General features: G+C 49.1%; 53 protein-coding genes (2 of these 53 cut by a window edge). 48 read left to right on the top strand and 5 right to left on the bottom strand.

The annotated features are described in order from the left end of the window. The 6 genes from H8S75_RS17860 to H8S75_RS17835 form a co-directional block, all read left to right on the top strand. Window positions 1-823, top strand: the 3' portion of a protein-coding gene (locus tag H8S75_RS17860) for a prenyltransferase/squalene oxidase repeat-containing protein (protein WP_187022798.1). It extends 818 nt beyond the left edge of the window; only the last 823 of its 1,641 coding nucleotides appear in the window; the start codon falls outside the window, past its left edge; the stop codon is at window positions 821-823. Between the two features lie 167 nt (window positions 824-990). Continuing rightward, complete coding sequence (gene bglB / locus H8S75_RS17855; protein WP_187022797.1) at window positions 991-2,136, top strand: beta-galactosidase BglB; 1,146 nt, start codon at window positions 991-993, stop codon at window positions 2,134-2,136. Next, window positions 2,136-3,047, top strand: a complete 912-nt coding sequence (locus H8S75_RS17850) for a carbohydrate ABC transporter permease (RefSeq protein WP_055656236.1) — start codon at window positions 2,136-2,138, stop codon at window positions 3,045-3,047. The genes bglB and H8S75_RS17850 overlap by 1 nt, the downstream gene beginning before the upstream one ends. Before the next feature lie 14 nt (window positions 3,048-3,061). Beyond that, complete coding sequence (locus H8S75_RS32745) at window positions 3,062-3,880, top strand: carbohydrate ABC transporter permease (RefSeq protein WP_002600878.1); 819 nt, start codon at window positions 3,062-3,064, stop codon at window positions 3,878-3,880. Between the two features lie 78 nt (window positions 3,881-3,958). Further along, complete coding sequence (locus H8S75_RS17840) at window positions 3,959-5,221, top strand: ABC transporter substrate-binding protein (protein ID WP_187022796.1); 1,263 nt, start codon at window positions 3,959-3,961, stop codon at window positions 5,219-5,221. Between the two features lie 90 nt (window positions 5,222-5,311). Then, window positions 5,312-7,765 carry a hypothetical protein gene (locus H8S75_RS17835; protein WP_187022795.1) on the top strand — a complete coding sequence of 818 codons (2,454 nt, stop codon included), beginning with the start codon at window positions 5,312-5,314 and terminating at the stop codon, window positions 7,763-7,765. A gap of 47 nt (window positions 7,766-7,812) precedes the next feature. Here the strand turns inward: H8S75_RS17835 and H8S75_RS17830 are convergent, their stop codons facing one another. Beyond that, window positions 7,813-8,772: a radical SAM protein gene (locus H8S75_RS17830; RefSeq protein WP_187022794.1), complete on the bottom strand. Its 960-nt coding sequence runs from the start codon at window positions 8,770-8,772 to the stop codon at window positions 7,813-7,815. A gap of 90 nt (window positions 8,773-8,862) precedes the next feature. Between H8S75_RS17830 and H8S75_RS17825 the strand changes: the two genes are divergently transcribed. The 3 genes from H8S75_RS17825 to H8S75_RS17815 are packed head-to-tail and all read left to right on the top strand — an operon-like array spanning window position 8,863 to window position 10,321. After that, window positions 8,863-9,567, top strand: coding sequence for an AzlC family ABC transporter permease (locus tag H8S75_RS17825; RefSeq protein ID WP_187022793.1), 705 nt, complete (start codon window positions 8,863-8,865; stop codon window positions 9,565-9,567). Next, window positions 9,564-9,899, top strand: a complete 336-nt coding sequence (locus tag H8S75_RS17820; protein ID WP_187022792.1) for a branched-chain amino acid transporter permease — start codon at window positions 9,564-9,566, stop codon at window positions 9,897-9,899. The genes H8S75_RS17825 and H8S75_RS17820 overlap by 4 nt, the downstream gene beginning before the upstream one ends. Next, window positions 9,896-10,321 carry a hypothetical protein gene (locus H8S75_RS17815; RefSeq protein ID WP_187022791.1) on the top strand — a complete coding sequence of 142 codons (426 nt, stop codon included), beginning with the start codon at window positions 9,896-9,898 and terminating at the stop codon, window positions 10,319-10,321. The genes H8S75_RS17820 and H8S75_RS17815 overlap by 4 nt, the downstream gene beginning before the upstream one ends. Window positions 10,322-10,365: 44 nt before the next feature. On the opposite strand, the gene H8S75_RS17810 is transcribed toward H8S75_RS17815, so the two are convergent. Next, the gene (locus H8S75_RS17810; RefSeq protein WP_187022790.1) at window positions 10,366-11,244 is read right to left on the bottom strand and encodes a helix-turn-helix domain-containing protein; all 879 of its coding nucleotides are present in this window, start codon (window positions 11,242-11,244) and stop codon (window positions 10,366-10,368) included. A gap of 189 nt (window positions 11,245-11,433) precedes the next feature. Between H8S75_RS17810 and uxuA the strand changes: the two genes are divergently transcribed. Both uxuA and H8S75_RS17800 read left to right on the top strand, forming a co-directional pair. Beyond that, window positions 11,434-12,489: a mannonate dehydratase gene (gene uxuA, locus H8S75_RS17805; RefSeq protein WP_002600870.1), complete on the top strand. Its 1,056-nt coding sequence runs from the start codon at window positions 11,434-11,436 to the stop codon at window positions 12,487-12,489. Between the two features lie 65 nt (window positions 12,490-12,554). Continuing rightward, window positions 12,555-13,403, top strand: coding sequence for an SDR family oxidoreductase (locus H8S75_RS17800; RefSeq protein WP_002600869.1), 849 nt, complete (start codon window positions 12,555-12,557; stop codon window positions 13,401-13,403). Between the two features lie 97 nt (window positions 13,404-13,500). Here H8S75_RS17800 and H8S75_RS17795 read toward each other — a convergent pair whose 3' ends face one another. Then, window positions 13,501-13,683 (bottom strand): hypothetical protein, encoded by a 183-nt coding sequence (locus tag H8S75_RS17795; RefSeq protein WP_002600868.1) that lies wholly within the window; start codon window positions 13,681-13,683, stop codon window positions 13,501-13,503. A 170-nt stretch (window positions 13,684-13,853) separates the two neighbouring features. On the opposite strand from H8S75_RS17795, the gene H8S75_RS17790 reads away from it, so the two are divergent. Next, complete coding sequence (locus H8S75_RS17790) at window positions 13,854-14,474, top strand: LytR/AlgR family response regulator transcription factor (RefSeq protein ID WP_187022789.1); 621 nt, start codon at window positions 13,854-13,856, stop codon at window positions 14,472-14,474. A 168-nt stretch (window positions 14,475-14,642) separates the two neighbouring features. On the opposite strand, the gene H8S75_RS17785 is transcribed toward H8S75_RS17790, so the two are convergent. Then, entirely contained in the window at window positions 14,643-15,524 is an 882-nt protein-coding gene (locus H8S75_RS17785) for an aldose 1-epimerase family protein (protein WP_187022788.1), read from the bottom strand. 28 nt (window positions 15,525-15,552) lie between these two features. Further along, window positions 15,553-16,599: a LacI family DNA-binding transcriptional regulator gene (locus tag H8S75_RS17780; protein ID WP_187022787.1), complete on the bottom strand. Its 1,047-nt coding sequence runs from the start codon at window positions 16,597-16,599 to the stop codon at window positions 15,553-15,555. Between the two features lie 241 nt (window positions 16,600-16,840). Here H8S75_RS17780 and H8S75_RS17775 point away from each other — a divergent pair, with 241 nt between their 5' ends. The 36 genes from H8S75_RS17775 to H8S75_RS17600 form a co-directional block, all read left to right on the top strand. After that, complete coding sequence (locus tag H8S75_RS17775) at window positions 16,841-17,644, top strand: ABC transporter permease (RefSeq protein ID WP_002600864.1); 804 nt, start codon at window positions 16,841-16,843, stop codon at window positions 17,642-17,644. Further along, entirely contained in the window at window positions 17,620-18,411 is a 792-nt protein-coding gene (locus tag H8S75_RS17770; RefSeq protein WP_002600863.1) for an ABC transporter ATP-binding protein, read from the top strand. Before H8S75_RS17775 ends, H8S75_RS17770 begins: the two co-directional genes overlap by 25 nt. Before the next feature lie 85 nt (window positions 18,412-18,496). Next, entirely contained in the window at window positions 18,497-19,585 is a 1,089-nt protein-coding gene (locus tag H8S75_RS17765) for an ABC transporter substrate-binding protein (RefSeq protein ID WP_002600862.1), read from the top strand. Between the two features lie 143 nt (window positions 19,586-19,728). Then, entirely contained in the window at window positions 19,729-20,550 is an 822-nt protein-coding gene (locus H8S75_RS17760) for a sugar phosphate isomerase family (protein WP_002600861.1), read from the top strand. 76 nt (window positions 20,551-20,626) lie between these two features. Beyond that, window positions 20,627-21,778, top strand: coding sequence for a class II fructose-bisphosphate aldolase (locus H8S75_RS17755; protein WP_002600860.1), 1,152 nt, complete (start codon window positions 20,627-20,629; stop codon window positions 21,776-21,778). Between the two features lie 163 nt (window positions 21,779-21,941). Continuing rightward, window positions 21,942-23,861: a BglG family transcription antiterminator gene (locus tag H8S75_RS17750; protein WP_187022786.1), complete on the top strand. Its 1,920-nt coding sequence runs from the start codon at window positions 21,942-21,944 to the stop codon at window positions 23,859-23,861. A gap of 106 nt (window positions 23,862-23,967) precedes the next feature. Then, entirely contained in the window at window positions 23,968-24,432 is a 465-nt protein-coding gene (locus tag H8S75_RS17745) for a PTS sugar transporter subunit IIA (protein ID WP_187022785.1), read from the top strand. A 15-nt stretch (window positions 24,433-24,447) separates the two neighbouring features. Beyond that, window positions 24,448-24,918 carry a PTS sugar transporter subunit IIB gene (locus H8S75_RS17740; protein ID WP_156834891.1) on the top strand — a complete coding sequence of 157 codons (471 nt, stop codon included), beginning with the start codon at window positions 24,448-24,450 and terminating at the stop codon, window positions 24,916-24,918. A 14-nt stretch (window positions 24,919-24,932) separates the two neighbouring features. Then, on the top strand, window positions 24,933-25,706 hold the full coding sequence (locus H8S75_RS17735; RefSeq protein ID WP_025530361.1) for a PTS mannose/fructose/sorbose/N-acetylgalactosamine transporter subunit IIC: 774 nt from the start codon (window positions 24,933-24,935) through the stop codon (window positions 25,704-25,706). Further along, entirely contained in the window at window positions 25,703-26,530 is an 828-nt protein-coding gene (locus H8S75_RS17730; RefSeq protein WP_025530362.1) for a PTS system mannose/fructose/sorbose family transporter subunit IID, read from the top strand. The genes H8S75_RS17735 and H8S75_RS17730 overlap by 4 nt, the downstream gene beginning before the upstream one ends. 14 nt (window positions 26,531-26,544) lie before the next feature. Beyond that, window positions 26,545-27,435, top strand: coding sequence for an N-acetylmuramic acid 6-phosphate etherase (locus tag H8S75_RS17725; RefSeq protein ID WP_187022784.1), 891 nt, complete (start codon window positions 26,545-26,547; stop codon window positions 27,433-27,435). Between the two features lie 211 nt (window positions 27,436-27,646). After that, complete coding sequence (locus tag H8S75_RS17720; RefSeq protein ID WP_187022783.1) at window positions 27,647-29,368, top strand: glycoside hydrolase family 3 protein; 1,722 nt, start codon at window positions 27,647-27,649, stop codon at window positions 29,366-29,368. A 30-nt stretch (window positions 29,369-29,398) separates the two neighbouring features. Then, window positions 29,399-31,297: a DUF4838 domain-containing protein gene (locus H8S75_RS17715; RefSeq protein WP_187022782.1), complete on the top strand. Its 1,899-nt coding sequence runs from the start codon at window positions 29,399-29,401 to the stop codon at window positions 31,295-31,297. 192 nt (window positions 31,298-31,489) lie between these two features. Continuing rightward, window positions 31,490-32,443 carry a carbohydrate ABC transporter permease gene (locus H8S75_RS17710; RefSeq protein WP_025530068.1) on the top strand — a complete coding sequence of 318 codons (954 nt, stop codon included), beginning with the start codon at window positions 31,490-31,492 and terminating at the stop codon, window positions 32,441-32,443. Between the two features lie 24 nt (window positions 32,444-32,467). Further along, entirely contained in the window at window positions 32,468-33,310 is an 843-nt protein-coding gene (locus tag H8S75_RS17705) for a carbohydrate ABC transporter permease (RefSeq protein WP_187022781.1), read from the top strand. 27 nt (window positions 33,311-33,337) lie between these two features. After that, a complete protein-coding gene (locus tag H8S75_RS17700; RefSeq protein ID WP_187022780.1) occupies window positions 33,338-34,216 on the top strand; it encodes a sugar phosphate isomerase/epimerase family protein in 879 nt (292 codons plus the stop codon). A gap of 13 nt (window positions 34,217-34,229) precedes the next feature. Next, complete coding sequence (locus H8S75_RS17695) at window positions 34,230-35,330, top strand: Gfo/Idh/MocA family protein (protein WP_002600854.1); 1,101 nt, start codon at window positions 34,230-34,232, stop codon at window positions 35,328-35,330. Window positions 35,331-35,348: 18 nt separating this feature from the next. After that, window positions 35,349-36,185, top strand: coding sequence for a sugar phosphate isomerase/epimerase family protein (locus H8S75_RS17690; protein ID WP_187022779.1), 837 nt, complete (start codon window positions 35,349-35,351; stop codon window positions 36,183-36,185). A gap of 9 nt (window positions 36,186-36,194) precedes the next feature. After that, window positions 36,195-37,457 carry a glucose-6-phosphate isomerase gene (locus H8S75_RS17685; RefSeq protein ID WP_187022778.1) on the top strand — a complete coding sequence of 421 codons (1,263 nt, stop codon included), beginning with the start codon at window positions 36,195-36,197 and terminating at the stop codon, window positions 37,455-37,457. A gap of 16 nt (window positions 37,458-37,473) precedes the next feature. Further along, window positions 37,474-38,994 carry an ABC transporter substrate-binding protein gene (locus tag H8S75_RS17680; protein ID WP_187022777.1) on the top strand — a complete coding sequence of 507 codons (1,521 nt, stop codon included), beginning with the start codon at window positions 37,474-37,476 and terminating at the stop codon, window positions 38,992-38,994. 105 nt (window positions 38,995-39,099) lie between these two features. Then, the gene (locus H8S75_RS17675) at window positions 39,100-40,317 is read left to right on the top strand and encodes an ROK family transcriptional regulator (RefSeq protein ID WP_187022776.1); all 1,218 of its coding nucleotides are present in this window, start codon (window positions 39,100-39,102) and stop codon (window positions 40,315-40,317) included. Between the two features lie 7 nt (window positions 40,318-40,324). Continuing rightward, window positions 40,325-41,347: a Gfo/Idh/MocA family protein gene (locus tag H8S75_RS17670; protein WP_187022775.1), complete on the top strand. Its 1,023-nt coding sequence runs from the start codon at window positions 40,325-40,327 to the stop codon at window positions 41,345-41,347. Window positions 41,348-41,935: 588 nt separating this feature from the next. Continuing rightward, a complete protein-coding gene (locus tag H8S75_RS17665) occupies window positions 41,936-43,222 on the top strand; it encodes a phosphoglucose isomerase-related protein (RefSeq protein ID WP_187022774.1) in 1,287 nt (428 codons plus the stop codon). After that, window positions 43,209-44,276 carry a Gfo/Idh/MocA family protein gene (locus H8S75_RS17660; RefSeq protein ID WP_187022773.1) on the top strand — a complete coding sequence of 356 codons (1,068 nt, stop codon included), beginning with the start codon at window positions 43,209-43,211 and terminating at the stop codon, window positions 44,274-44,276. Before H8S75_RS17665 ends, H8S75_RS17660 begins: the two co-directional genes overlap by 14 nt. Before the next feature lie 14 nt (window positions 44,277-44,290). Beyond that, entirely contained in the window at window positions 44,291-45,142 is an 852-nt protein-coding gene (locus H8S75_RS17655) for a sugar phosphate isomerase/epimerase family protein (RefSeq protein WP_110321264.1), read from the top strand. Window positions 45,143-45,173: 31 nt separating this feature from the next. Further along, entirely contained in the window at window positions 45,174-46,586 is a 1,413-nt protein-coding gene (locus H8S75_RS17650; RefSeq protein ID WP_187022772.1) for an ABC transporter substrate-binding protein, read from the top strand. Window positions 46,587-46,602: 16 nt separating this feature from the next. Next, entirely contained in the window at window positions 46,603-47,535 is a 933-nt protein-coding gene (locus H8S75_RS17645) for a carbohydrate ABC transporter permease (RefSeq protein ID WP_187022771.1), read from the top strand. A gap of 10 nt (window positions 47,536-47,545) precedes the next feature. Beyond that, entirely contained in the window at window positions 47,546-48,370 is an 825-nt protein-coding gene (locus tag H8S75_RS17640) for a carbohydrate ABC transporter permease (RefSeq protein WP_187022770.1), read from the top strand. Window positions 48,371-48,391: 21 nt separating this feature from the next. Then, a complete protein-coding gene (locus H8S75_RS17635; RefSeq protein WP_187022769.1) occupies window positions 48,392-49,609 on the top strand; it encodes an ROK family transcriptional regulator in 1,218 nt (405 codons plus the stop codon). Window positions 49,610-49,643: 34 nt separating this feature from the next. Then, window positions 49,644-50,678 carry a Gfo/Idh/MocA family protein gene (locus H8S75_RS33375; RefSeq protein ID WP_187022768.1) on the top strand — a complete coding sequence of 345 codons (1,035 nt, stop codon included), beginning with the start codon at window positions 49,644-49,646 and terminating at the stop codon, window positions 50,676-50,678. 541 nt (window positions 50,679-51,219) lie between these two features. Continuing rightward, window positions 51,220-52,416 (top strand): diphosphate--fructose-6-phosphate 1-phosphotransferase, encoded by a 1,197-nt coding sequence (locus tag H8S75_RS17625; RefSeq protein WP_187022767.1) that lies wholly within the window; start codon window positions 51,220-51,222, stop codon window positions 52,414-52,416. 18 nt (window positions 52,417-52,434) lie between these two features. Further along, window positions 52,435-53,271 (top strand): triose-phosphate isomerase, encoded by an 837-nt coding sequence (locus tag H8S75_RS17620; RefSeq protein WP_187022766.1) that lies wholly within the window; start codon window positions 52,435-52,437, stop codon window positions 53,269-53,271. A gap of 41 nt (window positions 53,272-53,312) precedes the next feature. After that, entirely contained in the window at window positions 53,313-54,806 is a 1,494-nt protein-coding gene (locus H8S75_RS17615) for a lactate racemase domain-containing protein (protein ID WP_187022765.1), read from the top strand. 205 nt (window positions 54,807-55,011) lie between these two features. Further along, complete coding sequence (gene nagA, locus H8S75_RS17610) at window positions 55,012-56,157, top strand: N-acetylglucosamine-6-phosphate deacetylase (protein WP_349768941.1); 1,146 nt, start codon at window positions 55,012-55,014, stop codon at window positions 56,155-56,157. Window positions 56,158-56,193: 36 nt separating this feature from the next. Continuing rightward, window positions 56,194-56,991 (top strand): sulfite exporter TauE/SafE family protein, encoded by a 798-nt coding sequence (locus H8S75_RS17605; RefSeq protein WP_187022763.1) that lies wholly within the window; start codon window positions 56,194-56,196, stop codon window positions 56,989-56,991. Between the two features lie 213 nt (window positions 56,992-57,204). Next, window positions 57,205-57,671: the 5' portion of a sulfite exporter TauE/SafE family protein gene (locus tag H8S75_RS17600; RefSeq protein WP_187022762.1), read on the top strand. Its footprint extends 265 nt past the window's final position; the window shows 467 of its 732 coding nt (coding positions 1-467); it begins with the start codon at window positions 57,205-57,207; the stop codon falls past the right edge of the window.

The following is a 57,671-nucleotide window of genomic DNA, read 5'->3' as shown; positions in this document are numbered from 1 at the left end:
ATACGCGGCGTGTCTGGGGGATGACGGAGTCTTCGGTGGTGCGGCGCATAAGATCATAAAGGATAATATGGAACGCGGCGATATTGCACCGGACTGCTTCCCGGTGATTATGACACACGATGAGATGATGAAGCATGAATTTACGGAATACGGATTTGCGGAATCCTACCGGAAATACTTCAAACACTCGGGCGTTCTCCGGGTGAAAAAAGAGGAGTATACCTACACGGTTCTGAATGGAAAGAGTTCCTTTCTGTTTTTTAAGACGGGAAGTACGGCTGTTTGTGTGAAGATTGGCGAGAGCTGCTGCGAGAAGCGGAATTTCGTCCCGAAGACGATGGAAGTCAACGAGCAGGGCTGCGTGCTGAGCGAGGCGTTTGACTCCTGGTACTATCTTCCCTTTGACGAGCCTCAGAGCACCTCCGACTGGTGGGAGATGGACCAGACGAAGAGGAAGAAGCTGCTTCCGGAAAGGCTGAACACGAGGCTGGAGATCCGGGAGCTTCCCGAGGGGCTGGAACTTCATTTAAAGGCAGATGGATTAAAGGGGCTTCCTCTCCGGTTGGAGATCTGCATACCCGCAGGGACAACGGTTGAAAATGAACATTTTTATATGAAGGCAGAGGCCGGAAGCGGCATGATTCTGCGGGATGGCTGTTTACAGGTGAAGGACAGCGACAGAGAGCTTGTTATGGGGCCGGGATTTGGAAGTCATGAGTTCAAAGGGCATTATTCCGGGGAAGAGGTCAACGACTCCGGATTTACGGTGTACTGCAATGAGTATACACCACTGGAAAAAGTATTTAAAATTTGTGTAAAATAGTTTCAGTTTGCCGCCCGCTGGCATCCTCCGCTGTGCGGCGAACGGAAATATTCATAATAGCCGTTTTGAGCAAGATATGCAATACTTTTACTCTATTTCTAACAATAATTGCATAGCTTGCCAGAATGATTGGCTATATAATATAGATAGTTTAAGGAGACAGCGAGATGATGATGAAAAATAATCTGGAAGAAAAGAAAGACATGCTTTTGGAGGAAATTACAGAAAAACTGGAATGTCTCATCAATGGATTTGAAAAAGTTCTTTACGATGATGATGATATTTTCCTTCAGAACATGAAAACCGATAACCTGGCAGGAGATGATGTACAGAAATACCGTTTCTGGGAATGGACTCAGGGAGTCGGGCTGTTCGGGCTCTGGAAGCAGTTCGAGGAAAACCGGGACGAAAAGGCGCTTGCCATGCTGAAACGGTATTACGATGAGCGGATTGCCGACGGCCTTCCATCCTGCAACATCAACACCACGGCACCCATGCTGACACTTACATATCTGTATGAATACACAAAGAATGAGACTTACTGGGAGACTTGCAGGGAATGGCTTAAAAAGGTTTTGACTGAGCTTCCGAGAACGAAGGAAGGCGGATTCCAGCATCTCACCTCCGATACGCTGAATGAACAGGAGCTTTGGGACGACACTCTGTTTATGACCATTCTCTTTATTGCCAGAATGGGGAAACTGATGAATGACAGGGCGTGCATCGAGGAGGCACAGTATCAGTTTGAACTCCACAAAAAGTATCTGGAGGACCGGAAGACAGGGCTGTGGTTTCATGGATGGACCTTCAACGGCAGGCATAATTTCGCCGGAGGGCTATGGGGAAGAGGCAACAGCTGGGTTACGATCGCGATTCCGGAGCTGATCGCGATCCTGGGAGACGACTGCGAACCGGTGATCAGGAGGCTCCTGACCGAGACTCTCTTAAACCAGGTGGAAGCCTTAAAGACCTACCAGGCGGACAATGGAATGTGGCATACGCTGATCGACGACAGTGATTCTTATCTGGAGACCAGCGCAACGACCGGCTTTGCATACGGTATGCTGAAGGCAGCCCACATGGGACTGATCGATGAATCCTTTGCAGAATGCGGAATGAAGCCGCTGGGAGCTGTGATGGATTACATCAGCGAGGACGGCGTGGTAGGACAGGTATCCTACGGAACCCCGATGGGAAGGGACGAGAAGCAGTTTTACAAGGACATTGAGATCCGTCCGATGCCTTACGGGCAGGCGATGGCGATCCTGTATCTGATTGAAGCGAGAAAAGAGCTGACAAGGGAGGTAAAATAATGGCAAATACGAACACGGCGGGGGCTGCGCCTGCCAGAAGAAAGAAGAGGGACACGCGCCAGCTTTGGGCATTTGGTTTCTGTCTGCCCAATATCCTGTTCTTTCTGGTATTCTTCGTAGCGCCTGCGATAGTAGGTGTCTGGTATTCATTAACCAATTACAATGGGTTTAAGCAGATGGATTTCGTCGGGCTGAGCAATTACATCAAGCTGTTTCGTGATCCGGAATTCTATAAGACCCTGTGGCAGACGATTCTTTATTCCATCGTTTCCGTGCCTCTGGGCTACGCGGTGGCGCTGGGGCTGGGACTTTTACTCTCCTCAGAGAAAATCAAAGGCATTACGATCTTAAGAATCCTGATTTACTGGCCGATCCTGCTTTCGACCATCATGGTCGGTCTTACCTGGAGATGGATATTCGGCGAGAGCTTCGGCCTCATCAACTACCTGCTTCAGTGTATCGGGCTGGACGGAATCAAATGGGCGACAAATCCGACGGCCGCCTTCGTTACCACGATCATTGCGGGCATCTGGTCCGGATGCGGAACGAATATGCTGATTTTCATCGGGGCGCTCAAACAGGTTCCGGGAGAGCTGCTGGAAGCGGCAAATTTAGACGGGGCAAACAAATGGCAGTCATTCAAGCATATTATTCTGCCCCATTTAAAACCGGTTTCCTTCATGGTCATCATTCTCTCCGTGATTTCCTCCTTCAAAGTGTTCGCCATGGTGCAGACCCTTACGAACGGAGGTCCGGGTACGGCCACGACATACATGATCCAGTATATCTACACAACCGGCTTTACCAAGAACAAGGTCGGATACGCGAGTGCCGTTTCCATGGTGCTGTTTGTAATCCTGCTGATCCTTTCTTTCGTACAGACGAAGGTCAGCGACAAGAGCAATGATTAGGGAGGTGGAGAAAAGTGAAAACTGCAAATAAAGTTTTAAAATATGTGTTCGCATTCGGTTTCGCCATTCTCTGGATTTTCCCGGTCATATGGCTGATTATCAGTTCCTTTAAGGATGGATCGGAATTATTTAATTATCCGCTGACCATACTGCCGGAGCATTTTACACTGGAGAATTACACGACTGCTCTTCAGCAGTTTGATTTAATCCGATACACCAGCAATACCGCATTTATCACAGTGGTTGCTACGGTTATCACCGTTTTAATGAGCTGTATGTGTGGCTACGCGCTGGCAAAATATAAGTACAAATGGCTGAATGTCCTGTTTATGTGTCTGCTTGCGACGACCATGCTGCCGACCGAGGTCATTATGAGTCCAAGCTTTACCGTATTGAATACCCTTGGCCTTTACAACAGCCTCTGGGGCTGCATCATACCGACCGTAGGAACCATGACCGGCGTATTCTTAATGAGGCAGTTCTTTATCACGGTACCGACAGAGCTCATGGAATCGGCGCGGATCGATGGCGCCAATGAAGGATCCATCTTTGTGAGAATCATGCTCCCGATTTGTAAACCGCAGATAGCGATTCTGGCAATCTTCAGTTTCCAGTGGAGATGGAACGACTATATCTGGCCGCTGCTCGCGCTCAGTGATCCGAAGAAATATACGCTTCAGCTTGCACTCAGGACGCTGTCCGGTGCGGAGGCGGTCAACTGGACGGTTCTGCTCTCTACAGCGGTTCTCTCCATGATTCCGATTCTGATCGTATTTATCGTCTTCAATAAACAGATTATGAACGCCAACATGTCGTCCGGTGTAAAGGGATAACCGGGAAACGGCGGCAGAAATTAAGGAACAATGTGAAAAACAACAAATTATATAATGAAAATCAGGAGGAAATGATTCATGAAAAAAAGATTACTGACAGGCGCAGTGTGTTTATCACTGGCAGGAATGACCATGCTGACAGCGTGCTCCGGCAAAGAGTCCGCAAAAAAAGGAAATGTGGAACTGGAGATTCTGCTTGCCGACGATACGCTGGAAGGCGGTGCGATGAAGACTGTCGTAGAAAAGTTCAACGAGGAGCACAAGGACCAGGGCGTGAGCGCATTTGTCAATGAGATTGCTTATGCCGATATGGAGACGCAGATCAAAAACCGTGCTAAGGCAGGTAATCTGCCGGCGATCTGCAAGATGTCAAACTTCGATACGTATATCGATTACGTACTTCCGCTGGACGACACCTCCCTTGATCCGGACAACTTCAACCGAAGCGGCGTCAGGAACGGCAAGCTTTACGGTACAGATGTAAATGATACGGCAGTAGGTATGGTTATCAATAAGACGGCCTTTGACGAGGCAGGAGTTTCCTATCCGACCACATCAGAGGAACGCTGGACATGGGATGAGTTCTCCGCGGCAGTAAAAGAGGTAGCGGAAAAGAATGAGAAGATTACGACTCCTTTCGTGATTGACCACTCGCAGCAGCGTTCCGGAACCGTGCTCTATCAGTTCGGCATGAAGTATTTCGATCCGGACGACTCGACAAAGGTCACCTTCAGAAGTGAAGATACGAAAAAGGGTGTGGAATTCTTCCTCGATATGTTTAAGGAGGGCGGCATTTCCAAGGCATCCATCGGTACCGGTGCAGAGAATGCGCAGGACGTATTTAAGACAGGTACGGTAGCGGCCCATATGGCAGGCAACTGGGTTATCTCAGATTATACACAGAATATTAAGGATTTCGAGTGGACACCTGTTCTCATGCCGTATGAGAAAGAGAAGGCAACCTGTCTGGGCGGCAACTGGCTGTATGCATTCGATGGCTCAGGTATGGAGGACCAGGCGAAGAAGTTTCTGGAATGGTTCTATCAGCCGGAGAATTACTCCCTCTACTGCCAGACCGGCAATTATCTGCCGGGAACGAAGGACGTAGAAGTAGACTACGAGATCGAAGGAATCAACATTTTCAATATGGAAATCGCAGAGTCGATCAAACAGCCTCAGTATGACCAGTCCATCACAGAGCAGGAGCACAGCGGTGAAAATACAGGAAACGCACTGCGCGATGCACTCGACCGGGCGATCGCAGGCGAGCTTGACGCGGACGGCGTCATGGATTACGTAGTGACTCAGTTCCTGGAGAACCTTACAGGAGTTCATGAGTAAGCGAAAGTTTATTTTGAATACTTATCATCAGGTACATGGGATATGAAAGCTTCTTTCATATCCCAGTGCTGCATTCAGGGAGAAAAAATCATGGAATTAACGTATCAGATCGGATATGACGAGACAATCAGCAGATGGAATGTGACAGCCATGGGGAAGGAACCATTCCATTCCCCGAAGAAATCCTTTGAGGCCGAGGTGAACATGGAGGAATCCTATGTTCAGGTGGTGTATCCGGTCAGAGAGGCATTTTTAAAGGAAGAAAGGATCCAAAAGGCGGCCCGGTATGACGGCCCGTACGAGAATCTTTATTTCCCGTTTGAGAATAACAGAATTGACTTATCCACGTTTCTCCACACGCCCCATTACATATACGTCCATGCGAAGGCGTGCGTGCGCGCGGCGGCGGAGGGAAGCTACCCGTTCGATCTCTATACCTGCGGCGGAGTCAGAGTGTGGGTGAACGGCGGGGAACAGGCCTGCTATACGCCTTACACCAGAAATATTGCAGGCCACACCCGGGTGAACCTTTTTCTGAAAAAAGGCCTTAATGAAATTAAGGTTTACGCGGATGAACTGGCGGAACGTGATGTCTTCTTCTATTTTGAACTGCGGTATAAGGGCGGGACGCCGGTGGAAGGCAGTGTGGAAGTGACCGAACAGCCGGAGGAGATAAAAAAGGCGGAAGAAATCTTAAAGAGCTGCTATTTTCAGCAGGATATGTATACGGAGGGAGAGGTCCGTCTCTGCTACGACCGGACACTTTTGGACGGCGACACCAGGGTGTACTTAACTTCAAGTCCCTGCGGAACCGGAATGCAGCTTTCCGATATAGAACATTCGGAAATGACGCTGAAAAAGGATGAGGATTACCTGGTATTTGCTGAGACAGAGAAAAGCAGCATCCGTCTCTCAAGAATCTCCGCCTGTTTAACGGTGGGGAACTACGTGGTACCGAGAAATTTATTCGTCGGGATCATTCCGAAAAGCCGGATCGTGCTGGAGCCGGCGGCGACGATCGGGGAGAGGAAGCAGCAGGCCCTGGAATTCCTGGTGAAGAACGGCGAGATCGGTTTCCAGTCCGTAATTACCTCCCTGGAGCTGTTAAAGGGCTGGAATGACAATGCGGAGAAGGGCTTTGATCTGGCCTGCAAAAAAGTCGAGCGCCACGACGACTGCGCGGACTTCAGCCTCGCTCCATTGACCCTCTTAATGACCCGCTACCGGAATCTTCTGACGCCGGAAAAGGCGGAGCGGATCAAGGCGATGGTGCTGAATTTCCGGTACTGGATCGATGAACCGGGAAATGACGTTATGTGGTATTTCAGCGAAAATCACGCATTCCTGTTCCACGTTTCCCAGTATCTCTGGGGCTGTATTTTCGGGAAAGAGACATTTACCGTCAGCGGCAGAACGGGAGCGGAGCAGTCTGAAATCGGGAAGAAACGGGTGCTTGCATGGTTCGACAACTTTTTTGCCTGCGGTTACGCGGAGTGGAATTCGGCAACCTATATTCCCATCGATCTGATCGGATTTTTCAGCCTGTATTTGAACGCTCCCGATGAGGACATCCGGCAGAAGGCTAAAAGGGCGCTGGATTTTACCATGCAGGTCATCGGATTTAACTCCTTTGAGGGCGTGATGAATACCACCTACGGAAGAATTTACGAGGAGACCATCAAGACGCGGCTGCAGGTCGAACCGAATTTTGTGAGCTGGGTGTCCACGGGGAGAGGCTACTGTACCTATTACGGCAATGCCACCTGTTTATACGCCATCAGCGATTACGAACCGGAGGACTACGAAATGGAATGCTGTCCCCGGCCAGGACAGGGGGTGGCCATGGAAACCGACCAGGGAATCGCAGGGGTGAAGATCAACACTTACCGGACCGGAGAGTACTTAACGGCGGGAGTCAGACGGTTTAAGCCATTCCGTCACGGCCATCAGCAGCATCTGATGAATGTGGTATTCGGAAAGGAACGTCCGGCTATCTTCTATGTCAATCATCCGGGAGAGCGGGTCTTCAGCGGGGAAAACCGTCCCAGCTACTGGGCGGGCAATGGAACCATGCCGTGGATCGAGCGGTACCGGAATTTAACGGTCATGGTGTTTGCCATCGATCCGAACGAACTCGTACATTTCATCCATGCCTACACGCCGGTCTATGAGTATGAGGCGTATGCCTGCGACGGCAGCTGGTTCTTTGCAAAATCCGGTGACGGATATCTGGGAAGCTGGTTTTCCAACGGGTACGAGATGACGGCCTATGGAGCCAACACGGAGAAAGAACTGGTATCACGGGGATTAAACCATGCCGTGATTGTAAAATGCGGGTCGAAGGAAGAGTTTGGCAGTTTCGAGGCATTCCGGAAGAGCTTAAAAGAGATGGAAATCGAATGGAACGGGGATCGCAGCGCTGCGTTTACAGACAGCCAGTATGGTGAAATCCGGGTGAGAGATGCGGAAGAATTCCTGGTGAACGGTACGGCAGTATCGGTGGAACCGGCAAAGGGATTCCGGTTCCTGCGGACGAAACTGTAGTAGGGGGATGCGGCTGCGGTGCGGAAAGCCTTTCGGCTCTTCCACACTCACGCATCACTGACTGAATCGAGTCCTTCCAGGTTAAAAGGCGGCGTATATTCTTCTTTTGCGCTGCTTTTTTCCTGCATAAAACCATGGACAAGTCCCAGCTCAATGGCGGTATCCACTACCTTATAGTACTCATACGATGTAATGCGGCGGTTGATCTCCGGAAAACTGCCGCTTTTATAAAATGGGGTGTACTGGCTCATCAGGCTCACATCGAATTTCCCATCCGGAAGGTGCTCCTTCATCCAGTGCAGCAGCAACATGGAATCGTCCTTCGCCCCGGGCAGCACCATGTGGCGTATGATGACGCCCTTTTTCATTAGTGTGCATGCGGGGGCATCGGGGTTTTCCGGATCCTGAAAGGAAGTGAATTCGGGCGTCCCGGTCTGCCGGATCATCTGCAGAATGGCGGCCGATGCCTTTTCAAAGTAGTCCGGCGCCTTGCTGTAGCGGGCGGACAGCCGGGAACTGTAGTATTTCAAATCGGGCAGCCAGATGTCCACGTAGCCCTTAAGGGCTTTTACCACCTCTGTCCGTTCATAGCCGCCGCAGTTATAGACCACGGGGATGGAAAGCCTGGGCTTTACGAGATCCAGGGCGGAGATGACGGAGGGGAGATACTGGGTGGCGGTGACGAGATTGATATTGTGAGCGCCTTCATCCTGAAGGCGAAGAAAGATATCGCCAAGCTGCCGGACCGTGATCTCCTTTCCCAGTCCCTCCTGACTGATGGGGTAATTCTGGCAGAAGCAGCAGCGAAGGGTACATCCGGTGAAAAATACTGTGCCGCTTCCGTGGATTCCGCTGATCCACGGCTCCTCCCACTGGTGAAGGGCCGCCCGGGCCGCCATGACGGTATCGCCGCAGCCGCAGAAGCCCTTTGCTCCAGCGGTGCGGCGGTCGGCCATACAGCTCCTGGGACAGAGTGTGCAGGAATCATATTGGGAAATCAAATCCATCGTGAACCTCCTGTATTTGACAAAATCACTTTTCTACATTAATATAGTAAACAATATACATAAAAAAAGCAAGTGAACAGGTGATAACACATGGAAAATCAAGAGAGAATAAGAGCACTCAGGTACGCATTTCCCAGGACGGTGCCGGTGATGGCGGGATATCTTGTGCTGGGAACCGCCTATGGAATTTTAATGAACATCAACGGTTTCGGTATCTGGTGGGCCCTCGCCATCAGCGTGTTTGTCTACGCGGGGAGCCTGCAGTATCTGGGAATTACATTTTTGACTGCGATGGTAAATCCCATTTACGCATTTTTAATGTCCCTGATGCTGAATGCCAGACATCTCTTTTATGGCCTTTCCATGCTGGACAAGTACCGTGACGCGGGGAAATTAAAGCCGTATCTGATCTTTGCACTGACGGATGAGACATTTTCCATCGTATGCCATGAGGAGCCGCCGAAGAGCATTCCGAGATACTGGGTCTGCTTCTGGATCTCCATCCTGGACCAGTGCTACTGGGTGGCGGGAACCGTCATCGGCGTGCTGCTGGGGAGTCTGATTACATTTGATACGACAGGACTGGATTTTGCGCTGACTGCGTTGTTTGTCGTTATATTTACAGACCAGTGGAAGTCGGGCAACGGCCATAAAGCCGCATTGACCGGCGTGGCGGCATCGGCGCTCTGCGTGGTGGTCTTTGGCCAGAGCGCATTTATCATACCGGCCATGATTCTGATTCTGGCTGCGATCACATGGGATTATAAGAAGAACGGAAAGGAGATGGAGGCATGAGCGGAGGAACTGCACAGGGAATCGTGATTATAGCTGTGATGGCGGCGGCCACACTGCTCACAAGATTCCTTCCCTTTATTCTGTTTCCGGCAGGAAAGAAGACTCCTAAATATATCAGTTTTCTGGGAACAACACTTCCCTATGCTACAATCGGGCTTTTGGTGGTATACTGTTTAAAAGACGTTAATTTTATTTCCTGGCCGCATGCGCTGCCGGAGATAATATCGGTCGCGGCGATCGTGCTTCTCCATGTCTGGAAGGGCAATTCACTTCTGAGCATCGGAGCGGGAACCGTGATCTACATGGTGCTTATACAGGGAGTGTTCGGATGAACAAAAAATCAAAGGTTGTGAAAACGTACGGGGCCGTTCATAAGAGGCGGCTTCCGGTTATACTGGCGGTCGCGGTGATCCTGGTGGCGGCAGGTATTATCATAGGCATGAATATCTATGATGAGTACCACACGTACCGCAGCAGCGAGGCGACGGAATTTGAGACGACGGCAGAGGAGAAAAACGGACTTCTGCTGACCTCAGAGACGAAGATGCTGCTGGGAAAGGTCTACGCGGGCTTTACAGTCCGGGATGCGGAAAGCGGCGAGCCCATCTACCAGTGTCCCGATCTGTATCTGGTCAGGGATCTGGCTTCCATCAGCTGGGGGGCGGAGGAGGAATCTGTCCTTCTGACACAAAAGGATGGAAGCAGCGTGATCTATGTCCGGGCTGGAGACAGGTGGGAGAAAGAGAGCCGGTAGCCAATGGAAAAAGTGAGCCGGTAGCCGGGCTTCCCGGCGACCGCTCAATAACCCTCCGGAAGGGACTTCTGCTCCCTGAATTCCTTCGGCGAGAGGCCGAATTCCTTTTTAAACGCACGGTAAAAACTGGTATAATCTGAAAAACCGTACTGATGGTACAGCTCACCAAATGGAATCCCTGACAGGATTCCATTTTTGCTTGCCTGAAGACGCTTCTTCAAGATGTACTGGTGCAGAGAGATTCCCATGTTGTCCTTGAACACGTGGGAAATATGGTATTTGCTTGCATAGAAAAATGACGCCAGGTGGTCAAGGGACAGATCCTCATCTAAATGGTTGTTGATATAATCGCAGACATTTAAATAGAGCACATTTTCATAGACAGCGGGAACCTGGTGCAGGGAGTCGTAGGTAATCCGGTTTAAATGGAGCAGGAAGGAACAGACCATTAAATGGGCGGAGGTCTCACGAAACGGTTTGTTCCCCCTCATCTCCTCAATCATGTCCAGAAGTCGTCCCTGGAGATCCTGAAAGATGATAAAGTCCGTACGGAAATGGTACTGCTTTTTTTCCTCCACCTGACGGAAGCTGTAGGCAAAATCCTCAGATCCGGCCACCAGCGCCTTGTAATAGGGGCGGCTGATCCAGAGCACGAATCTTCGGTAGTCCTGTCCGGTGGAATGGAAGATGGGATGGTGCCTCGTCTCCGGCGGGATCATTAAATAGTCGCCGTACTGCAGCTCGTACCGGTTCCCGTCCACCTCATAGGTCACGTCTCCGTTCAGGAAAAAATAGATCTCATAATAGGGATGGGTATGATCCACCACATGATCGAGATCGATGTCATTGTAAAAAAATACCTCAAATTCCCCGGAATTCATGTATTGTCTGGTATTAAAACCGGTAGATAATTCTTTTTTCATGTGAAAACCTCCAAAGACAGTGTGTGAAGCATCCTGTTCCTTAGCTATAGTATAGTAGAGAACCGCAACTTTTGCAATGTGAACGGCAACTAAATCCATGGTATTCAAAACAGAATTTGTTATACTAAGGACATGAGGCAGCGAGATGACGGGCTGCAGACAAATTTCTAATATTCAAGGAGGTTTATCATGAAATTATCATTCAGATGGTACGGAGACGATGACAAGGTAACACTGGAGCAGATTCGCCAGATCCCGGGCATGCATTCCATCGTAACGGCCGTATATGACGTTCCGGTCGGCGAGGTATGGAGTAATGAAAGCATTGCAAAGCTTAAAAAAGAAACCGAGGATGCGGGCCTTGCGTTTGAGGTGATCGAGAGCATTCCGGTTCATGAGGACATCAAGCTGGGCAAATCGACGAGAGACCAGTACATTGCGAACTACTGTGAAAATATCCGCCGCGTTGCCAGGGCGGGAATTAAATGCATCTGTTATAATTTCATGCCTGTCTTTGACTGGACAAGAACTCAGCTGGACCATGTGCTGGAGGACGGTTCCACATCACTGGTCTATTATCAGGATCAGGTAGACAAGGTAAACCCACTTGAGAGCGACAGCGATTTAACACTTCCCGGATGGGATTCCAGCTACACAAGAGACGAATTAAAAAAAGTGGTATCCCAGTACAATGCCATGTCGGAGGACGACTTATGGAACAACTTAAAATACTTCCTGGAAGCCATCATTCCGGTAGCTGCGGAGTGTGACGTAAATATGGCGATCCACGAGGATGATCCCTGCTGGAGCATCTTTGGACTTCCGAGAATCATCACCTGCGAGGAGAACCTGGACCGTTTCTTAAAGCTGGTTGACGATAAGCACAACGGCATCACCCTCTGTACCGGTTCCCTGGGCTGCTCCAATAAGAACGACGTGGTAAAGATGGCGGCTAAATATGCGGCCATGGGAAGAATCCATTTCGTTCATGCGAGAAATGTGGCAGTTCTGGATAACAACCAGGGCTTCGAGGAGAGAGCGCACTTATCCAGCTGCGGTTCCCTTGATATGTTTGCCATTTTAAAGGCGCTTTATGACAATGGATTTGACGGTTATATGCGTCCGGATCACGGCCGCATGATCTGGGGTGAGACAGGGCGCGCAGGATACGGCCTCTACGACAGAGCGCTGGGCGCCACCTATTTAAACGGACTCTGGGAAGCCATCGACAAAATGAGCCGGTAGGATTGAGACAAAAATCAAAGATTTGTAAATCAGTGATTATTAAAATAGAAAGAGGGAAATAACTTATGGGATTATCATTTGGAACGGATTTAACAGGAAAAGTTGCAGTTGTTACAGGCGCAGGCGGAGTTTTATGCGGTATGTTTGCAAAGACGCTGGCTGAGGCGGGCGCAAAGGTTGCGGTTCTCGATTTGAACGAAGAGGCGGCCGGCAGGGTTGCAGAGGACATCGTGGCAGCTGGCCATACCGCAAAGGCATACAAGGCAAACGTTCTGGAGCGTGAGAGCCTGGAAGAGGTTCACGCAAAGGTGCTGGCTGAGTTAGGTCCGTGTGACGTTCTGGTAAACGGCGCAGGCGGCAACAATCCGAAGGCGCAGACCACGAAGGAATACTTTGAGATGGGCGATATCGAGGCGGATACCATATCCTTCTTCGACTTAGATCCGAAGGGCGTGGAGTTCGTATTCAACTTAAACTTCCTGGGAACCCTGCTTCCGACACAGATCTTCGCGAAAGACATGATCGGCAGAGAAGGCTGCAACATCTTAAACGTTTCCTCCATGAACGCCTTCACCCCACTGACGAAGATTCCGGCCTACAGCGGCGCAAAGGCAGCTGTGAGCAACTTTACACAGTGGCTGGCTGTTCATTTCTCCAAGGCCGGCATCCGTGTAAATGCCATGGCGCCTGGCTTCTTTGTGACAAAGCAGAATGAAAAGCTTCTGTTCAACGAGGACGGAACAGCTACTGCGAGAACTGCTAAGATTCTGGCAGCGACTCCAATGGGACGTTTCGGCGAGGCTGAAGAATTAAACGGAACACTTCTGTTCCTGTTAAACAATGAGGCAGCTGGCTTCATCACAGGCGTGGTTATTCCGGTTGACGGTGGTTTCTCTGCTTATTCAGGCGTATAGGAGATTCCTTTCATACAGGATATAAGAATCAAAACCCCCGAAAAGGCGCACAACGCCTTCCGGGGGTTTTCGTTATTCAGGATATTTATGACAGAGCCTATTTGTCTTCTGCGATATTCTTCGCGCGCGTGATGTAAGGGTATAAGTCCTCGTAGGCTTCCTGCTCCGCCTCGGTTTCAGGCAGGGCGGGGATGAGGCCGGTGCAGTCCATGGTGGAACACGCCTGGATATCAACATCAAAATCATCGGGCTGGCTGATTGCATTTTTATCGTCTTCCATTGGTATCTCCTTTCGCAAAGCTGTACTGTTATTAGTTTGGGGAGTTTTGTCGGATTTATGCGCAACTTGCAGAATATCTTGTTTTGTACGTCACAGTCAGAAGAAAAATACGTTATATACTATGAGATCTCAAAATTATATGATATCAGGAAATTACGGAGGTAGCGTGCATGAGGATAGCAGTGTACGCAGGCAATACGTCACAGCTGGATAATGCAGGAGAATACTTTAAAAAATGGAAAAAAAGAGGGGTTCTGTTTAAAGAAGATTATTTTTTATCCACGGAGGAGCTATGCAGGGCCGTGGAGGAAAAGAATTATAGTGCCATCATTGTCTATGTGGATTCTGACTGGACAGCAAAGGAATCTGTATTTAATCAGTTAAAGAAGAAGGAGCAGGAAAGCTTAATTATTTATATTTGCGGACGAAGGGATCAATGGAAGAAATTGTCCCGTGCTAAATATACAGCAGTATTTAATGGACAGCCCATAGTCTACAACATGGAGGATATCTGTTTTTTGGAATCCTACGACAGAAAGACCAGCGTAGTGCTGGGAAAGAAAAAGATACGGGTCAAGGCCAGACTCGATGTGGAGGAACAGAGACTTTCCAATTACCATTTCGCACGCATTAATCAGTACACTCTGATTAATATGCTGCAGATACGCAGTATGGAAGGGGATGAGATTCGTATGGCTAACGGCGAGAAGCTGTATATCAGCAGCAGCCGCAGAAAGCTGTTTATGGAAAAGTACAGGCAGTTTGCTCAGGAAAATTTCAGCGTTGTATGACAGATCAGGTATAGCGGATTAGGTATAGCGGATCAGGTATGACAGATCATGCATGACAGATGAGATACGACAGATGAGATACGACATATAAGAAAACCGGAATAATTCGGAGAAGCCACTGTGAAAAAAGGCTGCTTCTTCCAAATTATTCCGGCTTTTTTATTCCAATCAGATAATCCTCATGGTAAGACCGTAAGTTTTGCTTTTCCCTGTTTCCAGCTTCTGTACATGATTCTTATGTACGAATTCATCATCTTCCGTTGCGTAGATACCGGAACCGTTCCATGGCTCCACGCACAGGAATGGGGCTTCTGCCGGGTAAGGGGTCCAGAATGCGACTGTTTCAAAGCCAAGGAATCCCACCTCGATACCGTGTCCCGTATTCTTATTGATAATGGATACTTTCCTTGAGTTTAAGTCGTCAAAGTATACAGCGTCATCCTTGAACAGCTCCCTTGTGAGCGGCAGCCTGCGGCTGTGATCGAGACGGGGAACTCTGTGGGAGGGGTCAAACTGTAAATGTTCCAGATCGTAAACCATGCTGGATGCGGTCTCTTCCTCTTCGAATTCCAGTTCGTAATCGGTGAAGGAAGCGCCTTCCTCCATCGGACAGTTAAATCCGGGATGAGCGCCGAGGCAGTAGTAGATGGTCCTGTCATCGGTGTTGGCTACGCAGTATTCCATGGAAAGCATGCCGTTCTCAATGACATAAGTTAAGGAGAGGCGGAAGGAGTATGGATAAATGGCTTTCGTCTCTTCCGTATCGTGAATCTCAAAGGTAACCATGGTATCGGACTGTCTGGTGACCTGGAAATCTACATCGCGGCAGAAGCCGTGTTTTTCGATATGGTAAGTCTCCCCCTCAATAATAGTTTGGTTATTCCGGCAGTTTCCTACAATAGGAAACAACAGCGGGGAGCAGCGGTTCCAGAATTTCGGGTCTCTCTGCCAGATGTATTCTTTACCGGTGCTGTCCTTATAGGAGATTAACTGGGCGCCGATGCTGTCAATGACAGCGGATCCGTTGGAATCAAAGATCGTTACGAGCATAAAATTTACCTCTTTTCTTCTATATTAATTATTTTGACTTTGCCAGGCTTCTGGAAGGATGGTACTGACCGCAGCTTTCGCGGCTGGCCAGGTAGTACGGCAGATTCATGCGGATCGGAAGGCGGTGGCCGCCCTCGATGCGGTCAATCAGGATTTTCGCCGTCATCTGTCCCATCTCCTCCACCGGCATGTGAATGGTGGTCAGCATGGGGGAGAGATACTGGGCCGTATCGATATCATCGATGCTGATGATGGAGACATCCTCCGGAATCCGGCATCCCGTTTCCTGAATGGCTCTCATGGCTCCGATGGCCGTCACATCATTGCTGCAGAAGAGGGCGGATACATCGACACCCCGGCAGGTCAGCTGTCTGGCGCCGCGGTAGCCGCCTTCCGATGACAGAGGGACATCTGCTACGTATTCCTTCTTCAAGGGAATGCCGCCTGTGTTCAGCGCGGTACAGTATCCGGTGTAACGGTCCTCATCCCTGGTCTCACCGATGTATCCGATTCGCGTGTGGCCGAGGCTCATAAGGTGGTTCATAGCGGTCAGCGAGGCCTGGTAGCCGTCGCTGATAACCTGGTCGTACTTTGCATCCAGAATATTCAAACCGGTATAGGCGACGCAGTTAAAATACTTCTTTAAAAAGCTGAGCGTCTGTTTGTCGCACCGTCCCAGCACTACAACGCCGTCCACATGGTTGTCCGTAATGAGACGGAAGGTGTTGGGATGATGGATGTCAATGGCGGTAAAGGAGTACTTGAGCACATAATTATGCTTAAATGCCTCCTGTTCAATACTGCGTGCCAGCGTGGAGAAGAAAAGGTCCGATTTGGAATCCTCCGTCCGGGCAAAGAGACAGGCAATCGAGCGGGAGAGCGGTTCGGGAGAATCGGTGCCTCCCATCTTCAAATCGCGGGCCGTGCTGTTAGGAGTATATCCAGTGCGCCTCACAATCTCCCAGATCCGGTCCTGCACCTCTTTGCTGGCCGCATTTGTGCTGTTTTTATTGATGACCCGGGAAACCGTGGAGATGGATACGCCGGCTTCTTTGGCGATTTCTTTCAGTGTCATAAACCAGCCCCCTTTACTTAAGTTTAACATCCTTATTATTCATGCCAGTTTATCATAAGTATACACGAAAAATGGTCAAAATGCCATAGGTGAATGGTCAAACGTTTGCGTGAAGTTTTATCTTTACGGTTACGCAAACGTTTGACTAAATAAGAGGTGCTAAATTTATACAATGTGTTATAATATACACATAAAATAGAGATGTGTATTGGGGAAAATCACAAAGAAAGGGGATTTACAAATGTCTTTTGGGAATTCTGAAAACAAAAAGAAGAAGGACATCGTTGCCGCAATACCGAACTGGGGTTGGCTGCTGATATCATTTTTGGTTGCCATTGTGCTTTGGTTCTGGCTTTCGGTCAATCCGTCTACCGCAAGAAGTTTTCCATTTTTACCGGAGGTAGTCAAATCACTGAAAACTATGATTGAGAGAGGGGTTCTGTGGAACGACTTCTCCAGCAGTATGATTTCCGTCATTCTGGGATTTGTCCTTGGCTTTATCACAGCAGTGCCCATCGCGTTTATGATGGCATGGTACCGTCCGGTGCGCTACATAGTAGAACCGTGGATTCAGTTTATTCGTAATATTCCGCCTCTGGCTTACGTACCGCTTGTTGTTATCGCAGCAGGCGTCGGCAGAAAGCCACAGGTTATCGTTATCTGGCTTGCAACTTTCTTAATTATGTGCGTTACCATTTATCAGGGCGTCCGCAACGTGGATGAGACACTGATCAAGGCCGCCCGGGTTCTGGGAGCAAAAGACAGAGATATTTTTGTGAAGGTTATTTTCCCGGCAACCACCCCATTTATCATCACGGCAGTCCGTCTCGGCGTATCCGTTGCACTGACAACCTTAATCGCCGCAGAATCGACAGGCGCCGTAGCAGGACTCGGTATGAGAATCCGTTCTTTAAACAACAGCTTCGATGTTCCGCCGATGCTTCTCTACATCATTATCATCGGTATCATCGGAATTACGAGTGAAAAGATCATCAAATATCTGGAAAGGAAGTTCACGGGATGGCAGGAAACGAGAGAAATATAAAGGTTAAGATCGATCATGTGGAGAAGATCTATGAAGGCCGCAAGGGCCGTATGGTGGCGTTAAACGGCATTGACCTGGATATTATGGAGAATGAATTTATCTGCGTGGTCGGCCCTTCCGGCTGCGGAAAGTCTACCCTGCTGAATATTATCGCAGGCCTTCTCCCGGCCACCTCCGGCGCCGTTTACGTAGACGGCAAGAAGGTGGAAGGCACCGGTACGGAACGAGGCGTGGTTTTCCAGCAGTATGCCTTATTCCCATGGCTGACCGTATTAAAGAATGTTATGTTTGGCCTTAAATTAAAAGGTATGAACGACGCACAGGCCAGGGAAATCGCCATGAAGTACATCAAGATGGTGGAGCTGGAGGAGTTCGTGGACGCATACCCGAAGGAACTGTCGGGCGGTATGAAGCAGAGGGTGGCGATCGCCAGAGCCTATGCGGTGCAGCCGGAAGTGCTTCTCATGGATGAGCCCTTCGGAGCGCTGGATGCGCAGACGAGAACCCAGCTTCAGTCAGAGCTGACAAAGACGTGGCAGGAAGAGAAGAAGACCTGTTTCTTTATCACCCATGATGTGGAGGAGGCCGTTATTCTGGCCACCAAGGTCATTATTATGAGCGCGAGACCGGGCCGCATCAAAAAGATTGTGGACATCAATCTTCCGTATCCGCGTACGCAGGAGATGAAGATGGAGCTTCCATTCCTGGATTTAAAGACGTATATCTGGGGCGAGGTTTATCAGGAATATCTGGAAGTGCGTAAATAAGGAGTGTTTATTGAAATGTTTTATAAAAACCAATGTTATATAAAAACCAATGTTTTATAAAAATCATTTTAAGGAGGAAAACATTATGAAGAAGGCATTACCATTAATTATGGCGGCTCTGGTAGCTGCATCACTGGCAGGCTGCGGAAGCACCAAGACAGAGGCAACAACAGCGGCACCTGCGGAGACGACAACGGCCGCAGCGGCGGAGACGACAAAGGAAGAAGCAAAGGCTGAGGAGACAACAGAGGCTCCTACAGAAGCCAAGGCAGAGCCGATCACCATGAATGTGGCATATATGCCTAACTACGGAAGCTTATGGTCCGTGATGACGGCAAAAGAAAAGGGCTTTTTCGACGAGGAAGGCATCACCGTTAATCTCGTAGAATTCGCAGACGGTCCTACCATCATCGCAGCTATGGAGTCCGGCAGCATCGATGTCGGCTACATCGGACAGGGCGCTCATAAGCTTTGTGTCAACGGCCAGGCGAAGATCTTTGCTCTGTCCCATATCTCCAACGGCGACGCTTTAATCGGCGGCCCCGGATTCACAAAGGTTGAAGATTTAAAGGGAAAGAAAGTTGCTTATTCTTCTGGTACCTCCAGTGAAGACATTCTGGTCAACAGCCTGACAAAGGCCGGCATGACCATGGATGACATCACAGCCGTAGATATGGACGCATCCGGTATCGTAACCGCTATGATTTCCGGCGGTGTTGACGCATGTGCCACATGGTCACCAAACAGCTTGAAGATTTTAGAGGAAGTAAAAGATTCCACAAAGATCTGTGACAACTTAACCTTCTCTGATACGACAGTATCCCTTGCAAGCTGGATTGCAACACCAAAGTATGCAGACGCGAACCAGGATAAGATCCTGCGCTTCACAAGGGCTTTATTCAAAGCCATGGACTATGCTGCAGACGATCATTACGATGAAGTTGCCAAGTACGTATCCACGCAGACAGCAACCGATTACGACAGCGTTTACGCACAGCGCGGCGACGCAGACTGGCTGACAGGAAAAGAAGTAGCAGAAGGCGCCAAAGACGGCACCGTTGAGAATTACTACAAGATTCAGCAGGATAACTTTATCAAGGCCGGCGCTGTAGAGAAAGAAGTTCCGGTAGCCGATTACGTTATGCTGGATAACATGATTGAAGCAGGCAAGTAAGAGTAAACAGTAACACACAGGTGAAGAGAGTGTCCCGGAAATTCTATTTCCAATTCAGAGGCACTCTCTTTTCTAAGGCGGGATGGCGAAATGCATATCTGAACGCATTTTCAATCCCTCCGACAGTAGACAGGAGGAAAATGATGAGTCACGCATATTACCAGTACAACAAAGAGCAGCTTTTAAAGGAACCCAGGCTCCCGCTGATCTGCATGCCGGATAACGCCACGGTTTTCCAGGCAATGGCAAAGGAGATGTTTGAAGAGATCGAGGCAAACAATCAGGCGGGAAAGAAGACGGTTTTTATCTGCCCGGTCGGCCCGGTTGGCCAGTACCCCTATTTCGTAGACATGGTCAATGAAAGGAATTTAAGTCTCAAGGATACCTGGTTTATCAACATGGACGAGTATCTGGACGACGATAAAAAATGGATTCCCGTGGATCACCCTTTAAGCTTCCATGGCTTCATGGAACGGACTGTCTATACGAAGATCAAGCCGGAACTCATCATGCCGGTAGAGCAGAGAGTATTCCCGGACCCTGAAAATGTAGGCTACATACCGGAACTGATCGAGAAGCTGGGCGGCGTCGATATTGCCTTCGGCGGCATCGGCATCAATGGCCATGTGGCGTTTAATGAGGCAGATCCGTCTCTTTCACCGGAGGAATTTCTGGCGCAGAAGACGCGGGTTCTCACCATCACACCGGAGACGAGAACGGCTAACGCCATCGGCGATTTCGGCGGAGCGCTGGAGGATATGCCGCATTACTGTGTGACGATTGGAATCTACGAGATCGCCCACGCGAGAAAGATCCGTCTGGGAGTGTTCCGCAACTGGCACAGAGCGGTAGTGCGCCGCACGGCCTACGGGGAACCATCCACCGATTTCCCGGTGAGCTTATTGCAGAACCATCCGGATATTACGCTGACACTGACGGATTACGTGGCGGCGCTGACGGACTGAGAGATACAAAGACGGACTGAGAAAACAAAGTTATTGATACAGACTGGCGACAGAAAAGAAAGTGAGGATATAGACAATGCCATTGATTCCCTTAAGACCTCTGATGGAGGCAACGATAAAATACGGATTCGGCCAGGGGGCGTTTAATGTAAACGCGGTAGCCCAGGCAAAAGCAGCCATTGAAGTGCACGAGATGTTCCGTTCCCCGGCCATTTTACAGGGGGCAGACTTAGCGAACGGCTTTATGGGCGGCCGTACCGACTTTATGAATGCGACACTGGAAGATAAGAAGATCGGCGCGAAGAATATCGCGGACGCCGTAAAGAAATATGGGGCAGATTCGGATATTCCCATCGTCCTGCACTTAGATCACGGCCGTGATTTTGATTCCTGTGTGGCGGCGATCGAGGGCGGATATACCTCTGTTATGATCGACGGTTCCTCCCTGCCATTTGACGAGAACGTGGATCTGACGCGAGAAGTGGTAAAATATGCACATGCGAGAGGCGTCAGCGTAGAAGGAGAGCTGGGCGTTCTGGCCGGCGTGGAAGATCATGTATTCTCCGCGTCCTCCACCTACACTAACCCATTAAAGGCAGTGGAATTCTTCCGTAAGACCGGCGTGGATGCACTTGCTATCTCTTACGGAACCATGCATGGCGCTTCCAAGGGAAAAGACGTAAAGCTGAGAAAAGAGATCGCCACGGCGATCAGGGAGTGCTTAAGCCATGAAGGCATCTTCGGCGCACTCGTATCTCATGGTTCCTCCACGGTGCCGAAATACATAGTAGATGAGATCAACGCTTTGGGCGGAGAACTGACGAATGCCTACGGTATTTCCATTGAGGAGCTGCAGGCAGCCATTCCGTGCGGCATCAATAAGATCAACGTGGATACGGATATCCGTCTGGCAGTCACAAGAAACATGAAGGAACTGTTTGTAAAATATCCGGAGCTTCGTACCAGCGCTTCGATCGGAGAAATCTATGAGCTGCTGGAGGCAAAGAAGAGCCAGTTTGACCCGCGTGTCTTCCTTCCGCCAATCATGGATACGGTTATGAAGGGAACAATTCCGGACGATGATGTGGCGGCGATTGTAAACTGCGTCGAGCGCGGCGTAAAGGAAGTAGTAGGAACGCTGATCGTACAGTTCGGTTCCTTCGGCAAGGCGCCGTTAGTGGAGCAGGTGACGCTGGAAGAGATGATTGAACGGTATAAGAAGAATTAAACAGAGTGTTATATGGCCCGGCAGAAGGTCCTGAGAGGGAGCGATGCCGGGCTTTTTCTGTGGGTTGCTTTTTCCATAAGGCCTGATTATACTGGAACTAGATCAGGAGGGGGGAAGACGATACACTGTGGAACAAAGTAGCAACGGAAAAGGAGGGAGTGTTATGCTGTCTAAGCGCCAGTTAAAGATACTTATGGAATTTTGTTCCAGTCCGGGCGCGGTTTTTTCATCACAGTACTTTTCAGACAGGCTCGAAGTGAGTATCAGAACTGTGAAAGCTGATTTTGACGTGGTAAAAGAGGCCCTGGACCGGGATGGAAGCGCCGTTATTCTGTCGATGCCTTCCAAAGGCAGTATATTAAAGGTGCTGAATCAGGAGAGATTCCAGGAACTGACGGAGAGAATCAGAAGAGAATATTCAGATGAATTTCCGCTGACAGAACAGCCCATGAGGGTAAAATTAATGATATCCAGGCTGCTGGGAACGAACCAGTATCTGACCAAAGAATGGCTGGAAGAGGAGATGGCCGTGTCGGAATCTACGCTTTATCTCGATATGAAGCTTGTCAGAAAGACCATTGAGCCATACCAGCTGACCATGTCTTACGAATCCGGAAGGGGGTATAAGATCGGGGGCCTGGAAAAGAACAAGAGGCAGTGTCTCATTAAGGAAAATATCTATACACTGCCGGCCGGAAACAGGAACAGAAAATCACTGGAGATGAAGACTGTCACCATGATTGAAGAGATTATCGTAGAGACGCTGGTGGACTACGAGTTTAAGATTTCGGATACTCTGTTCCGGGAACTCATTGTCTATGTGGTATTGTCGATTGAACGTATGCTGGGGGGGAATTTTATAAGAAAGAAAAATACGAACGAGAGTAACACCAGCAGTGAACGGGAATATGAGATTGCAGAGCGTATCCTGAGACGGAGTGCAGTGAAGCTGAATTTTCCGGTGATGGAGGATGAGATCGGACTGCTGGCTATCTATTTAAAAGGAACAGGGGACTACGACAGAAAGAGTGGAATTCCTCAGGAGGTGAATGATTTTATCACCGATTCCCTGTCCCTCATCCACCAGGAATTCAGTGTGGATTTTACCGGAGATGTGGAACTCAATATCTTTCTGTGCCTGCATTTTATTCCTCTGCTCACCAGGCTGCAGAATGATATGCAGCTGGACAATGAGATGCTGTATGAAATCAAACAATCATTTCCGTTTGCCTTTGATATTGCAATCTATTTCTCTCTGCTCATTCAGAAGCGGTATGGAAAAAAGATTGTGGAAGGGGAAATATCGTATTTTGCACTCTGTTTTGCCTATGGGCTGGAAAACTTAAATGCGGAAGAGAATGCGAAGAGCATCCTTGTTATTACTCCGTTAAAGCAGAGTGAAACCATTCTGATCAGGCAGAGAATCAATCAGTGGTTTAAAAATCAGATCGCCTGCCTGGATTTTGTCAATCAGGTTGATCTACCGGCCGTTGAACTGCAGAAATATGACGCAGTATTTACGACCCACAGGAAGCTTACAGGAGCGGTGAAGGATCTCGCGGTTCGCATTCGTATGTTCCCCAGCGAGCAGGACTTTCTCCGGATGAATATGGCAATTAACGGGTATACCAGTGCCGAATCCGTGCTGTCAAAATTCCATGAGGATCTTGTTTTCATGGGGGAAGCAGGCTCTAAAGAGGACATACTGGAACGCCTTCTGACACTGGCTGAGGAAAAGTATGAATTGTCCCCGAGGTTCAGAACTGAAATCCTGGCCAGAGAAGAACTTGGAAGCACCTATTTCGGCAATAAGATTGCCATTCCCCATCCCCTCTGCCCGATTACAGAGGAGACCTTTGTGGTAGCCGGTCTTCTGGACCGGGAGATCAGCTGGTCTGAGAGTGAGAAGGTCCGCATTGTTTTAATGGTATCCGCGGAGGCCAATAACCCTAAGGCATTCCAGCTCTGGCATTACCTTTCTTCCCTGGTATGCAATAAAAAGCTGGTAAACGAACTTCTTTCAGATTTAAGCTATGAAAATCTACTGAATCAATTAACGGAATCCCTCCGTGATAAATTCTGAAATATTAATTATCTGCACGAAGCTTAGTGAAATACATTAAATTTTCTGCCTCTATAGGTGTGCTATACTTAAAACCATAGAGGCCGACAGGAAAGGAGGTGGAGAGGTGACCGGTGTTTTAATTGCGACTCATTATAATATAGGGAAAGCAATTCTGGAGACTGCCGATATGGTGATTGGTCCGCAGGAGCAGGCAGAGGCCATCGGTATTTATGGCGATATGGATCCCTGTTTTTTTGGAGAAGAGATCCTGAACAGGATTGAGAGCATGATGGCAGGAGGATGTGATGAGGTTCTCGTTCTGCTGGATTTATTTGGAGGAACGCCGTGTAATGAAACCGTAAAGCTTCTGCGGGAGCACAAGCTTCAGGTATTAACAGGGTTAAATCTTCCGATGGTCTTAAGCGTCCTGCTTGCAGACCGTCACGTGGTGACAGCCGCCGGGTTACTGGAAATTGGAGAAAAGAGCGGCCGGAAAGGAATTATCAATGTTACTGGGAGAATCGCTTTAATGAGCGGTTCTGATGATTGTCACGGTGACCCGTGCAGGACGCATACGGGTGATCGATAGAAAGGGGGGACATTTATGGCTGTTGTACTGGCGAGGATTGACGACAGACTGATCCACGGGCAGGTTATGACCTCATGGGTGAACTTTACGGGGGCGAATAAGATTATTGTCATTGATGATGTGACGGCAAAGGACAGTTTCCTGTGCATGACGATCAAATCGCTGGTTCCATCCAACATCAGGGCGGAGGTATATACCAGGGAACAGAGCGTGGAGGCGTTCTTAAGCCAGAAAGAGAGCGACAAAATTATCGTTCTGGCTAAAACGCCGGAGCCATACGTCTACTTGCAGGAACACGGGGTTTCATTTGATCACATCAATATCGGGGGTATGGGAATTAAAAAGGGAAGAAAAACTATCTATAAAAATATATCCGCTTCCGATGAGGAACTTACGATGCTGAAGACTCTGGCAGACAATGGGGCCAGGGTATACATACAGATGGTCGCTGAAAACCCGAGAATGGAGCTCGACAAAATCATCTGAGGGGGGATTTACGTATGCAGATAACAATATTTCAGGCTATTTTAATCGGTATTGTGTATTATTTGGGAATTATCGGGACTCCGTGGACCACAGTACTCGGTTCCGCGAGTTTGTTCCAAAAGCCGCTTGTGGCAGGTACACTTGTAGGTTTGATTCTGGGAAGACCGGCGGAGGGCGTCATCATTGGAGCGGCGATCCAGCTTCCCTATATTGCATTTATCTCAGCCGGCGGTACCGTACCGGTTGATCCGGGACTGGCAGGGACCCTGGGGACGGCCCTGGCCATAGCGGGAAATGTAGATCCGGCCACCGCAATTACGCTGGCGGTGCCGCTGGGACTATTAGGAACTATTATTTGGGTGGTACATATGACTGTTGATGTCACATTTGTTCATATGGCCGACAAGGCTGCCAGCGAAGGAAATTTAAAGAAGATCTGTTTCCTCCATGTAGTGCCGCCTCAGATATTTGTATTTATTATCAGTGTGATTCCTGTTATGCTGGGAGCGTATTTCGGAGCTGAGTATGTGGGCAATTTCATTGCTATGATCGGGGATAAACCGCTTCATGTGCTTCAGGTAATCGGCGGAATTCTTCCGGCACTGGGAATCGCGATGAATTTACGCTCCATAGGAAGACCGAATACTCTTTTATTCTATTTGCTGGGATTTATTCTGTCCGTTTATTTACAGCTTGACGTCATTGTCATTGCGGTCTTAAGCTTCATTATCGCTTACTTCTATACCCAGTTTAAAGAGGGAAGATCAGAAGGAGGTGCCATCTTATGAGTGAAAAACAGGTAAAGACATTAACGAAAAAGGATGTTGTGGGTTCCTTCTGGCGATGGACATTTTTCAGTCATGCTAACTATAACTATGAGCGTCTTGCGGCTACCGGATTCGTACACGCAATGGCACCGATTATTGAGAAACTGTATGGAGATGATCCGGAGGAATATAAGGCTGCGCTGGAGCGCCACATGGAATTCTATAACACAGAACCGCATTTTGGCGGCGTCATTAACGGCATGGTCATTGCCATGGAAGAGCAGCGGGCTAACGGAGCAGAGATATCTGACGAGGCCATTAACGGTATTAAGACGGGCCTAATGGGACCGTTTGCAGGAATTGGCGATACGTTGTGGCAGGGGACATTAACGCCGATTTTGCTGTCGATCGGTATATCACTGAGTGCAGGAGGAAGCTTGTTCGGACCATTTGTCTACTCGGTGCTGATGATGGGTATCATGCTTTCCATTGCGTATTACGTGTGGATGCAGGGCTATAAGCTGGGGCGAGAGGGAATTCAGAAGATTATGGCCAGTGGTCTGATTAAAAAGGTGATTACAGGGGCTTCTGCAATCGGAGCCATGGTAATGGGGGCACTGACGGCCCAGTTTGTTGCCCTGTCAACTCCGGTTATGATCCATTTAAGTGACGGCGAGCTTGCGGTTCAGACAGCGATTTTGGATAAGCTGTTCCATGGCCTTCTTCCACTGGCCCTGACACTGATGACGCTTTATCTGCTGAAGAAAAAGAAGATGAAATCCATGCAGGTTATGGTGATTTTAATCGTACTCGGCTTAGTCGGCGGTCTGTTCGGTATTTTCTAAACAGGGAGGTAAACATGGAAGACAATTTGATGACCTTGACAACTGAGGAACGAAATCCGCGGACTATGGATATGAGCCATATGGAAGCCGGAGAAATAGCGGCTGTTATGAATGAGGAGGATTATCGCTGTGCGGCTGCAGTGAAAGAGGCTCTTCCTCAGATCGTAAATGTGATCGATACCTGTATTTCCACTATATCAGGCGGAGGCCGCGTATTTTTTATTGGAGCAGCTCATTCCGGTTATCTGGGACTTTTGGATGGATATGAGACGAACGCCACCTTTGGGACAGAGAACCAGTTTATTCCCATCGTAGCTGGGCATTTCTCAGATATTATGAAGACGGAGGGAGGTGCAGAGGACTCTGCGGAGAGCGGAAAAGCAGATTTAGAGGCTTACGGTATTGACGAAAAAGATTACTGCATTGGCCTGAGTGCCTCCGGAAGAACGCCATATCCCATTGGTGCGCTGACTTATGCCAGGAAATGCGGGACGAGAACTGCAGCGATTATCAACAATTACGATACACTTCTTGGGCGTGTTGCGGATGATGTGGTGGAACTGGTAGCCGGAGCTGAGGTAATTACGGGATCTACACGGCTGAAAGCGGGCACCTGTATGAAAATGGCACTCAATATGATTACTACGGTTACCATGGTAAAGCTGGGTAAGGTGTACAGCAATTTAATGATCGAAGTGCCTCCGATCAGTGACAAAATGAGAAAACGCCTCCTGTATATCCTGCAGCAGGCATCCGGGTGCACGAAAGAGCGGGCGAAGGAGCTGATGGAGGAGACGGAGTACGATATTAAGCTTGCATTGATAATGGCGAAGAAATCAATCGGTCTTGAACAGGCAATTAAGGTGTTTGAGGAATGCGGGGGAGATATTAACCGGGTGATATAGGCGGAATAGAATATAGTAACAGGGAGAAGCCCTATGGCTGCCGAATGGCAGTTGTGGGGCTTCTCTACGGTTTTCATGATATGATCGGAAAGATTAAACAGAAAAGCTTCTCTCCCCGATTGACAAAAGTCCATAAACAGTATAATATTTAATTAAAATAATTAAATAAGTCAGACGATCAAAATAAACTCAGGAGAAGGAGGCAGATCAAGTGGTTGATTTAAGGGGAAATCCGTTTTATCTGGATGAAGCAGGGGAGCGGTGGGTAAAGGAAACCGAGGCCGCCATGACGCCGCATGAAAAGGTATGCCAGCTCTTTGCAGACCCGCTCATGGGAAAAAGCAGGGAGGAGCTGATTCAGTTCCTGGAAGAGTATCCGCTTGCGGCCATTCCGTTCAGGGCCGCACTCTATGGCAACGAGGAGGCTCAGGATATCATGGCAGAGCTTCAGGAGCGTGCAAAAATTCCTTATCTCTACGCGGGAAACTGTGAGTCCGGTCCTAACGGCGCGCTGAAAGGGGGAACCCTGGTGGCTTCCGGGGCGCAGGTCCGGGCGACGAGAGACGCCCGTTATGCCTATGAGGTGGGGCGGATTACAGGCAGTGAGACATCTGCAGTGGGGTATAACTGGACGTTTGGTCCGGTGGGGGACATCTATGGCAACTGGAGAAACAGTCTGATTAATACGAGGGCCTACGGCAGTGACCCGCAGTTTGTCAGCGACTGCGTGGAGGCATATAATAAGGGGTGTATGGAATACGGCGTAGTGCCGTGCCTTAAGCATTTCCCGGGGGATGGCTGGGAAGAGAGGGACCAGCATCTAGCCATATCAAACAATGGTCTGACTTGTGAAGAGTGGGATGAGACGTATGGGAAAATCTATCAGACGGCGATTGATCATGGTGTGTTAAGCATCATGGCGGCCCATTTTACGCTTCCCGCTTATCAGAAGAAGCTGAATCCGCAGCTGGAGGAACGGGATATGAAGCCGGCCTGCCTTTCCAGAGAGCTAATCGGGGGGCTTTTGCGCGGCCGGCTTGGGTTTCATGGTCTTGTGGTAACAGACCAGACGAAGATGATGGGATATTACGGAATGAGCCGTTTCGATGCAATACCTCTGTCGATTGCCTGCGGCTGCGATATGATATTGGGAATCAATGATATAGAAGAGGACGTGGAGGCGATGAAAGCGGGCCTTAAGTCGGGAATCGTGACAGAGGAGCGGCTTACGGAGGCAATTTACCGGATCCTGGCCTGCAAAGCGGCGATCGGACTTCACAGAAGGAAGGAGAGCGGCAGTTTTCATCCGGGAAAAGAGGCACTGGCGCGAATCGGATGCAGAGAGCATCTGGAGACGGCGAGAGAGGCATCGCAGAAGGCTGTCACACTGGTCAAGAATACGAAGGGACAGCTTCCTCTGTCTCCGGAGGTTTATAAAAAGATCGGGGTGTTTGTCCTGTCCGGCAATGTGGGAAGTCTGAATTCTTCCTACGGCCAGGGAGTCCAGTCAGGAGGTAGCGATCAGATTACGGAGCGGATTCTGGCGGCGTTGAAGAAATACGGCTATGAACCGGAGCTCATGGTATCTTCTGTCAATAAAGGGAAAATAGCGGATTTTAAGGCCAGGTATGACGCGGTGATGATCTTTGCGGATATTACCAGCTTCGCACAGACTAATTCAGTAAGGCTGTTTTGGCCGCATCCCATGTCGAGCTGTTATCCCTGGTACATACATGACGTTCCCACTGTATTTACATCCTTTAATTATACGAACCATCTCGTCGATGTGGCGAGAGTACCGGCCTTCATAAACGCATACAATGATACGTCGGAAACAGTGGATGAGACGGTAAAGCGCATTGCGGGGCTGGCTCCATTTGAGGGGAAATACGACGAGGATGTCTGGTGCGGCATGTGGGACACACATTTTTAGACTGCCCGTCAGGGGAAAGGGGGTCATGAATTGGAATTAATTATTGAAAACGCGCATCAAAATCACGAGGTAATTCAGTTTGCGGAAAAGGAACTGAAGGATTATTGGAAAAAGATGCAGGAGAAGAGCGATGCGCTTCAATTGCCGGGAAGCTATCGGCTGAGGCTGGAACTGGCAGCAGGAGGAGAAAGCTGTCATGAAACGGAACAATCCGCGATGGCTCCGGATGGATATGTAATTGATACCGGAGAACAGGGCGGCGTGATCGCCGGAAATAATCCGTGCAGTGTGCTAATCGGTGTATACGCCTGGCTCCAGTCCGCCGGCTGCCATTTCCTGCGGCCGGGGAGGAAGTATGAGATCATCGAGCCGCTATCCGGGCTGGCAGCACTTTCGATGACCGAGAAAAAGACGGCTTCCCTGCGCCATCGGGGAGTCTGTATCGAGGGCGCCGATTCGATGGAAAACATCCTGGACTTCATTGACTGGCTGCCCAAAATGGGATATAACTCATTTTTCCTTCAGTTTAAGCTTCCCTATACCTTTATGGCCAGGTGGTACCATCATGAAAACAATCCGATGCTACCGGAGGAGGAATTTGATACGGAGCGGGCGGAAGCGTATACGGAGACCGTGCGCAGGGAGATGAAACGGAGGGGACTGAAGCTTCATCAGGTGGGGCACGGATGGACAGGCGACGTAATCGGATTTCCGGCGGTGGAGTGGAAGCCAGCAACCCGGAAGCCAACCAGAGAAGAGACCGGCATGATGGCGCAGCTGAATGGGACACGAGCGCTGTTTCACGGAATTCCAATGAATACAAATCTTTGCTATTCCGATGAAACGGTAATGGAGGCATTTACCGATCAAATTGTCCGGTATGCGGTTCAGAATCCGGATATCAATTATCTCCATGTATGGCTGGCCGATGAGTACAACAACGTCTGTGAGTGTGATTCCTGTAAGAAGGAGCTTCCTTCCGACCAGTACGTCAGAATATTAAATCTGGCCGACCAAAAGCTTACGGAGGCAGGGAGCACCATGCGAATCGTTTTTCTGCTGTATCAGGAGCTTTTATGGCCTCCCCAAAAGGAGCGCTTTAAGAACCCGGACCGTTTTGTGCTGATGTTTGCGCCGATCAGCCGTACTTTTGAGGAGTCATACCAAATCCGTCCGGAGTATGGGGCCGTTATGCCATACCGGAGAAATGAGATCCGACTTCCGGTGGATTTGAATGAGAATATGGCTTTTCTGCGCGCGTGGCAGGAGATATTTCACGGGGACAGCTTTGTCTATGATTATCCGCTGGGCAGGGCTCATTACGGAGATTTCGGCTACGTCAGGCTGGCGGAAGTCATCGGCCATGATATAGAGCGGCTGGGGGATATGGGGCTGAACGGATATATCAGCTGCCAGGAGCTTCGCGCCGCGCTTCCGAATGCACTGCCGAACTACGTTATGGGAAAGAAGCTGTTTGATCCGTCCCTTTCAGAGGAACGGCTGGAAGAAGCTTATTTCTCGGCGGCGTATGGACGTGAGGGCGAACGGGTACGGGAGTACTTAAAGGCGGTGTCTGCCTTATGCAGCTGTGATTATTTCAATGGAAAGGGGCCGCGGGAGAACCGTGTTGTGGCAGACCGCATGGCTTCGCTTGAAAAAATGGCGCATGAGTTTCTGCCGTTTATCCGGGAACATGTGAAAAGCTGCGGAGACGAGAACCGAAGCTATTGGATTCATCTGGAATATCACTCCGAATACATCAGGCGTTTAGGAAAGGCGTTGTTTTATCTGGCAGCAGGAAAGCGGGAAGAGGCGGGAAAATCCTGGTCGGAGTTTTGTACCTTTCTGCAGCAGCATGAAATAGAGTTCCAGGAGTGTGTGGATGTATACCGTGTGATCGAGGTAGGACACCACTATACAGGATTTTAGCAGTGAAATTTAATTTGGAAAGGGTCGAAATTGCTTATGAAACAGGACTTCATATGCAGTTTCGGCCCTTCATTTGTAAGAAATAGATAAAAAATTAAAAAATATATTGACAAGTCATAGGCATAATGATATTATTTAATTAAATTAAAAAACTAATTCAAGCCGTAAGAAATTTTATCTGTGAGGTGGATTATGAAAGCAAAGACGGAGAATATGGGAGTGGAAGCTGTCACAAAACGGAATAAACGCCGGGAAAAGCTGATCTTAAACGGCTGGTGCTGGCTGTTTATGTCAATGTCACTTATTTTTTATATCCTGTTTCAGGGATATCCCATCATCTGCAGTATTCAGTACTCGTTTCTGGACTGGTCGGGTCTGACGAGCCATGCGGCTTTTATCGGACTTCAGAATTACGTGGAACTGATACATGACGAGCTGTTCTGGAATGCTTTTTTCAACAGCTTCAAATATACAATCATGATCGTTCCCTTGGAGCTGGCGGTATCGCTGTTCCTGGCATATATGCTGAACAACGAGGCGCTGAAGGGGAGAACTGTTTACCGGACCATGTACTTTATACCGGTTGTCACCACCGCGTCGGTCGTCGGTATCATCATGATCTTCCTGCTGGGTGTCCAGGGGCCGATTAACCATTTACTGGTCACGCTTCATCTGATCAAGGCGCCGATCAATTTCCTGGGAAATGCAAAATACGCCATGCCGACACTGGTTCTCATCTCTCTCTGGAAAGACTGCGGAACTTACATGATCTACTGGCTGGCAGGACTTCAGGGCGTTTCCAAGGACGTGTACGAGGCGGCCACCGTGGACGGAGCTACCCGGTTCCAGACATTTATCCATATCGTCCTTCCGCTTATCGCACCGGTCGGCGGAATCATCGCAATCCTGTGCGCGATCAATTCCCTGAAGGTATTTGATATCGTCAAGACGATGACCGAAGGCGGTCCCTTCTATGCGACCGATGTCATTGCCACTTACGTTTATCGTTCGGCGTTCTCCAGTGAGATCGGAATGCCGAGACTGGGATATGCCAGTGCGGCGGCAATCCTGTTTGGAATCGCGGTGATTGTGATCGGTGTCGTGTTAAATATCATCAAGGCGCGTTTGAACAGCAGGCGCGTATAGATGTCAGGAAATCAGGAGGTAAAGATGAACAGAGATAAGGCAAAGAGACAGGTGAAGACCCTGCTGAATCATGGGCTGCTGCTGATAATCGGTCTGGCATGGATCTATCCGTTTTTGTGGATGATATCCGCTTCCTTCAAGGACCAGAACGAATTCTTTAAAAATAAACTGGGACTGATTCCCCAGAATCCCACCTTTGACAATGTCACCAGAATCTGGGAGAAGGCACATTTCAATACATACTTCATTAACACGGTAATTGTAACATTTTTCGCGGTATTCCTCGTGCTGATCATGACGATGCTCGCAGGATATGCGATGGGAAGATATAACTTCGTGGGTAAGAAAGTGGTGATGATGGTTTTCATGAGCAGCATTGCGATACCGTTAGTCAGTACGATCATACCGACCTACGAGGTGATCAAGAGCATGAAGCTGGTCGGTACGAAACTGGGGCTGATCCTGGCTCAGGCCGGCGGCGCTCACGTGATTTTCCTTCTTCTCTTCTCCAGCTTTTTCGAGCAGATCCCCGGAGAACTGGAAGAGGCGGCAAAGGTGGACGGCTGTAATTTCTTTCGGACCTTCTTTAATATCATGATGCCGCTGACGAAGCCGATTGCAACGACCGTAGTCATCATGGAGACCATCTGGGCATGGAACGCATTTATGCTTCCACTGGTACTGACGCTTAATAACCCGTCTTCCCGTACACTGGCTGTCGGACTGTACGCGTTTAAAGGTGAAAATACCGTTGACTGGACCGGCATTGCGGCCGGCGGCGTAATCGCGGTTATTCCGATCATTCTGTTGTTTATCTGTCTGCAGAAATACTTCGTGGAAGGCATTGCGGGAGCGGTTAAGAGTTAATGAGTGCTCATTATAAGGAGGGATAAGATGAGACTTGGTTTTATGACAAACATCCTTGTGAAAAAAGGGATGGTGCAGCTGGATGAAATTGCGGAATGGGCGGCGGCCCAGGGCTTTGAAGACCTGGAAGTGGGACCTACCGTTCCGATGGAGAGAGAGCTGTTTGAGCAGGTTTTGGAGAAGGGGAAGGTGGCGATAACATCTCTTACCTACTGCAGGAATTTTCTCAGCACAGACAGCGGGGAAGCAGAAGCGCATATTGAGGAACTGAAAAAGAGGATTGCATTTGCAGGCGATCTTGGAATAGAAAAGATAGTGACTTCCACGGGCATTAATAAGACCCTGGAGGAGGGAATCTATGACAAGGCGGATTCAATCCGCAGGACACCGGCCCGAAGCCTGGATCAGTTTGTGGAGACCTTTGCTCCCATTGTGGAATACGCAGAGAAGAAAAATGTAAAGCTGGCCTTTGAGAACTGCCCGCTGATGGGAAATATCGCCATTTCCCCGGTGATGTGGAGAGAGATCTTGAAACGGCTGGACAGCAAAATGGTGGGGCTGGCCTATGATCCCTCCCATCTGGTATGGCAGTTTATTGATCCGTATGCTCCGGTGGCGGAGTTCGGGGAACGGATATTCCATGTCCATGCCAAGGATACGGAGATAAAAGAAGAGCGGTTGAAGGAGTGCGGGATTCTGACAGATTTCAGCTGGTGGAGCTACCGGATTCCGGGCCATGGACTTCTGGACTGGAGAAAGCTGACCGGAGAACTGGAAAAAGCGGGGTATCGGGGAACGGTCAGCATCGAACACGAGGATCCGGATTACGAGGATTCGCTGGAACTGGTGGAGAATGGTCTGATACTTGGAAAAGAATATTTAAAGGCATTTATTGGAAAGCGCTGAGAGGAGAAAAACAATGGTAAGAGTAGGAATTGTAGGAGTTGGAAATACGATCGGAATCGCAGGCAACCACATTGACGGGTATTTGAGAGTGCCGGAGGCGAAGATTACGGCCGTTTACGATATTATCAGGGAGAGGGCCGCCGGTTACATAGAGAAATTCGGACTGGAGGGGGCAAAGGCCTGCGAAAGCTATGAAGAACTTCTGGATCTGGTGGATGCAGTCAGCATCTGTACCCCCAATGCCTCCCACATTGAATTAACGGTTCAGGCATTGAAGGCGGGAAAACACGTCCTGTGTGAGAAGCCGTTTGGAGTCGATGCGCCGGAATGCCAGAAGGCATTAAATTATGCGGAAATGTCCGGCAGGGTCTGCATGATCGGCCTCTGCTACCGCGGAATTCCCGGGTATATGTATTTGAAGAAGCTGATCGATGACGGCTCCCTCGGAAAGATCTTTTATATTCGCCAGTCTCTTGGCGGAAACAGAATCGCCAATCCACAGGTAAAGCTGGAATGGAGGATGCAGAAGGAGTTATCGGGACCTGGAGCCATGGCGGACTTTGGAAGCCATATGCTGGACATCGGCGATATGCTGATCCGCGACACGGCGGGACCGATCACAGAGGTACAATGCATGAGCGGTATTATGGTGGAGGAACGCGACCGGGTACATGGGAACGGCAGGGGCAGTGTGGATAACGACGATGTGGCGATGTTCTCTGCCAGAACGAGGGATGGCGTCCTGCTCTCCTACACGGCCAGCAGAATCGGCAGCAGACATACGGTGGAGGTATACGGCAGCGGCGGAAACGCGGTATTTGACGGCGCCGACCATTTCTCACTGCAGATCCAGAAGAAAGATCCGGAGGGCGGATATTTAGGCGCGCCGGAGTGCGTAAAGGTTCCGGAGGAGATGTATCTGATTAATGAAAATGTTCCGAGAACACCGTTTGCGATCAATTTCTATTTTGAGATAAAACAGTTTATTGATGCAATTGAAAAAGGAACGCCGGTGGATACAGACTTCCAGAGAGGCATTTATATTCAGAAGCTGATCGATGCGCTGCAGGAATCTTCAGACTGCGGATGCAGTGTTCCCATTGACTTTGAATAGACCAGGAGGATTTTTAAAATGAAAATAGGCTGTCATGCCGTCCTGTTTACCGACAGGATCGCAAAGGAAACGGAAGAAGTATTAAAGGAATTTGAGAAGACCGGATGCCAGGGCGTGGAGATCGGCGCGCGTTTCTTCGGAGTCGAAAAGAGCAGTTATTTAAAGGAACTGCTGGATCAGTATCATTTGCAGCTGTCAGGACTTCATGTATCTGCACTGTGGACCGATCTTCTGGATGATCCGCAGAAGGTGGAGGATGCGGTTGGGAAGGCAGTGGAATTTCTGCAGGTTATGCCGAATAAGAATATTATTTTTACAGGTATGGCTCAGAACGACCCATCGCAGCATCCAGAAGAAGACATAGATCCGAGACTATCTGATCCGGCAGCGGCTGAGAAAATGGCTGGAAAACTGAACGAGATGGCAGCAAAGGCGAAGGAGAGTGGTGTTTCCGTCAACTATCATAACCACTGCTGGGAGTTTGACCAGGATGGCCTGCTGTTTATGGCGCTGATTCATCATGCTCCGGAGGTGCGGTTCGCACTGGATACCGGCTGGGCAGCCGGCAGCGGTTGGGAACCGGCAGATTTATTAGAGAAGTATCCGGACAGAATTTCATACGTTCATTTACGGGACTTTAAAAAAGAAGATATGGAAAAATGCAGGACATTTGCTGAAAAACAGGAAAACTATGTGGACCTGGGCAAGGGCAACATGGACTATGAAAGACTCCTGTCCGTAATAAAAAAGAATTTCGGAGACAATGGCTGGGCGGTCATTGAATATGAAAAAGGAAAGGTAGACTTTGAACGGTATACGAAGGCAGTTTCGTATGTTCGGGAAATTCTTGGGTAGGTGGTTAGTATGGTACATTTGGAATTCTATGACGGAAGCGGGCAGGCGTCTTGTGAAGAACTGAACGAGTACATGAGACAGAAGAAAGAAATCCTGACCCGGGCACAGGCCGGAGAAGAGCAGTATCGTGACAGTCTTGGATGGCTCAGCGTGGATGAATGGGCCGGAGAAGAGCGGATTACTGAGATCGAGACTTTCGCAAAAAGGGTCCGGGACGATGGGGATATCCTCGTGGTAATCGGAATCGGGGGTTCCAATCAGGCGGCCAGGGCAGTGACCTATGCGCTGCCTAGCCAGAGTAAGGTAAAGGTTCTGTACGCCGGAAACAATATATCTTCCGCGTATATGAAGCAGATTTTAGCGCAGTTGGACGGGAAATCCGTATATATAAATGTCATTGCCAAGAACTTTGAGACTATGGAACCGGGAATCGGTTTCCGGATTCTCAGGCAGTATCTGAGAAAACGCTATGGGGCAGACTACAACAGCAGGGTATTCGCAACCGGGACGAGAGGAAGCGAGCTGCAGGACCTGTGTGTGGCTCACGGTTATACATTTCTTGACTTCCCGGAAGACATAGGGGGACGGTATTCCGCCCTGTGCAATGTCGGGCTGTTCCCGGCCGCGGCGGCCGGAATTGATATTCGTGCCATGGTATCCGGCGCCAGGGATATGGAGCAGAATTTAAAGACGGCAGCAGGGGCAGAAAACAGTGCCTTTCAGTATGCCGCAATCCGTAATGTTCTGTATCAGAAAGGTTTCCGCATAGAGATGCTGGCTTCCTTTGAACCGAGGTATCAGTATTTCAATGGCTGGTGGACCCAGCTGTTTGCAGAGAGCGAGGGGAAAGAAGGAAAAGGGCTGTATCCGGTAGCTGTAAAATACTCGGAAGATCTGCATTCGATCGGCCAGTTTGTGCAGGAGGGGACTCCGGTGCTGTTTGAGACATTTCTGGATATCGAAAATCCGGACGAGGAACTGATTCTTGAGGCAGACGATGTGGACGACGGCTTCGATTACTTAAACGGGGCGGATTTGCGGGAGGTCAACAGAGCCGCGTTTTTAGCTACCTTTCAGGCGCACAGCGAGCGTCTTCCATGTGTCAGGCTTAAGATCGGTGAGTTGAACGAATACAGTTTTGGCCAGTTGTTTTACTTTTTTGAATTTGCATGCTACCTTTCCGGAAGCATGCTGGGGGTAAATCCATTTAACCAGCCGGGAGTGGAGAATTACAAGGGCTATATGTTTCAAGCGCTTGGAAAACATAAATAAAAGGAGGAAGTATTTTATGAAACTGAAGAAAATGGGGGCATTATCACTGGCTCTGGCAATGACGGTAACAGCCATGACGGGCTGTGCGATGCCGAGTACGGGGGGAAGCGACACGACAGCAGCGCCGACACAGGAGAAGACGGAAGCGCCGTCAAAGGACAGCAGTTCTGATACAACGGCGGCTGAATCGGATGAAAAGATTACTTTGCGGATTGTGGACTGGAGCGACAGTTCTCTGGCAAGAAGAGAGGAATTTAACAAGAAGTATATGGAGGATCATCCCAATATCACCATCGAATATACGATGCTGACGATTGACCAGTTTAAGAATACCATTGTTACTATGATAAAATCGGGAGATGGACCGGATTTATTCCCGATTCCGACTGGCATGACGTTAAGCACTGCTCTTAAAGAAGAGTGGTATCAGCCACTGAATGATTATGTGACGGAGGAATTTTTAGATACACTGGATCCGTCTGTATTCGAAGAAGGCGTAACCATGAAGGGAGAAGAACTCTATACAATTCCAGAAAATATGCCGGTCGTAAATTGTTTATTCTTCTATAACAAAGATGTATTGGACAATGCTGGTGTTACCAAGGTTCCGGAGACGTATTCTGAATTTGCAGAGGCGTGTAAAAAGATAACAGAAACAGGGAACGGTGAGGTATTCGGTCTGATTGAAGGCGGAAAACAGTTAAATCGTCTGGATATTCTGGCTCGCTCCTTAGCCGCTGTGGGAGGTGGAAAAGTCGCTCCCAATGCCAAGGTCCTGACTGTAGATGGGAAGGCTCCATATGACAGCGAAGCCATGAATGAGGCAATGGCACTGATGGAACAGTTGGTTTCTGACGGAAGTATTCATCCAGATACTGTGAATATCAGCGCTCCCGAGGCAAGGGAGATGTTTGCTCAGGGACAGGCAGGTTTCCTCTGCCAGGGGATGTGGTGTATTCCGCCGTGGGCGCAGAGTTATCCCGATTTAAAATATGGAGTAATGGGAGTTCCTGTTCCGGACAGCGGAGCAAAGGGCGGTGTTCAGCAGGTAGAAAGTGCTCCGTGGATGGGACTTTATAAACAGTCCAGGCATCCGAAAGAGGCTGCAGAATATTTAATGGCTCTATTTGATGAAGATTACGGATATCAGTCCGGTTGTGTGTCCGATGGAAACTATGTTTCAATCGTTCCGAGCGTCAATGAAAAATATATGACGAATGAAGTTATGAAGCAGTATTACGAAATTGCAAGTGAAATAGCAAAGGTGGTACCGGCAGCAACAACAAGAGATGAAAAAGCATATGACTTCTATGCGGAAGTAAAAGACGTACAACCGAGCCTGGGTGCCATATTGCAGGGGGTGCTTTCACAGAGTATTACAGACTATTCAAGTGAACTGAAAAAATTGTCAGAGGCTTCCACCGTGGAATGGCAGAGAGCATCCGAAGCTGTGGGCCTCGATTACGCAACATTTGATTTCCCGAACTGGGATCCGCTTAAGGATTATACAGAGGCAGATTATGCAGCATTAAAATAATACGCCGGACAGAGGATACGTAAGGCTTTTGCGTATCCTCTGCTTGTAATATGTCCTGAAATTCACTATAATGAAGGGATAGAATACGGAGTTGGAGGGAAAAAGATGACTGCACGCGGAACGAATCTGCCCAGAGTTAAAAAACAGAATGAGGCTCTGATCAAGGAGATAATCTATAAGTACGGTCCCATATCAAGGAGTAAGATCGCAGAGATGCTGTCGCTGACTCCGCCGACGATCACGACGAATGTATCGTCCCTGATTGAGAGGGGGCTGGTCTATGAGTTTGCGGCAGAGGATTCTGACGTGGAGGAGCGTTCCCTGGGACGTAAACCCATTAAGATCAATTTCATTCAGGACGCCAGATATGCTGTCGGAGTGGAGATGAATCCATACCAGACGGCGATCTGCATGCTGGATCTGCGTGGGAATGAAAAAATCAGCATGAAGTATCCGCCCATGAACGGGGGATACGTGGAAGAGATGGATACGCTCGCCCGCAATATTGACAAGCTGATTTCGGAAAGCGGCGTGGATCCGGAGAAGATACTCGGAGTAGGCATGGGCCTGCCGGGTTTCGTGGAATCCAAGGTGGGAATTTTAAGAGAAAGCTTTAAAGCTGAGTGGAACAATAAAAACATAGCGAGAGATTTGTCGCGGAGACTGGATATTCCGGTCCTGATCGAGAACAATGCAAGAGCGCGCGCCATAGGAGAGGAGATGTTCGGAAAGACTCTGAGGCCGGATTCCTTCGCATACTACCTGATTTCCTATGGTATTGCCTGTCCCCTGTTTGTGAAGAACCGGATGATTACCGGTGAAAATGCCAGCGCAGGAGAGGCGGGGCACATGGTAGTGGACATCAATGGCCCCAAATGTGAGACCTGCGGCCACAACGGCTGCCTGGAGGAGATGGCCAGCGAAAGAGCCATTCTTAAGAAGTGCAAAGCCGCAGTCAATGACGGCGTTGCCACAATGCTGACGGAGCTCTGTCCGGACATCGGGGAACTGACCATGAAGGACGTGCTGATGGCGGAAGAGTGCAACGACGCGTATGTAGTGAAGGTCATGGAGGAGGCAGTCATGTATCTGGGCGTAACACTGGCCAACATCATCAATCTCATCAGCCCGCCGTTAGTGATTGTGGACGGCTATATTATGAAGGTGAAAAGGAACCGGAGACAGCTGCTGGAGGAGACTAAGAAGCATATCTTTGGCCTGAACGATCAGGAGATTGAGATTGAGTTTATTGATTTCAATCCTCTTACAGGAGCCAGAGGCGGTGCGGCTCTGGCAATTAAACAATTTTTTATTAAGGAGTAAGAAGCAAGTGGAAAAGATAAAAGCTGGCATTATTGGATGCGGAAGGATTTCTTCCGTATACCAGGCCGCGTTTGAAAATATGAAGGAAGAGGTGGAAGTTGCCTTTGTGGTGGATAAGGAAGTATGCAGGGCCAGGAAGCTGGCTGCTGCATTTCCAGGCTGTGGCTATTCGGATAAGCTGGAAGATTTACTGAAGCAGCCGCTGTCCGTGGTTCACGTTCTGACACCGCATTATTTACATAAGGAGCATGCGGCCGCATGTCTCGATGCTGGGTTTCACGTTCTGACAGAGAAGCCGGTAGCCCTTACGACGGAAGATGCAGACGCCATGATCCGGGCGGCAGGCAGAAACGGAAGGCAGTTGGGTGTTATCTTTCAGAACCGCTATATCGAGGGCATTCAGGAAGTTAAAAAGCTGATTGAGCAGGGGGGATTCGGCCGAATCACCGGTGCGTTTTCTACATTAAACTGGTGGCGTCCCCCTTCGTACTATGAGTGCGACTGGAAAGGAAGCTGGGAAAAGGAAGGCGGCGGTGTGGTCATTGACCAGGCCATTCACAGCCTGGATCTGGTCCGCTATCTGATGGGCTGTGAACCGGTAAAGGTGAAAGGACATATTGACCGCAGAATCCTTACTAATATTGAAGTGGAGGATGTGGCAGACGCGGCTGTTACGTTTGAAAACGGAGCGGTCTATTCCTTTTTTGCGTGTAATTATTATACAAGCAACAGCCCGATCCGGGTGGAAATCAGCGGGGAAAATGGAACCGCGCTCTTGACGCAGAATGAAGTACTGATTCAGCTAAAGGGTCAGGAGCCGAGAACCATATATCCATCTGTTGGACCGGATGTCAAGGGCGAGGCGTACTGGGGGAATTATCACGAGATTCAGCTTCGGGATTTTTACCGTTGTTTAAGGGAAGGAAGACCGGTACCAACGGATCCGGAGGATGCGAAACGTACATTGGGGCTTGTTCTGGATATTTACCGTTCTTCCCGGGAGAACAGGGAGATTATAACGGAAAAATAAGCGACGGAAAGATAGGCATCGGAAAATAATGTAATTTTTATTTTGGAATGGCATGACTGTAAAGGTTATGCCATTCTTTTTTGTCACAGTAAACATATATCTTGTGTTCTGTTGGTATTGAGGCTGCAGGAGCGTCTGTTTTTCAAACTTGTAGGTCACACACCAGGCATCCGCACCACTGCTCAGGGAAGCGCCCAGAGGGAAAGGAGCAGCTCATAAATTGTACCTGTCGCTGCTGGTAAATATTAAAGTCTTCCGGGCTTAAATGCTTCTGTACCCGCAACTCCTCTTCTTGAGTCATCACAAAGAAATGGTGCTGCCGTCTGTGAACAGTTATTTGAGTTAGTTGGTAAAAAAATGTATAAAAATATATTGACAATACTGTTTGATGCCGGAAAGAAAGCACAATAATGCTGATGAAATAAAGATATTTTGATTTTAATATGTATTAATAATACAAAATGCTATTGACAAACACAAAATTGGATGCTAATATTTATTTAAATTAAAAAACTAATAACACTTAATAAAACATACAAGTAATTACCGGCACAAAAGTGAAAAAATACTTGAAAGGTGATTGATACGATGCGGTTAGAATTCTATAACGCAGATAGACGATTTACGCTCTGCAGGCTGAAACAGTATATGAAACAGGAAGCAGATATTTTGACAAAGGCACAGGCTGGGGAAGAGAAATATTCAGGTAATCTGGGATGGCTTCATGTGGAGGAATGGGCCGGAGAGAAGAATCTTCGGGAAATAGAGACCTGTGCAGGAAGAGTCAGGGAAGATGGTGAGATCCTGGTGGTGATTGGAATCGGCGGTTCCAATCAGGCAGCGAGAGCTGTGGTCGAGGCACTTTCCTGCGGCGGCCCTATGAAGATTTTATATGCTGGCAACAACGTATCGTCCCAGTATATGAAACAGCTTCTAAAGCAGCTGGAAGGAAAATCTGTCTATGTGAATGTCATAGCGAAAAACTTCGAAACGCTGGAACCGGGTATCGGTTTTCGAATTCTTCGCCAGTATCTGAAAGAGAGATACGGAGCCGGATATGAAAGAAGGGTTTTTGCTACTGGAACGAGGGGAAGCCGCCTGCATGAGCTTTGCAGAATTTACGGTTATACCTTTCTGGATTTTCCTGAGAACATCGGGGGACGGTATTCGGGCCTTTGCAATGTAGGTCTGTTCCCGGCGGCAGTGGCTGGAATGGATATCCGCGCCATGGCTGCCGGAGCAGGAGACATGGAACGGGAACTGCGGAACACAAAGGGAGAGGAAAATATGGCATTTCAGTATGCAGCCATCCGCAGCCTCTTGTATCAGGAGGGCTTCCGTGTAGAGATGCTGGCTTCCTTTGAACCGAGGCTTCAGTACTTTTACGGCTGGTGGACGCAGCTGTTTGCGGAAAGCGAGGGGAAGCAGGGAAAAGGCCTTTATCCTACAGCGGTGAAATACTCGGAAGACTTACACTCTATCGGGCAGTTTGTGCAGGAGGGAACGCCGATTCTGTTTGAGACATTTCTGGATATTGAGGAACAGGGAGATGCGGTGTTTGCGGAAGCGGACGAAGTGGAGGACGGTTTTGATTACCTGAACGGCTCCAGTCTGGCGGACATCAGCCGGGCGGCCTTTGAGGCGACCGTAAAGGCGCACAGTGAGCGTCTGCCCTGTATCAGAATCAGAATCGGCGAATTGAGTGAATACAGCTTTGGCCAATTATTTTATTTCTTTGAATTTGCGTGTTACCTTTCAGGAAAGCTGCTGGGGGTCAACCCTTTTGACCAGCCAGGTGTGGAGAACTACAAGGGCTATATGTTTGAAGCCCTTGGAAAAAATAAATACAGGAGTGAAAGCAATGGAGAAAATTAGAGTGGGTATTGTTGGAACGGGCTATACGGTGGGGATTGCGGGCAATCATGCGAAAGGCTACTTACAGAATCCAGGCTGTGTCCTCACCGCTGTCTGCGACATTGTCCCGGGACGTGCCGCACAGTGGGCAAAGGAAAGAAATCTGGAGGTGGAAATCTGTTCTGATTACGATGAGCTGCTTGAGAAGGTAGATGCCGTAAGCATCTGTACTCCCAACTATGCTCACGGAGAGCTGGCTGTGCGGGCTATGGAAAAAGGAAAGCATCTGCTGTGTGAAAAGCCTTTAAGCATTGATTCCGAAAGCTCTGTCCGGGCGGTAAGCATTGCCAGATGCTGTTCCACGGTCGCCATGATCGGATTCAGCTATCGCGGGATACCGGCGGTCCGTTACATGCGCCAGGTTCTGCAGTCCGGTAAGATGGGAAAGATTTTTACATACCGGGAGACACTGGGCGGATGCAGGATTGCCAATCCCGGGGTGAAGCTGGAATGGCGTATGCAGAAGCAGCTTTCCGGCACAGGGGCGCTGGCTGATTTTGGCTGCCATATGCTGGATCTGTGCGACTGGATGTTTGACGGGTCTCAGGGAGCGGTTTCCGAGGTAAATGGCTTCGTCTCCTGCTCCATTTCGGAGCGGGATGAGATATTTGACCCGGGACAGGGCCAGGTAAGCAACGACGATTCCGCGGCATTTAACCTCCGGTTTGAGAGCGGAACACTGGCTTCCTTTGTAGCGAGCCGGCTGGGCGTGGCGAGACATACCATTGAGATATACGGAGAAGGCGGCATGATGCTTTTCCGGGACGACCGGCCTGCGGAAGTGGAGGTCTGGTTTAAGGAAAAGGACGGGGGATATGCAGGTAAGCCGGAGGTCATCTCCGTGGACGAAGATCTGGTGACAGATCCATGGTTTTTTGCCGAAATCAATGATTTTATCCATTGTATTCAGACCGGGGAAAGGCCAGACCGCAATTTTGACCGGGCGCTCTATATTCAGGATCTGCTGGATAAGATTTTACTGGCCTGCGAAACCGGTAAAACTATGCATATATAAGGAGGAAAGAGATTATGAGAATGAGCCTTTTAACAAACAGCCTGACCGGTGTCGGGATCAGGGATTTAAAGACCATTGCCGACTGGGCCTGGGAAAATGGAATCTGCGAGTTAGATGTGGGGCCGGCGATTCCTCTCGACAAGGAACAGTTCGACGCGGTTCTGGGGGAAGGAAAGGTATCGGTCGGGACCATGATTTACTGCCGTAATTTCCTCAGCAGGGACAAGGAGGAGGCGGAGTTTCACTGCAGCGCTCTTCGGGACCGGATCCGGTTTGCCGGTGAGATGGGAATCGGAAAAATTGTGTGTTCCACCGGTGTTACGGCGGAATCCTTTGGCGGTATGGGATTTGCTCCGGAGAAGAGTCTGCCTGCTGTGGTGGAACTGGCGAAGCAGTTTGTGGAGCTGGCGGAGAAATATGGGGTTAAGCTCTGCTACGAGAACTGCCCCATGATGGGTAACATTGCCACCTCACCAGACTTGTGGAAAGCTGTTTTTGATGCGGTGGACAGTGAGCAGCTGGGGCTCTGCTACGATCCGTCTCATCTCGTCTGGCAGTTCATTGATCCGTATAAAAACATCTATCAGTTTGCCGACAGGATTTTCCATGTCCATGCCAAGGATACCGTCGTAGATCGGGAGGCCCTGGCACAAACCGGCGTTTTACAGAATGGGAAATGGTGGAGACACCGTCTGCCGGGGCTGGGAGAACTGGATTGGGGCCGGATTGTGGATGCTCTTTATGAGATTAAGTATGAGGGAGCCATCTGTATCGAGCACGAGGATCCGGTCTGGGAAGGCACGGAGGATAAGGTGAAACGGGGAATCTTAAAGACAAGAGATCATGTCAGTTCTTTCTTTATGTAAAATATAGAAGGTAAAAAAGGAGGTATTTCATATGAAAAACAAACGTTTACTCGCCGCATGCATGGCCGCATTACTTGCAGCCTCATCCCTGACGGCCTGCGCCGGAGGAAAGACAGCATCCAGCGGAGATAATTCCGGAAAAACAGAGTCTACGAAGGCTTTAGCAGGAGAGACAACTACCGGAGCGGCAAAGGATACGGAGGGAGAGAATCCGAAAGAAGAGAGTCCAAAGGGGGAAAAGACAGTTCTGACCGTGTGGCATACCTGGGGCGCCGGTCCGGGAACGGACGCGATGGAAAAGGTTGTCGATATGTACAACCAGACGAATGACAAGAATGTGGAGATTAATCTTCAGTTTGTAGCCAATAAGGCCAGCGGCAACACACAGACCATGGATAAGCTGATGGCTTCCATAGCCGCAGGAAGCCCGCCGGAGATGGCGCTGCTGGATAATTTCCAGGTTGCGACCTGGGCCCAGCAGGATGCGCTTGTAAAGCTGGACGACTTAATGGCGGCTTCCGGCACCTCCTTTGACGGTATTTACGACTGGGCCAAGTCTGGTTCCCAGTACAAGGGCAGCACCTATTCGATTCCCTACAATGGAGATACCCGTGCGCTTTTCTATAACAAGGACTTATTTGCGGCCGCGGGATTGGATCCTGAGAATCCGCCTTCCACGATCGAGGAGTTAAATGCAGCAGCGGAAAAGCTGACAATTATGGAGGGCAGTACCTATAAGCAGGTTGGTATCATTCCGTGGTTATTTGCGGGTAAACCGATTTATACCTGGGGCTGGAACTTTGGCGGGGACTTCTACGATGCCGACGCCAATGTGCTGACAATCGCAAAGGCGGAGAATATCGAAGCACTTCAGTGGGAAGTGGATGTTGCTGACAAATTTGGCGGAAAGAGCTTTGTGGAATTTGCAGCGGGGCTCGGTACCGGAGCGCAGGATCCGTTTGTGACCGGACAGGTGGCCATGGCGGTTAAAGGAAACTTCGATATTGCCAACATGGCGCAGTATAACCCGGATTTGAACTATGGAATCTGCCCGATCCCAAGTAAGGAAGAGGGAAAACATATGACATGGGCAGGAGGATGGGCGTTCGTAATCCCACGCGGAGCAGGCAATCAGGAGCTTTCCATGGATTTTATGAAATACATACTGAGCGACGAAGCGCAGACCGTCATGGCGGAAGACAGCGCCAGCCTGTCTCCCTGTAAGAGTGTGTCGGAGAAGGTATTCGGCTCCAAAGATAACTATAAGGCATTTATGGACTACATATCTACAGCAAAAATTCGCCCGCCGGTACCTGTCGGACAGATGCTGTGGGATAATTTAAATCAGGTACTGGATTCGGCGCTGAATAAAAAGGATACGCCTGAGAACCTGATGAAAGCCCTGGATGTCTCCATCAATGAAGAACTGAAGAAACTTGAATGAGAAGAGGTGATTACCATTGAAGAGTGGCAGCAATGTACGGCATGCGCAGGGAAGGTTTGTTAAGAAAAGTGGTATTGAGGCCCATAAATCGAGGATGGGGTTATTGTTTACGGCACCGTGGATTCTTGGCCTGCTCCTGTTTTATGCTTACCCGCTTCTTTCCTCTATCTACTACAGCTTTACATCCTATAGTGTGTTAAACAGAGGAACCTTTGTCGGGCTGGCAAATTACAAAGAACTTGTGAGGGATAACCTGTTCTGGAAGAGTATCTGGAACACCCTGTATTTCACGGCGCTCAGTGTTCCCGTCAATATTATTCTTGGAATTGTCATTGCGCTTTTGCTGAATTCCAGGATCCGGTTAATTGGTCTCTACCGCACCGTTTTCTTTATCCCTACGCTGGTGCCGGTCGTTGCTACCGCCACGGTGTGGCGCTGGCTGCTGGATTCCAATTATGGCATCATTAACAGTCTGCTTAATAAGATTGGAATTGCATCGATTCCCTGGCTGGCCAGCGAAACCTGGTCAAAGCCGGCACTCGTGCTGATCGCTTCCTGGGGAATCGGGCAGGCCATTATCATTAATCTGGCTGGCCTTCAGGATATATCCCCTGAGTATTACGAGGCGGCGCAGATCGATGGCGCGAACCTGTTTCAGCGGGTTCGCAACATCACCCTGCCGCTGCTGACACCTGTTATTTTTTACAATGTGGTCATGGGCGTTATAAATGCCCTGCAGACCTTTACACTGCCCTATACCCTTACGAACGGGGAAGGCAATCCGGTTAATTCCCTTACCTTTTATGTCATGCATTTGTACAACAATGCGTTTGGCTACATGCACATGGGGTATGCATCGGCGATGGCCTGGATTCTGTTTCTGATCATTCTGGTTCTCACCATTGTGATCTTCGGTACTTCAAAAAAATGGGTGCATTATCAAGAGTAGGAGGAATTTTATGATGAAACGGTTAAAAAAGCTTCCAATCCATCTGATTCTGATTGGGCTGGGTTTTTTCTTCCTGCTACCTTTTATCTGGATGCTTTCCACTGCACTCAAATCGGATCAGCAGGTACTTGTAAATCCACCGATCTGGATTCCGAATCCGGTCATGTGGGAGAATTTTTCCAGGGCAATAAACTATATTCCGTTTTTCCGCTATATGGGCAATACAGCCGTGATCGCGGTTTTAGATGTGCTGGGAACGGTGGTCGCCTGCCCCTTAGTGGCCTATGGGCTGTCCCGGCTGGAGTGGAAGGGGCGTGAACTGCTGTTTTTTATCACCATAGCGGTTATGATGATTCCCCAGGAAGTCACGATGGTTCCGACCTTTATCCTGTTTAATAAAGTTGGTCTGACCGGAACGTATGTGCCTCTGTTTATCCAGTCCTTCTTCGGAAGGCCATTCATGATCTTTTTACTGCGCCAGTTTTTTATGAATCTTCCCCATGATCTGGAAGATGCGGCGCGGGTGGACGGAGCCTCGGAATTCTATATTTACGCGAAAATTATGCTGCCCCTGGTCGTGCCGGGTGTGTTGACGGTAGCTCTGTTCCGGTTTATGAACTCCTGGAACGACTTTTTAGGACCGCTGCTTTACTTAAGCGATGAGAAGCGGTATACGCTCAGCATCGGGCTGCAGATGTTTACCACGCAGTATAAGACAGAGTGGTCGCTTCTTATGGCTACGGCGCTGATGATTACCCTGCCGGTTATTATCATTTACTTTATTGTCCAGAAGCGGTTTATCGAAGGAATTACTTTCTCCGGGATCAAAGGATGAGACAGGGAGGAGGAGGAGAAGATGACTGCACGTGGCACAAATCTGCCAAGAGTCAAGAAGCAGAACGAGGCTCTGATTAAAGAAATTATCTATAAGTACGGCCCTATATCGCGAGGGAAGATTGCAGAGATGCTGTCGCTGACTCCGCCTACGATTACGACGAACGTGACATCCCTGATCGAGAGAGGGCTGGTGTATGAGTTCCCGGCGGACGCTTCCGATGTGGAAGAGCGTTCCCTGGGACGCAGACCGGTAAAAATTGATTTTGTTCAAGATGCCAGATATGCCATCGGAGTGGAGTTAAATCCCTATCAGACGGCAATCTGCATGCTGGATCTCCATGGAAATGAGAAAATCAGTGTGAAATATCCTCCCATGAATGGGGAGTATGTGGAGGAAATGGACGCGCTTGCACAGAGTATTGATAAGCTGATCGCCGGGAGCGGAGTGGATATGGAAAAGATTCTGGGCGTAGGCGTGGGGCTGCCGGGCTTTGTGGAAGCGAAGGCGGGGGTTCTGAGAGAAAGCTTCAAGACAAACTGGAATAATAAAAATATAGCCAGAGACTTGACGAGAAGGCTGGAGGTTCCGGTACTCATCGAAAATAACGCCAGAATAAGGGCGGCCGGAGAAGAGATGTTTGGAAAGACGCTGAGGCCGGATTCCTTTGCTTACTATCTGATTTCCTATGGTATTGCATGCCCGCTGCTGGTAAAGAACCGGATGATTACAGGGGAAAATGCCAGCACCGGCGAGGCCGGCCATATGGTAGTGGAAATCAACGGTCCGAAATGCGAGACCTGCGGTCACAACGGCTGTCTGGAGGAGATGGCCAGTGAACGGGCGATTCTCAAGCGGTGTAAAGCGGCTGTATCCGCAGGCGCCTCCACGATGCTGACAGAGCTGTGCCCCGACCCGGCGGAAATGACCATGAAGGACGTCATTATGGCAGAGGAATGCAATGATACGATGGTAGTGAAAATCATGGAGGAGGCTGTCATGTACCTCGGCGTGGCGCTGGCGAATATCATCAACCTGATCAGCCCGCCGCTGGTCATTGTGGACGGCTATATCATGAAGGTGAAGAGAAACCGAAGGCGGCTTCTGGAAGAGACGAAGAAACACATCTTTGGTCTGAATGACCAGGAGATCGAGATTGAATTTATCGATTTCAATCCCTTCACAGGTGCCAGGGGCGGGGCTGCTCTGGCAATCAAACAGTTCTTTATCAAGGAGTAAGTATTGAATAAAATAAGTGAGGATTCGTAATCAAGTGGAAAAGATAAAAGCAGGTATCATTGGATGTGGCAGGATTTCATCAGTTTACAGGGCCGTGTTTGAGAATATGAAGGAAGAAGCAGAGCTTGTCTTTGCAGTGGATAAGGAATTAAGCCGGGCGGAGCAGCTGGCCGCGGCGTTTCCCGGTTGTGGTTATTCCGACAGGCTGGAGGATCTGCTGAGGCAGCCGCTGTCTGTGGTTCACGTCCTGACTCCCCATTTTTTACATAAGGAGCATGTAATTGCATGTCTGGAAGCGGGATTTCATGTGCTGACAGAGAAGCCTGTCGCGCTGTCACTGGAAGATGCTGACTTGATGATCGCGGCAGCGAAGAAAAATAAAAGGCAGCTGGGCGTCATATTCCAGAACCGTTATATTGAAGGCGTTCAGGAAGTGAAGCGAATGATAGAAGCTGGGGAATTTGGACGGATCACAGGTGCGTTCTCCACGCTGAACTGGTGGCGGCCGCCTTCTTATTATGAATGTGACTGGAAGGGAAGCTGGGAGAAGGAGGGCGGCGGTGTGGTCATCGACCAGGCCATCCACAGTCTGGACCTGGTTCGTTATCTGATGGGCTGCGAACCGGTAAAGGTGAAAGGTCATATTGACCGGAGAATCCTGACTAATATTGAGGTGGAGGACGTGGCAGACGCAGTCATTACATTTGAAAACGGTGCGGTTTATTCGTTTTTTGCATGCAATTACTACACCAGCAACAGCCCCATCCGGGTAGAGATAAGCGGGGAACATGGAACGGCACTCTTAACAGAGAATGAAGTAGTCATTCGGTTGAAGGGCCGGGAGCCAAGAACCGTGTCTCCATCCGTCGGGCCGGAGGTAAAAGGTGAGGCGTACTGGGGAAATTATCACGAGGTTCAGATCCGGGATTTTTACCGCTGTCTAAGGGAAGGAACCCCGGTACAGACAGACCCTGAGGATGCGAAACGTACACTGGGGCTTGTTCTGGATATTTACCGTTCTTCAAAAGAAAATCGGGAGATTGAGAGAGAATACTCCGCAGAAGAGTAAAAATATAATTTCAATCCACATTCTGAAGTCCAGAATACAAAACTCAGAATGACATAGTAGTTATGCTACCATTTTATCCGGTTACCGGATTGTTTTGACCTCATGTCAGTGGGGGATATCTGTTCGCCACTGACGCTAAGTTTGTTTTTTCGATTCATCTCCCACCTGTAGGGGCTGGGAGATGAATCGCTTATTTTGTTAAAATCGAAATGCTCTATAGACATCACCTCCATTCTAAAGAATAAGGGTCAACGCCACCCTGTAACACGGTTCTTCCTTTTTGTAGTATAGCATATCCATAGAAAAACAACAATAGTAAGTACATAAAACCTAAATTAAAAGTACTTATAACTCATATCATAGACCATCTGCTCACAAATAAATCCCCTGAAACTTATTTTTACTTTATCATACAAACTCCATTTATGCACGCAAACGTTTGAGTAAAAACTTCGCAAATCCCCTCTGAAATGTGTTAATATAAAGTCATTGAAGTACGCAAAAACATAAAAAGAAACAAAAAGAAGAAAGGTGGAAAAGCATGGCGGAAAATGTTTTGATTGTCCATGGAGGCGGGCCAACAGCGGTTATCAATTCTTCCCTTTACGGAGTAATAGAGGAAGCAAAGAAAATCGGAACAATTGATAAGGTTTATGCAGCGATCGGGGGAAGCGAAGGGATCTTGAAGGAGCGTTTTTTAGATCTTCTGGAATTCCCGGAGGAGAAACTGAAGCTGCTTCTGGAAACTCCGGCCACGGCGATCGGATCGTCCCGGTATGCGCTGGAGCAGGAAGATTACGAGGCCATGGTCGCCATTTTTAAGAAGTATGAGATTAAGTATGTGCTGTTAAATGGCGGAAATGGAACCATGGATACATGCGGACGTGTTTACGAGGTTTGTAAGAATGAGGATATCCGCGTCGTTGGAATTCCCAAAACCATTGACAATGATATTGCAATTACGGATCACACGCCGGGCTATGGAAGTGCAGCAAGATACATAGCGGCCACGACCGCCGAGGTAGGCGTAGATGTGAAATCCCTTCCGATTCACGTATGCATCATTGAGGCCATGGGACGGAATGCCGGCTGGATCACTGCGGCATCGGCACTGGCCAGGAAAAAGCCTGGGGATGCCCCGCATCTGATCTATTTGCCGGAACGGCCTTTTCATGAGGCGGAATTTTTAGAGGATGTAAAACGCATCCATGAAGAAAAGGGCGGAGTTGTAGTAGTAGTCAGCGAGGGCTTGAAAAATGAAGCGGGAGAGCCCATTGTTCCTCCGATCTTCAAGACGGAAAGGGCCACGTATTATGGAGATGTCAGCGCCTATTTAGCCGAACTGGTCATTAAGAAGCTGGGAATTAAGGCGAGAAGCGAAAAGCCGGGTATTTGTGGAAGGGCGTCGATTGCATGGCAGTCTCCCGTGGACCGGAATGAAGCGGTTCTTGCAGGAAGCGAGGCGTTAAAGGCGGCAGTGGCGGGCCAGAGCGGCGTCATGGTCGGATTTATCCGTGATGAAGAGGCGGAGAAGACTGACGGTGTATACCGTATGCACACAGAGATGATACCGATTAAGGAAGTCATGATGTACGAACGGACCATTCCGGAGTCCTGCATGAACGAACGAGGCAATGATGTGACAGAGGAATTTATCCGCTGGTGCAGACCTCTGATCGGACCGGAACTGAGAGACTTTATTGATTTTAGAGAATTATATGAGCAGCATGCTCAGTGATTAAAAGGAGGGGATTCGATGAAACACATTTTTTTGAATTTAAAACGATTTGATATTCCGAAGGAATACGGCGGAGTAAACAGCATTGCTCCCATTGGAGAGTGGGGAAGCTTTATTGTATCCAATACCCAGGAGCAGTTAAAAAAATATGACGGTGAGGACGTGGAATTTGCCATGTATTTTCCAGAGGCCCACTTGATTTCGGCCGCAGGCGCACTGTGTGAGGACAGCCCGGTTAAGGTTGGATGCCAGAGCGTATACCGCGACGATACGGCGGTTGGCGGCAATTTCGGCGCATTTACCACCAACAGGACGGCTAACGCGGCGAAAGCCATCGGCTGCACCACGACAATTATCGGCCACTGTGAAGAGAGAAAAGACAAGGCGGGAATCCTTGCGGAAGCCGGTGTGACGGATACAAAAGCGGTGAACCGCCTGCTGAATCAGGAGATAAAAAAGGCTGTTTCTTCCGGTCTGTCTGTGTTATACTGTATCGGAGAGACCTCTGAAGAGCAGGAGAGATGGAAAGAGGTATTAAAGGAGCAGATTGCTGTCGGTCTGGAAGGCGTGGATAAGAGCCTGGTCACCATTGCGTATGAACCGATCTGGGCCATCGGACCTGGAAAGATTCCGCCGGATAAGGACTATATCACCATGATCGGCACTTATATTAAGGAAATTACCGATGGATGCGATGTTGTGTACGGCGGTGGATTAAAGGTGGATAATGCAGAGATGCTGGCTTCCGTTCCGGTAATGGACGGCGGGCTTATCGCACTGACCAGATTCCAGGGAGAGATTGGATTTTACCCGGAAGAGTATTTAGAAATAATCAAAACTTATATGGGATATTAATACCGTAGAATGCCCATTGATGAAATAGGAGGAGATTTTATATGAAATTATCATTTGAATACGGCGCCGGCCTTATGGCCGCAGAACTTCCCGATACAACTGACATCTTTATTCCGGGTGAGACCGTACCGGATCCGGCATGCATTCCGGAGGACCGTCTGGTAGAGGAGACTTTAAAATCCATCAGAAACCCTATGGGTATGGAACCTCTCTCTGAACTGGCGCATAAGGGCTCCAAGGTTACCATTATTTTCCCGGACCGTGTAAAAGGCGGAGAGCAGCCGACATCCCACCGCAAGATTTCCATTAAACTGATTCTGGATGAACTGTATGCGGCTGGTGTGGAGAAAAAAGATATTTTACTGATCTGTTCCAACGGCCTTCACCGGAAGAATACAGAGCAGGAGATTCATAATATCCTGGGTGACGAGCTGTTCCATGAGTTCTGGCATACCCATCAGATCATCAATCACGACAGCGAGGATTACGATCATCTGGTAGATTTGGGAACCACGGACAGAGGCGACCCTGTTCTGATGAATAAGTACGTTTACGACAGTGATGTCGCTATTCTGATCGGCCATACACAGGGCAATCCTTATGGCGGATATTCAGGCGGCTACAAGCACTGCGCGACAGGAATTACGCACTGGCGTTCCATCGCCTCCCACCATGTGCCGGAGGTTATGCACCGGAAGGACTTCACTCCGGTCAGCGGTACGTCACTGATGAGAACAAAGTTTGACGAGATCGGACAGCACATGGAGAAATGCATGGGCAAGAAGTTCTTCTGCTGTGACGCGGTTCTCGATACGAAATCCAGACAGATTGAGATCAACAGCGGATACGCAAAGGTAATGCAGCCTCACTCCTGGATCATGGCAGATAAGAGAACGTATGTGCCGTGGGCAGAGAAGAAGTACGATGTCATGGTATTTGGTATGCCTCAGTTCTTCCACTACGGAGAAGGCATGGGAACCAATCCGATTATGCTGCTTCAGGCTATTTCCGCCCAGGTCATCAGACATAAGAGAATCATGAGTGATAACTGTGTAATTATCTGCGCTTCTCTCTGCAACGGATATTTCCATGATGAACTGTGGCCGTATCTTAGAGAGATGTACGATATGTTCCAGCACGACTATATGAATACACTTCCGGATATGAACCGCTATGGCGAGTACTTTGCAACCAATGAGGAGTATATCAGAAAGTATCGTTACTGCAACGCGTTCCATCCATTCCACGGCTTCTCCATGATCAGCTGCGGCCATATCGCGGAGATGAACACTTCCGCAATCTATCTCTGCGGCGCTCAGGATCCGGGATATGCAAGAGGAATGGGACTTAAGACGAGAGCAACCATCGAAGAGGCGCTGGAGGATGCAAAGAAGAAATTTGTAGGACCGAATCCGAACATTCTTGCTCTTCCACAGACATTTAAGCTGGGAGCCGTTCATCTGATGATGAAGGATGACGTATATGAGGGAAAGGGCGCGGAAGACTGTGCCTGTGCAGCTCATATGCACCGCTAGTACAGCATTGCATTAATAACACAGTACTAGAGTGTGTTTGGATGATTTCTGATTAGAACAATGACGGAACGGCCTTACAGCGGCAGAACCTTGTGGCTGACGGGCCGTTCTAAGCAATGCCCGGGGTATTGCTTTATACAGTTAACCCAGTGCTGACTGGTATATTTACGCCAGATGGTACTAATTTATGGAAGGGGGTTTTTCAGTGAAAACATTGATTAAAAATGCATCTGTCTATCACAACCACCGTTTTGAGACGCTGGATATTCTGTTGGAGGACGGCCGGATTGCCCGTATGGGCGGCTGTGGGGGCGAGTCCTGTGACAAGGTGATTGATGCCGGCGGAAGCCGTGTGGTTCCTGGTTTCCTTGATATTCACACCCACGGAGCGGTCGGCGTGGATGTCAATGGGGCGGACGCGGAAGGCTTTGAGAAAATCTGCCGTTTCTTCGCTTCGCAGGGAACGACCAGCTGGCTCTGTTCCGTCCTTACAGATACGAAGGAGCAGACGATGCAGGCCATCGATATGTATAAAGAATGGAAGAAGACGGAGCATCATGGTGCGAATCTGATGGGAATCCATCTGGAGGGACCATTCTTATGCCCGGATTACAAAGGAGCCATGCCGGAGCACCTCTTAAAGAAGCCTGACATGGAGCTTTTAAAGGCATACCAGGAAGAGGCGGAAGGAGAGGTCCGCTATATTACGGTTTCGCCTGAGGTGGAAGGCATCGTAGATTTTATCCCCTACATCAAGAGCCTGGGTATCCAGGTTGCCATCGGCCATTCAGGCGCGGATTATGATACGGCGCGAAAAGCCATACAAAACGGTGCGTTAGGGGCAACTCATACCGGCAACGCCATGAAGCTGCTGCATCAGCATTTCCCGGCGATCTGGGGAGCTGTACTGGAAGATGACGATGTGTACTGTGAAATGATTTGTGACGGCAGACACCTTCATCCGGGCACAGTCCGGTTTATCATTAAGATTAAGGGGCTGGACCGTGTGGTTGCGATTACGGATTCCATCATGGCCGCCGGACTTCCGGATGGCAATTATAAGCTGGGAGTCAATGACGTGGTGGTAGTGGACGGCGATGCGAAGCTGGCTACCGACGGAACCCGCGCAGGCAGCACGCTGACAACCGGAAAGGCGCTTAAGAATCTTCTGGAATTTACGGGACGTTCTCTGACGGATATCATTCCGATGCTGACAGAGAATCCGGCCAGACTGATTGGTGTCTATGACCGGGTAGGCTCCATCGAGCCAGGCAAGGATGCGGATCTCGTATTTTTGGATGAAGGATGTAATGTTGTGCGTACCTTTGTTAAGGGGAAAGAGTGTTACTAAGTATATAAAAATGAGTGAGAAAGAGACGGTTAGATAATGAGTGGATATCTTTATATTTTATTCTGGATTGTCAGCTTCGGGGCATCCATAGCAGGAGCGATCTGTGGAATTGGCGGAGGTGTTATCATAAAGCCTACGCTTGACGCATTTGGAGTCTTAAGCGTTTCAACCATCAGTTTCCTGTCAGGCTGTACGGTGTTGGCCATGACCTGCTATTCCGTAATCAAGGGAAAGATGAGCGGGGAATCATTGATTGACATGAAGACAGGGACACCTTTAGCGATTGGTGCCGCGATCGGAGGCGTAGTTGGAAAATCCATGTTCCAGGCGCTTTCCGACATGTTTGTGAATAAAGATATGGTGGGAGCAGTTCAGGCAGGATGTCTGCTCATTATCACACTGGGAACTCTGATTTATACGCTAAAAAAGGATAAGATAAAAACGCTCCATGTGATGAATGCGGTATTATGTATCGTCATTGGTATCGTACTGGGTATTTTCTCCTCCTTCCTGGGAATCGGAGGAGGCCCGATCAATCTGGTTGTTCTGTTCTATTTCTTCTCGATGGAGACAAAAACAGCGGCCCAGAATTCCCTGTACATTATTCTGTTTTCACAGATTACCAGCCTGATAAATTCCCTGGTCACCAGAACCGTACCAGAGTTCACGATCTGGCTATTGGTGCTCATGGTAATCGGCGGTATTCTCGGTGGAATGAGCGGCCGGATTATCAATAAAAAAATAGATTCCAAAGTGGTCGACAAGTTATTCATCATTTTAATGATTGTGATTATATTTATCAATATTTACAATATTTATCAATTTGCACGTTAGCAATGAGCAGTGCGAAAAAAGCCAAAGGAAAATTTGTGTTGTGCTCGCACATAAACAAATTTTCCTTTGGCTTTTTTCATAGGGCGAAGCCCGTGACCGAGGTGTAGCGGAGCGGAACCGAGGTGCACTGCGGCCCAGCGGGCAGCGGAACCGAGGTGCCCAATGGCCCAGCGGGCGGCGGGCAGCGACCCAGCAACCAGCAAAGGAGATGCGATGGAACAGATACTAATAGTAATTTTCTCCTCCTTCTGCGGAGGACTTGTGCAGGCAGTTACAGGATTTGGCGGTGCAGTAATCATCATGATTTTTCTTCCGCTTATACTAAATATGACGGCGGCCCCGGCACTCAGCGATGTCATAACCATGACACTGTCATTTTCCATGTTTTGGAGATACCGTAAGGCGGTGCATTATAAAAGCATTCTAATACCTGCCGCCGTTTATCTAATTACCAGCACACTGGCGATCCATGGTTCCGCCTATGTGGACGCGGGAAAACTGAAAGGATTTTTTGGTGTATTTCTGATTTTACTGTCGCTATACTTCTTTGGCTTTTCAGGCAAACTTTCGGTGAAACCGACATTCTTTATGAATTTTGCATGCGGCGCCCTGGCTGGTATCTGCGGCGGTTTATTTGGAATCAGCGGGCCGCCGGCCAGTCTGTTTTATCTGGCGGCGAC

The organism is Hungatella hominis, assembly GCF_014288005.1.
GTDB lineage: Bacteria > Bacillota > Clostridia > Lachnospirales > Lachnospiraceae > Hungatella > Hungatella effluvii.
Note: the sequence above shows the minus strand (reverse complement) of the source record. Positions and strands in the feature narration are given on the sequence as shown.

What these genes read in the sequence shown, in the direction of transcription:
- H8S75_RS17675 (WP_187022776.1), top strand. Translation starts at nt 39,100, where the DNA reads ATGACTGCACGCGGAACGAATCTGCCCAGAGTTAAAAAACAGAATGAG.
- H8S75_RS17640 (WP_187022770.1), top strand. Translation starts at nt 47,546, where the DNA reads ATGATGAAACGGTTAAAAAAGCTTCCAATCCATCTGATTCTGATTGGG.
- H8S75_RS17700 (WP_187022780.1), top strand. Translation starts at nt 33,338, where the DNA reads ATGAGACTTGGTTTTATGACAAACATCCTTGTGAAAAAAGGGATGGTG.
- H8S75_RS17800 (WP_002600869.1), top strand. Translation starts at nt 12,555, where the DNA reads ATGGGATTATCATTTGGAACGGATTTAACAGGAAAAGTTGCAGTTGTT.
- H8S75_RS17685 (WP_187022778.1), top strand. Translation starts at nt 36,195, where the DNA reads ATGGTACATTTGGAATTCTATGACGGAAGCGGGCAGGCGTCTTGTGAA.
- H8S75_RS17695 (WP_002600854.1), top strand. Translation starts at nt 34,230, where the DNA reads ATGGTAAGAGTAGGAATTGTAGGAGTTGGAAATACGATCGGAATCGCA.
- H8S75_RS17625 (WP_187022767.1), top strand. Translation starts at nt 51,220, where the DNA reads ATGGCGGAAAATGTTTTGATTGTCCATGGAGGCGGGCCAACAGCGGTT.
- H8S75_RS17835 (WP_187022795.1), top strand. Translation starts at nt 5,312, where the DNA reads ATGGAATTAACGTATCAGATCGGATATGACGAGACAATCAGCAGATGG.
- H8S75_RS17740 (WP_156834891.1), top strand. Translation starts at nt 24,448, where the DNA reads ATGGCTGTTGTACTGGCGAGGATTGACGACAGACTGATCCACGGGCAG.
- H8S75_RS17825 (WP_187022793.1), top strand. Translation starts at nt 8,863, where the DNA reads ATGGAAAATCAAGAGAGAATAAGAGCACTCAGGTACGCATTTCCCAGG.
- H8S75_RS17635 (WP_187022769.1), top strand. Translation starts at nt 48,392, where the DNA reads ATGACTGCACGTGGCACAAATCTGCCAAGAGTCAAGAAGCAGAACGAG.
- H8S75_RS17725 (WP_187022784.1), top strand. Translation starts at nt 26,545, where the DNA reads ATGGAAGACAATTTGATGACCTTGACAACTGAGGAACGAAATCCGCGG.
- H8S75_RS17660 (WP_187022773.1), top strand. Translation starts at nt 43,209, where the DNA reads ATGGAGAAAATTAGAGTGGGTATTGTTGGAACGGGCTATACGGTGGGG.
- H8S75_RS17760 (WP_002600861.1), top strand. Translation starts at nt 19,729, where the DNA reads ATGAGTCACGCATATTACCAGTACAACAAAGAGCAGCTTTTAAAGGAA.
- H8S75_RS17755 (WP_002600860.1), top strand. Translation starts at nt 20,627, where the DNA reads ATGCCATTGATTCCCTTAAGACCTCTGATGGAGGCAACGATAAAATAC.
- H8S75_RS17790 (WP_187022789.1), top strand. Translation starts at nt 13,854, where the DNA reads ATGAGGATAGCAGTGTACGCAGGCAATACGTCACAGCTGGATAATGCA.
- H8S75_RS17770 (WP_002600863.1), top strand. Translation starts at nt 17,620, where the DNA reads ATGGCAGGAAACGAGAGAAATATAAAGGTTAAGATCGATCATGTGGAG.
- H8S75_RS17795 (WP_002600868.1), bottom strand. Translation starts at nt 13,683, where the DNA reads ATGGAAGACGATAAAAATGCAATCAGCCAGCCCGATGATTTTGATGTT.
- H8S75_RS17730 (WP_025530362.1), top strand. Translation starts at nt 25,703, where the DNA reads ATGAGTGAAAAACAGGTAAAGACATTAACGAAAAAGGATGTTGTGGGT.
- H8S75_RS17710 (WP_025530068.1), top strand. Translation starts at nt 31,490, where the DNA reads ATGAAAGCAAAGACGGAGAATATGGGAGTGGAAGCTGTCACAAAACGG.
- H8S75_RS17815 (WP_187022791.1), top strand. Translation starts at nt 9,896, where the DNA reads ATGAACAAAAAATCAAAGGTTGTGAAAACGTACGGGGCCGTTCATAAG.
- H8S75_RS17780 (WP_187022787.1), bottom strand. Translation starts at nt 16,599, where the DNA reads ATGACACTGAAAGAAATCGCCAAAGAAGCCGGCGTATCCATCTCCACG.
- H8S75_RS17820 (WP_187022792.1), top strand. Translation starts at nt 9,564, where the DNA reads ATGAGCGGAGGAACTGCACAGGGAATCGTGATTATAGCTGTGATGGCG.
- H8S75_RS17850 (WP_055656236.1), top strand. Translation starts at nt 2,136, where the DNA reads ATGGCAAATACGAACACGGCGGGGGCTGCGCCTGCCAGAAGAAAGAAG.
- H8S75_RS17615 (WP_187022765.1), top strand. Translation starts at nt 53,313, where the DNA reads ATGAAATTATCATTTGAATACGGCGCCGGCCTTATGGCCGCAGAACTT.
- H8S75_RS17830 (WP_187022794.1), bottom strand. Translation starts at nt 8,772, where the DNA reads ATGGATTTGATTTCCCAATATGATTCCTGCACACTCTGTCCCAGGAGC.
- H8S75_RS17775 (WP_002600864.1), top strand. Translation starts at nt 16,841, where the DNA reads ATGTCTTTTGGGAATTCTGAAAACAAAAAGAAGAAGGACATCGTTGCC.
- H8S75_RS17840 (WP_187022796.1), top strand. Translation starts at nt 3,959, where the DNA reads ATGAAAAAAAGATTACTGACAGGCGCAGTGTGTTTATCACTGGCAGGA.
- H8S75_RS17655 (WP_110321264.1), top strand. Translation starts at nt 44,291, where the DNA reads ATGAGAATGAGCCTTTTAACAAACAGCCTGACCGGTGTCGGGATCAGG.
- H8S75_RS17765 (WP_002600862.1), top strand. Translation starts at nt 18,497, where the DNA reads ATGAAGAAGGCATTACCATTAATTATGGCGGCTCTGGTAGCTGCATCA.
- H8S75_RS17605 (WP_187022763.1), top strand. Translation starts at nt 56,194, where the DNA reads ATGAGTGGATATCTTTATATTTTATTCTGGATTGTCAGCTTCGGGGCA.
- bglB (WP_187022797.1), top strand. Translation starts at nt 991, where the DNA reads ATGATGATGAAAAATAATCTGGAAGAAAAGAAAGACATGCTTTTGGAG.
- H8S75_RS17620 (WP_187022766.1), top strand. Translation starts at nt 52,435, where the DNA reads ATGAAACACATTTTTTTGAATTTAAAACGATTTGATATTCCGAAGGAA.
- H8S75_RS17665 (WP_187022774.1), top strand. Translation starts at nt 41,936, where the DNA reads ATGCGGTTAGAATTCTATAACGCAGATAGACGATTTACGCTCTGCAGG.
- H8S75_RS17680 (WP_187022777.1), top strand. Translation starts at nt 37,474, where the DNA reads ATGAAACTGAAGAAAATGGGGGCATTATCACTGGCTCTGGCAATGACG.
- H8S75_RS17705 (WP_187022781.1), top strand. Translation starts at nt 32,468, where the DNA reads ATGAACAGAGATAAGGCAAAGAGACAGGTGAAGACCCTGCTGAATCAT.
- H8S75_RS17735 (WP_025530361.1), top strand. Translation starts at nt 24,933, where the DNA reads ATGCAGATAACAATATTTCAGGCTATTTTAATCGGTATTGTGTATTAT.
- uxuA (WP_002600870.1), top strand. Translation starts at nt 11,434, where the DNA reads ATGAAATTATCATTCAGATGGTACGGAGACGATGACAAGGTAACACTG.
- H8S75_RS17750 (WP_187022786.1), top strand. Translation starts at nt 21,942, where the DNA reads ATGCTGTCTAAGCGCCAGTTAAAGATACTTATGGAATTTTGTTCCAGT.
- H8S75_RS17785 (WP_187022788.1), bottom strand. Translation starts at nt 15,524, where the DNA reads ATGCTCGTAACGATCTTTGATTCCAACGGATCCGCTGTCATTGACAGC.
- H8S75_RS17650 (WP_187022772.1), top strand. Translation starts at nt 45,174, where the DNA reads ATGAAAAACAAACGTTTACTCGCCGCATGCATGGCCGCATTACTTGCA.
- H8S75_RS17690 (WP_187022779.1), top strand. Translation starts at nt 35,349, where the DNA reads ATGAAAATAGGCTGTCATGCCGTCCTGTTTACCGACAGGATCGCAAAG.
- H8S75_RS17810 (WP_187022790.1), bottom strand. Translation starts at nt 11,244, where the DNA reads ATGAAAAAAGAATTATCTACCGGTTTTAATACCAGACAATACATGAAT.